Below are 57,671 nucleotides of genomic sequence, written 5' to 3'. Positions count from 1 at the left end.
TGTTTAACTGAAAACTAGGTAAAACTTTATCTATTAATATTTGATTAACAAAAACAGCTAACTGGGTAACACTTGCTGCAAAAATTGCTGTAAAAATGTATATATACCACAGTTTCCTATCGGATTTTAACCCTCTAAGTAATTTGAGGTACATGCTCTCCTCGTTGTCCGGATAGTCTGGATGTACAATTGGTCTTTTGTCTTTTGCCTTTACAGTTAAAATTAAAGGCGCTTTAACCTTAATTTTACTTTTATTTAAGCCTAACGTTTTAAAATGCTCCGGAATGGCAAGTAAATCTTGATCGAAAATTAAATCTTCTAAAAACTTTTTTTCTAGTTTTTTGTCGGTAAACGGGTAATTTTCTTGATAATACCCAAAGTACATTAGCTTATTAAATAATGTCGTTACATCATTATCGCGTAAGGCTTTACTTTTGTCAACTTTATAGGTTTCGAGTTCGCTATTAATAATAATATTTAATCGCTCTGTCATGGATACCTGATCCAGATAACTATCTGAATAATGGGCTATCTTTTTTAACTTTTGTAAAGTTATATAGTAGGTTTTAACTCGATTGGAATCATAAACCTTAAGTCTTCCTCGTTTTATACCATTAATAACAATATAATGTAATTCCTTTTTATGTTTTACAGGAATTATAAACGGAAATAGGTCTTTAAAGTAGGCTGTATTGTTTTTAGTTGTATTAACATCTAAAAGGCTAAAATTTGATTCGCAACCATTATCATCAAAAAATGTTTTTAAATCGCTCATTCTAGAGCCTTCTTGATTTAAAAACACCTCGTCTTTAATATATTGCCGGCTTACATTTTTATGTAAAATATTATAAACCGTTTTTACAGCACTTATACCACAATCGTTATTTCTAATTTGTTGGTCTATCATGTAATATTACTGTTATAGTTTTGGGGTTTTAAGAGCCTCAAATATATTGTATTTATTTTTAATTGAGTTTTTTAGTAATCGCTTTCCAATTATTGTACATAGCTGTAGCACTGCTAAATCTGTTTTCTGGATTTGGTTCTAAACATTTTATTATAAACTTTTTTACCTGTTTTGGTATTTTACGCTTTAAAAACACTTCGTTTTCTCCTAAATTTAGCTGTTGTTTCTCGTCCACCATAGTTTTCCAGGTGTCTGCTTTAAATGGTAATTCTTTTATAAAAATATAATATATAATAATACCTATTTGATACACCTCTGCCTGAAAATGCGTAACTTTTGAGAAACGTCTATCTAAGGATCTTAATGCACGCTCTGGCGGAATAAAGGCATAAACACCTCCGTTTCTCACCTTTTCTTGTGCGTTTTCGATATTTACTTCAACGTTATTGGCATAACCAAAATCAATAATTACTGGAACACCGCTTTTTTGCACCATTACGTTACTAAAGTGAATATCACCATGATAAACTTTGTTTTGGTGAACAATAGAAAATCCTCTTAGCATTTTTAAAATAAGCTTTACCTTTTCCGGTGTTTTTAGCTTATTGTTGTTCACATATTTAGAAATACTCACGCCCTCAATAGGTTTTAATAAAAAATAGGGTTGTTCTTTATAAGATTTAAAACCAAGCGTTTTATTTATATAAATAGAATTAAATTTATTAGCGAAATTAAATTCTTCCTCAAAATATGTACTGTATTTATCAAAACTTTTTTCGTCCTTAAACTTAGATTTATTTAAGAGTTTTACAACTAGTTTTTTATTGGTTTTTAGATCGCGAACTAAGTAAACATCTGTTATTTTATTGTTACCTAAAACAGATAAGACTTTATAATTTAAAAACGTGTCCTTTTCCTTAAACAAGGTATCGAGTTCTGGTAATTCTTCAATCTTATCCTCAGGAACAATCCAATGGCGTTTAGCTAAATCATTAAAAAAGCTTTCTAACTGACCTTTTAATAAATTAACCTCTTCACTTTTTTCTAGTTTGAATTCTGCTTTGTAATTCTTAAAAACATCAGTTAATGTATTAGGCATTTCAAAATGCTTTAAAAAATTAAAAATAGTTTCATTAATTAAAAACACTTTTGTTCGCTTTGTAGAAATTAAAGCGAAATACTCAAGTTCTTGGTTTTTGTCCTTTTCTGAGCTGAGTTCTATATAACTAGAGAGTTTATACATAGTAGGATGTAAAGCTATTTAATATAATTAACATAACTAGACGCTACAATTAGTATTGAAGGTTAGTACATTAATAATTTTGAGGGAAGATAAAAAAATCAGTTCTTGGCATTAATACTTACTGTCCTAATTTTTTTGAGTTTTAAGCAAAAAAAACAGGTTTACATATGTAACCTGTTTTTTTTTGAAATTATATAAATCCTATCCTTCTACGTAAATAGGTGGTTCTGGTGTTTCACATGCAACAGATGATGATGACGATGATGACGATGACGAGCTTGAACTAGAGTTAGAACCTCTTCCTCCACATCTTCTTCTTCTACTTCTTTTTCTTCTTCTACCTCTGCAACCTCCAGCTACAACTTCATCAATTTCGTTATAATTTAAATCCTTGATTAAATCGTTTAATTTTATCATAATATTCTATTTTAAGAGTTAATAACAATTACTCTGCAAATCTATATAAAATAGAATAACTAGGCACTTCGGTTTAACGAGTTTAAAAGTAATTGGTCTAAATTACCACAGCCGTTAATCTAATTCCTACTAAAAATTACTTTAATCGGTAATTAAGTCAAGTTTTACTGAGTTAAAATACCACTTATACTTGGCTGTAATAACATCTAATTCAGATTTTAGTAAGTTTCTCTTAGCAATTGCAAAATTGAACGCGTTAATTTTACCTTCTTCATATTTAAGCTTTGAGGTCCTAAATGATTCAGCTGAAGACAATAACACCTCATTTGAAGATTTATACTCTACGATAGCATCTCCAATATCCTGATATGCCTTTTCTACCTCGAAAATTAAATTATTATTTACCACCTGTTTTGCCATAACTGCTTTTTCATGATCGAGTTTAGCCACTTGAACATCATAACTATTTTTTAAACCATTAAAAACTGGAATGCTTAAAGTTGCTCCTATAGAGTTTGTTTTATTATCTCTATATTGAGTTTTAAAAGGAAAAAGATCTTCATTATCTTCTGACAAGCTTCGCACATAAAAGGACTCTACTTGATATTTAAGACTTAGTTTTGGTAAAACTCTCCCTCTTACTTCTCCTATTAATGCTTTGGTTATGTCTACAGCATAATCGGCGCTTTTAGCAATTGGGTTATTAGCAAGAACTTTATCTATATAATAGGACTTATCTTTTAAAGCCTTTTCATCAACCTCAAAAAGGTTATCATAAAAAACAACTTTATCGGTATCCACATTATAATTAAGGAGATATAGTAAATTTAGTAATGCTCTTTTTTTACTATTTTCACCTAGCTCTACATTTTTTTTATCTATGGCATGTTCTGCAATAGCATCATACAATTCACTTTTAGCAATGTAACCATAGCTTAAAGCATCGTTTAACCTATTAATTTGTTTATCACTTTCTGCTAATTGGTTATTTAATAATTTTAAATACTCATCATTAAACATAACATCTAAATAAAACTGTGCTATGGTTAATAATAAATCTCGTTTTGCAATTTTGGCATCGGCAGCAGATTTTTTAACACTAGCCTTTGCTCTTTTAAAACTACTAAAATTCGAAAAGTTTATTACATCCATTGAGGCACTTAAATACATATCGTTAGAAAGGAAATCTTCGTTAACTCTGGTATTTGTAGAGGGCTCAATATTAAATCCAAATTCATAATCTTGGGTAATACCAATTCCAACATCGGGCAGAAAATGCCATTTAGCTCTATTACTTAAAAGCTTCTGCTTTTCCACCTCCATGTCGTTTTGTTTTAAATCTAGATTATTTCGAATAGCCAAAATAAAACAGCCTTCTAGCGTTAATTCTAGCTCGCCATTAGTTTGAGAGTGCGTTACCCCTATACTTAAAAAACTAATGATTAATAATAGGAAATACTTCATAAATAGGTCATTTAGGACTTGAAAATTTTCTGCAAGATATAGAAATTAAAAAATAAATAAACTTTTTTGTAACATTTTGAATCGTTGTAACGTATAACTATTGAACGACCTATTTATTCACAAATTAAATTCAGGACACATTAAATGAGACAACTTAAAATTACGAAGCAGGTTACCAATAGAGAAACCGCTTCGTTAGATAAATATCTACAGGAAATTGGTAAGGTTGATTTAATTACAGCCGACGAGGAAGTTGAATTAGCGCAACGTATTAAAGCTGGCGATCAAGTAGCTTTAGAAAAGTTAACGAAGGCTAATTTACGTTTCGTTGTATCTGTTGCTAAACAATACCAAAACCAAGGCTTAACATTACCCGATTTAATTAATGAAGGAAACTTAGGTTTAATTAAAGCTGCACAACGTTTTGATGAAACTCGTGGTTTTAAATTTATATCGTACGCCGTTTGGTGGATTCGTCAATCGATTCTTCAAGCATTAGCAGAGCAATCTCGTATTGTACGTTTACCATTAAACAAAATTGGTTCTATTAATAAAATTAATAAAACATTTGCTTTTTTAGAGCAAAGTCATGAACGTCCACCTTCTGCCGAAGAAATTGCAAAAGAATTGGATATGACTATTAATGATGTTAAAGAGTCTATGAAAAATTCTGGTCGTCACGTTAGTATGGATGCCCCTTTAGTAGAAGGTGAAGATTCTAACTTATACGATGTATTAAACTCGGGCGAGTCTCCAAACCCAGATCGCGAATTGTTACATGAATCTTTACGCACCGAAATTGAGCGTGCTTTAGAAACATTAACACCTCGTGAAGCAGATGTTATTCGTTTATACTTTGGTTTAGGAAACCAACACCCAATGACGTTAGAAGAAATTGGTGAAACGTTCGATTTAACACGTGAGCGTGTAAGACAAATTAAAGAAAAAGCTATTCGTAGATTAAAACACACGTCTAGAAGTAAAATATTAAAAACATATTTAGGCTAGTAATTTTCTGTTAAGAATTACGACTAAATTATAGTAACAACAGTTACAACATAACTGTTCGTTTTTTGATTGATGAAAGAACCCGCGGCTGATTACCGCGGGTTTATTCATTTTAGAAAACGCATAATTTTAAATCACCAAACATTAATATTAGTAATATGCTAAAAACTATTTGTTACACAAGCAAGGTAAAACCAAACATAGACATAATGGGCTTTGAAGCCTTGTTTAACGAAACGCAAACCAAAAATAACACCAACAACATTACAGGTGTGCTGGTTAAAAAAGATAGTGCTTTTTTTCAAATTATAGAAGGCCAACCCATACTCATAGATGTTCTTTTTGAAAAAATAAAAATAGATAATAGACATTCTAATATTATTGAATTAGTAAACACCTCTATTACCAAACTTAGTTTTAAAGATTTTAATACAAACTACACCATTATTGACGATCTTGACGCACTTTATAGCTTACAAGATTATCTAACACACCTAGAAAATAAAGAATGTGAGTCCAAAGCTATTTTTTTACAAATTATTGAAGATCTATTAAGTTCTGACTAATAAAAAACTTTAGATTTGCGAAAACAAAACAAAAAATATTAAAATGGCTTCTAAATTAATTGCGCCTTCAATGCTAGCTGCCGATTTTGGCAATTTACAACGTGATACAGAAATGGTTAACAATAGTGATGCCGATTGGTTTCATATTGATGTAATGGATGGGCATTTTGTACCAAACATCTCATATGGTATGCCAGTAATTGCAGCTATAAAAAAGCATGCAACCAAGCCATTAGATGTTCACTTAATGATTGAAAAGCCAGAACGTTATATTGAAGAGTTTGCTAAAGTTGGAGCAGATATTATAACCGTGCACCATGAATCTACAGTACATTTACACCGCACCCTTACTCAAATAGAAGATGCAGGTTGTAAAGCTGGTGTTGTATTAAACTTAACTACACCAGTTTCTGTTCTAGAAGATATTTTACCTAAATGTTACATGGTTTTACTTATGTCTATAAACCCAGGTTTTGGTGGCCAAAAGTTTGAAGACATCACGTACAACCGCGTAAAAAAATTACGCAAAATGATTACGGATCAAGGTTTAAACACCCGAATTGAAATTGATGGTGGTGTTACCAACAAAAACATTAAGAAACTAGTTGAAGCTGGTGCCGATGTATTTGTTGCCGGAAGTCATGTTTTTAAAAGCACTAACCAGACTGAAACCATAAAAGAATTAAAAACGCTTGCTAATTCTTAAATTTGCTTAACCAAATAATACAGTAAATCGGTTGACGATACAATACCAACGGGTACACCATCATCTACCACAGGAACCGCATGAAACTCGCGATCTGCTAATAATTTTGCTACGTCCTTAATAGAAGTGTCGCTAGATACCGTAACAACATCTTTAGCCATAACTTGTTCTATGGTAAAGGCATTATAGACTACAGAATTAACTGTTCGGCTACCTTCTGCTGCACTTTCGGCAAAACTAATACGCATTAAATCGGTAAAACTAAGCATACCTACTATTACACCATGCGAAACTACTGGCATATGTTTAATTTTATGTCTATTAAACAACATCTCTACCCTATCTAAATCCTCTCTAGGGCTAATTGCAATAATATTTTTAGTCATTATCGTAGAAATCGGAATGTGTGGTACCATGGCGTATATATTTAAAGTTACAAGGTAAATTTACTTCAGAAATTAGATTGATTTTATGATAATTATCACTTATCCTAAAATAATATTCAACCCACTGTGAACTATAGTGTCCCTAAAATTGTTTTAGCAAATACTTTATTAAATCGGTTGTAGTAACAATACCTTTTAATGTGTTATTATCCACTACTGGAAGCGCATGAAATTCTTTAGACGCCAATAACTCAGCAACTTCTTTTATGGAACTTGTAGAAGAAACCGTTACAATATTGCGTTTCATTACTTGATCGATAGTAAACATATTATATACCATAACATCTACAGCACTCTCATCTTCGTTGGTAATATCGGCAAAACTAAGTCGTAACAAGTCACTATAACTAAGCATACCTACAATTACATGACCATTAACTACAGGAATATGTCTTATTTTATATTTTTTAAATAAATGCTCGGCAGTTTCAAGTTTATCTGTTTTGTTCAATGTTATAACATCCTGGGTCATTATCATTGAAATTGGTGCTTTTCGTATCATAACATTATAGCTTAAGTTTATACTATAAAATTACATAACCTTAGCTTCCTTTTTTATGATAAAAGTCATGACTAAAGTACTAGTAGCGCGGAAAATTAAAATTGAGCATTTGCCTAACCTTAAAATAAATTAAAGGAAATTGATTTCTAAAGGCTTGCGGTGTTTCAATAAAGGTTTCTAGAATAACGGCTAGCAGCTCAAAATCGTTGGTAAAGGCGTAGTGCCTTAAATACTCTGATGATACTAATTTATTTTTTAAAATTTCATCTTTAGCAAGCAACGCTCTAAGCTCATTAAAAGTATCTATAAAAATCACAGAATTTATATCCTCTTGATAAATACAATTAAAATGAATAGCATGTGCAAATTCGTGAATCCCTAAATTTAGTTTATCATCTTCAATACGGTAACCATCTAAAAAACTATCCCAAGATAGTACTAAAGTATTTAGGTTTGCGTTAAACTCTCCTTTATGATAAACTTTATTTACTTCAGAGAAGTATTTGGTTGGGTAAATAACAATATTTTTAACGGCCTTAATACTAAAATCTCTAAATCCGAAAGTAAGCATCATTGCCGTGGCAGACACTAGCACTTTTACCTCGTCTGTTATCTCAAAACCCGCTTTACCTACAAACACCTTACTTTGCATAAAAGTTGTAACACGATGCCTAAAATAGCTTTGGTTTTTAGCATCTAACCGCCTATAAAATGTAAACTGCTCAGTTAATATTTTGGTTTGACTTCTAGTTAGCGTTTTACGAAAAAGATAGAAATGTACAAATGCGGGACGATTAGTAAAAAAAGTATAAGTCATTTCTACCCCATCCAGTATGCTGGTAATTATTTTTCTAATAAAAATAAGTACTAAAACAATTACAAGTCCTATCAGGATAGATAGAATAATTGTTCCTATATAATATGAATCCGGATTAGTTTCCAAATGATATAAATATGATTTAAGGCACTGTAAAATTAACCTATTTAGCCTATTATTTAGTCTTATTAAAGAAAACTTGGTCCAAACAATGTGCTTTTAAGAAAAACCATAGATTTCTTTATAATTTTATGAGAAATTTAAGAATGATCATTTCATTTACTATAGTCTAGATAGTATATTTAAGGAATAACTTAAAAAAAAGATATGAAAACATTATATGAAGCGACCACACTAGCCACAGGAGGTCGAAAAGGAAAGGTAAAATCGGAAGATGGTCCATTGGATTTTAATTTATCGGTACCAAAATCTATGGGTGGCTCTGGAGGTGATGGTGCTAATCCAGAACAGTTTTTTGGAGCAGCTTATGCCGCGTGCTTTGGCGGCGCCATACAAGCAGTTGCTGAAAATGAAAAAATTAAAATTGATAACGATAAATTAAGCGTAACTGCTATAATAGGATTCTGTAAAGATGATGATGGATTCTTTTTAGAAGCCACCCTAGATTGTTACATACCGGGTGTAGATGTTAAAACAGGTGAGGATTTAGTTGAAAAAGCCCATGAAATTTGCCCGTTTAGCAAAGCTACGCGAGATAACATAACAGTTAGATTGAACTTATTATTAGATGAATAATAAAATTCATTTATAATTAAAAAAAGCACTTCATATGAAGCGCTTTTTTTTGTGACCGCGAAGGGATTCGAACCCCCAACCCTCAGAGCCGAAATCTGATATTCTATCCAGTTGAACTACGCAGCCATTTAATTATTATTTCAATTTATTTTTTAAAAACTCCATGCCTTCCTCTGCCTTTAAATAGTTTTCATACTCTTTTGCTTTAACTCGAGAAGTAAACACTTTAGAATACACTAAAACCCAAGGCCTGTGTTCTTTTGTTTCTTTATGTTCTCCCATATTATGTTGGGCAATTTTTTTTTGTAAATCATTAGTTAACCCTTTAAACAAACGATTATCTTTTTCACTACTAATGACATAAACATAATAAATCATTCGAAACTATTTAATATAGCAATTAAGATAATTTTGCCTTAACAATATTAGAAATGGTTTTTCCATCAGCTTGTCCAGCCAATTCTTTACTTACCATACCCATAACCTTACCCATATCTTTCATACCATCTGCTCCTACTTGCTGGATAGTGGCCACAACAACTTTTTCAATTTCTTCGTCGGTTAAGGCCTCTGGCAGAAACTGACTAATAACCTCAGCTTCATCAATTTCCGGTAATGCCAAATCCTTTCTATCTTGTTCTAAATAAATAGCCGCACTATCCTTACGTTGCTTAACTAGTTTTTGAAGTATTTTTAGCTCTTGCTCTTCTGTTAATTCTTCTTTTGCACCACTTTCTGTTTGTGCTAACAAAATAGCCGATTTAACCGCACGTAAAGCCGTTAAAGCCGTTTGGTCTTTTGATTTCATCGCTGCTTTTAAAGCCGTCATTACTTCTTGTTGTAAACCCATATTTTTTTATTATTTACTGTACTGCGAAGATAGAAAAAAGTTAGATGCTTGAAGACTAAAATTAGTAATTAAAAAGATTCCCTCCTTCGAGGAAATGACAAAATAACACCTAATAAAAAGCCCGAAAAGTTGAGGGAACTTTTCGGGCTTATAAATAACACACTTTAATAAATGGTCTATAATTAATCTACATTATCATGTAAGAATGAATTATTACTTCTTAATTGAATATCATCATTATCATCTAAACCAATACTTGTTCTCGACATATTAGTTTCTGATGAATGTTTTGCTTCTTTTAAATCTACACCTTGCCTTTTATATGCTGGTACTTTTTCTATATCATCAATTTTAGCATTGTTAAACTTGTAATTAAAGTCTTTCATTTTGCGTCTGCGCTCTTCGGCACGTTCTTTTAGCATATCTGAAATTGGACTGTTCATAGGATCTACCTCATCATTTTCCTCTTCATTTACTGTAGGTTCTACAACCACTTTCTTTTCAAAAATGATTTCCTCTTCAACATCTTCTAAAACTTCTTTACTAGTTTGTTTAGACTTAGTTTGAGCACCTTCTGCCTCGGCATAATCATGTAAAGTATAACGAATATCGCCATCTTCATTCGTTTCATTAACCGTAACTAGCTCCACGTAATCATTTACAGGAATGCTTTTAACCTCTTCAGTTAAATCATGAGTAATCGTAGCTTCAGCTTTTTCTTCAACTTTTTCAATTACCTCTTCTTTATCTTCATTTTTAAACTCATCGCTGGTTGGCGTTAATGGCATATCGAAGGTTAGAGTGATTTGTTTCTCTTCTTCAATATAATCTGAGATTAATTCAACATCAGCAATACTTTCAGAATCAGCACCCATTCTAGTTACGGGCTTAATTATAAAACTATCGTCTTCATTTAAACTAGAAATATTCGCGCTTACCTCATCGTAAACCACATTGATATTTTTAATAAGATCTGAAGTTGGTATTAAATCTATTTCTCTTTCAACTTTATTTACCTCAGATTTTTTAACAAAAACCACATCTTCTTCCGGTTCTAAATCTAAAGTATGACGAACAACTGGAGCTTCTTTCTTTTCTTCTAAAACTATAGTAGGTTCTATAATAACAGGCTCTTTATCTTGAGCATCTAAATCTTGCTCTTCGCTTAAAGAATGTACTACCTTTTTAGTTTCTGTATTAGAAATCTCGTCTTGTTGCTCGATATCAAAACCTGTTGCAATTATGGTTACGGCAATTGACTCCTCTAACGATTCATCCTCACCAACACCCATAATAATGTTTGCACCATGACCGGCTTCGGTTTGTATGTGATCATTAATTTCTCCTATTTCATCGATAGTTATTTCTTGAGCACCAGAAACAATTAGCAACAATACGTTTTTGGCACCTGTAATTTTATTATCGTTTAATAATGGTGAATCAAGAGCTTTTCGAATAGCATCTTGAGCACGATTTTGTCCTGATGCTAAGGCAGAACCCATAATAGCAGTACCACTATTACTAAGTACGGTTTTAGCATCACGTAAATCTATATTTTGTGTGTAGTGATGTGTAATAACTTCGGCTATACCACGAGCAGCGGTAGATAACACCTCGTCAGCTTTAGAGAACCCTGCTTTAAAACCAAGATTACCGTATACCTCGCGAAGTTTATTATTATTAATCACAATTAAAGAATCAACCACGTTTCTTAACTTCTCAATACCCTTTTGAGATTGTTCGATACGCATTCTTCCTTCAAACTGGAACGGCATGGTTACAATACCTACTGTTAAAATATCTAAATCTTTAGCCATTTTAGCAATTATAGGTGCTGCTCCTGTACCTGTACCACCGCCCATTCCGGCGGTAATAAATACCATTTTGGTATTAGTATCTAGCATTTGAGAGATATCATCAAAACTCTCAACTGCAGATTGCTCTCCAATATCTGGGTTTGCTCCTGCACCCAACCCTTCGGTTAAATCTAATCCTAATTGGATTTTATTTGGAACACCACTGTTTTGTAAGGCTTGTGCATCGGTATTACAGATATAAAAATCTACACCTTTTATACCTTGCTGGAACATGTGATTAATGGCATTACTACCACCACCACCTACACCAATGACTTTAATGACATTTGACTGATTTTTGGGTAAATCAAATGAGATACTTGTTTCGAATTCTTTTTTGCTGCTCATAAAATTCTATTTTTCTGGGGGATTTTTCTACTTAATATTTTAATTCAATGGTTTCTCTATACGCCAGTAATCACTTTGTTTTAAAGTACATACTGGACATGTTGCTCTATATAATAACTTACTCTGCATTATCTAAAAAATCTTTAACGCGTTCAGTTAACTTATCAAGGAAAGAACGTCTTTCCTTAACAGGTTTTTCTATAACTTCTTCTTCTATTGTTTCTTGTGGTGTTTCAACTTCATCAACAACTTCTTCTTGTTGCTCTATCTTTTTACGTTCTTGACGCTTTAATCCATCTAACACTAAACCTACGGCTGTAGCAAAAAGCGGACTTGTAATATCATCATCACTATCGCCAGCCAAATGCTCGTTAGGATAGCCAATTCTAGTATCCATACCGGTAATATATTCCACTAGTTGCTTTAAGTGCTTTAACTGTGCGCCTCCGCCCGTTAAAACAATACCCGCAATTAGTTTTTTCTTTTGCTCTTCGTGTCCGTAGTTTTTAATTTCAACATATACTTGCTCTACGATTTCAACAACCCTAGCATGTATAATTTTAGACAGGTTTTTTAAAGTTATCTCTTTGGGCTCTCTTCCTCTTAAACCAGGTATAGACACAATTTCGTTATCCTTATTCTCTCCCGGCCATGCAGAACCAAATTTTATTTTTAATAATTCGGCTTGCTTCTCAATAATTGAACAACCTTCTTTAATATCTTCAGTAATCACATTTCCTCCAAAAGGAATTACTGCTGTATGACGAATAATGCCATCTCTAAAAATAGCTAAATCGGTAGTTCCACCACCTATATCGATTAAAGCAACACCAGCTTCTTTTTCTTCTTGACTTAAAACGGCATTAGCAGATGCCAAAGGCTCTAGTGTAATACCTTCTAGACCTAATCCAGAACTTTGTACACAACGGCCAATATTTCTTATAGAAGAAACTTGCCCAACAACTACATGAAAATTCGCTTCTAAACGACCGCCATACATACCTATTGGTTCTTTTATTTCGGCTTGTCCATCAATTTTATACTCTTGTGGTAGCACATGGATAATTTCTTCTCCAGGTAGCATCACCAATTTATGTACTTGATTGATTAATCTATCAATATCATCAACATCAATTACAGTTTCAGAATTAGATCTTGTAATGTAATCGCTGTGTTGTAAACTACGAATGTGCTGTCCTGCAATACCAACAGTAACCTCGTCAATTTTCATATCTGCGGCCGCTTCTGCCTCTTGAACTGCTTGCTGAATAGACTGAATGGTTTGTGTAATATTATTTACCACACCACGGTGCACACCCAAGCTTTTAGATTTACCTATACCTAAAATCTCGACTTTGCCGTATTCATTTTTACGCCCAATCATCGCCACAATTTTTGTGGTTCCTATGTCTAATCCTACTGCTAAATTATGTTCCATAGCTTAAATTTTGGTACAAATTACTTGGTTTTCAAACTCTAAATTCACTTTGCTATAATTGCCAAGTGTGTTATCTTTTTGATTTTTCTTATAAAATGCTTTTAGATTGTTAACTTTTTTATCTAAAAAATTAACATCTCCTAATTTTACAATAAAATCACATTTTCTTAGTCTTAAATACAACTGTTTATTATTATCCTGATTAATCTCAAAAACATGCTTTTTTAAGAAGTCATCATTTTTAACTTTACGCGCTATTTTATAGACGTTTGTTAAATTATTTTTTTCAATGCTACCAGTAACTAAGGGTACTCTTGCTGAATAGTTTTTAGACAACGGCATAAACATGCCCTCATCATCAATGTAATAAGACGCATTTGTACTCACCCTTGCTATAGGCGTTTTCTGTTCTATCTCAGCGTTAAGCGTGCCATTTACAGCAACATACACTTCTGCAGATTTTATTAACGGATTAGATTTGAGGGTGTTTTCTAATTCATTCAAAACTAAAGCTTCTTTAGGCACGTTTTTAAGCCCTCCATAATTTTGTATTAACAATTTACTAACAGCCTCGCTTGTTACAAACAGGTTGTTTTCGCCAACAAATTTTACTTGAGGATCAGACACACTTCTATGTGCATTTCGCGCTGAGGCAAAAGCGAACAAAAAGACCACTACGCCTAGCAAAACAAACATTTTTATGTAGTTCCAATTAACTTTCAACACTAAACTCTTTTTTAATGTATTTTACCTGTTCTCCTATATCTCCGGCTCCTATTGTTAAAATAACCTGAGCCTTACTTTCGTGAATTTTAGCTAACAAATCAGTTTTACTAACTAACTGCTTATTTTTATTGCTTATTTTATCTAGCAACCACGACGATGTAACACCTTCAATAGGCAATTCTCTTGCTGGATAAATATCTAATAACATAAGGTCATCGAACTGCGATAAACTCTTAGCAAAATCGTCTGCAAAATCTTGTGTTCGGCTAAACAAATGTGGCTGAAAAATAGCCAACACCTTCTTATCGGGATACATTTCTCTAACGGCCTGATGAACAGCATTAATTTCTTCTGGATGATGTGCATAATCATCAACAAAAACCAAATTATCGGTTTTAATATGATAGGTAAATCTACGCTTAACCCCTTTATAAGATGCTAAAGCATTGGCGAGCTGGTGGTGCGGGCAACCATATTCTACAGCCATCGCCAAGGCTATTAATGCATTCGACAAATTATGTCTACCAGGTAGGTTAAATTGTAAATTTTCAAGTACCGTTTTTGGCGTTTTAACATCAAAAACATAGGTGCCATTTTTTATTTCTATATTTTGAACGGAATAATCCGAATCGTCTTCAATACCATAAGTAATGCCTTTTAAAGGCAATCCATTTTTTACAAACAGCTTACCGTTTGGTTTAATTTTTTTTGTAAAATCTTCGAATGTTTTTTTCAACTCTGCCGCATCACCATAAATATCTAAATGATCGGCATCCATGGATGTAATACATGCCAAGTCTGGCGACAATGTTAAAAACGAACGATCGAACTCATCGGCCTCAACAACACTAACTTCAGATCCATTTAAAATTAAATTTGAGTTATAATTTTCGCTAATTCCACCTAAAAAAGCAGTTAGCGCCACATTACACTCATGCATTAAATGCCCTAAAATACTTGTAGTTGTGGTTTTACCGTGCGTTCCTGCAACAGCCAAACAAAAGGTATTCTCGGTAATTAGTCCTAAAATCTGAGAACGTTTTAAAACCTTAAAACCATTCGATTTAAAGAAATTTAATTCTGCATTATCTTTAGGAATTGCGGGCGTATAAACTACAATGGTATTATCTGGATTTTTAAACTGCAATGCAATGTTATCTATAGCATCGTCAAAATGAACCGCCACACCCAAATCGACCAAACTATTGGTAATATCGGTTTGTGTTTTATCATAACCAGCAACATTTTTGTTATTAGCTTTAAAATAGCGTGCCAAAGCACTCATGCCAATACCGCCAATGCCTACAAAATAGATGTTATGTATATTATTTAAATTCATTTAATTTATTTCAGAAGTTTTTCTACCTCGTCTGCTATATCTTTAGTTGCGTTTATTAATGCTAATTTTTTAATATTATCTGATAATGTTTTTTGTCTTTCTGGCGCATTTAAAAGCTGAGAAAATTTGTTCTCAAAATCGGCATCTAAATCTTCTTCTTTTATTAGAATGGCAGCATCTTCATTCACTATAGCCATCGCATTTTTGGTTTGATGGTCTTCTGCCACATTTGGCGAAGGAATAAAAATTACGGGCTTACCAACTATACATAATTCGGACACCGAGCCTGCTCCTGCTCTTGAAATTACAATATCTGCAGCAGCATAAGCAAAATCCATATTGTTTAAAAACTGATACACTTGAATTCCTTTTGTATTATCGCAAATTTTATATTGCTGGTAATATAATTTTCCGCACTGCCATATAATTTGAATGTTATGCGTATCGAAAAAATCTAATTTCTTCTCGATTAATTGATTAATCCTTCTAGACCCCAAACTACCACCAATAATAAGTAGCGTAACCTTGTTGGGTTCCAAATTAAAAAAGCGTTTTGCCTCTTCAACTTTTGTTTCTACATTCAATAAGCCTTGACGAACCGGATTACCTGTTTTAATTATTTTCTCCTTTGGAAAAAAGCGTTCTAAACCATCATAAGCAACACATATTTTCTGTGCTTTTTTAGCCAGTAGTTTATTGGTAATTCCCGGATACGAGTTTTGCTCTTGAATTAAAGTTGGAATATTACTTGAAGCCGCAGCTTGTAATAATGGACCACTTGCAAAACCACCCGTACCAATAGCCACATCGGGCTTAAATGACTTTATTATTTTACGAGCCTCCCAAAGACTACTAATTACCTTAAACGGGAAACTTAAATTTTTTAAAGTTAGCTTACGCTGAATACCAGAAATCCATAAACCTTTAATCTGATATCCAGATTGAGGCACTTTTTCCATCTCCATTCTATCTTTGGCACCTACAAATAAAAATTCGGCATCTGGAAAACGAGATTTTAACTCGTTAGCAATAGCGATAGCAGGATAGATATGACCTCCTGTTCCTCCTCCGGATAATATGATTTTATATTTACTCATTTAAATGGCCTCGCTTAAAATTTCTAACGGATTATCTTCATTAATTTCTTGCTCCTTTATCTCTTCTCGTTTTGCGCTAACACTTAATATAATTCCAATAGCCAAACAAGTCATCCAAATAGATGTACCACCGCTACTAATTAAGGGTAATGTTTGTCCCGTAACCGGAAACAACTCAACCGCTACAGCCATATTTATTAAGGCCTGAAAAACGATAGGCAAACCAACACCTAACACTAACAACTTACCAAATATGGTGTCTGATTTTTGAGCTACAATAACCACCCTAAACAGAAACCACAAGTAAAGCGTCATAATTACAAACCCACCTATTAAGCCATACTCTTCAATAATTATGGCAAAAATGAAATCGGATGATGATTGTGGTAAAAAATTCTTCTGCATACTTTTACCCGGACCAACACCCCAAATTTGACCTGTTGCAATGGCTATTTTTGCTTTTTCTATTTGATAATCGGCTTCGGTATCTTCTGGGTTAGAAAAACTTTCAATTCGTCCCATCCATGTATCAATCCTATTAGGCATTGCATCTGGAAACGCCTTAGCTATTAATATAAACATGGTTAAAACCAATATCCCCGAACCAATAATAACTGCCAAATAACGCAGTGGATACCCTCCAAGAAACACCAACATAACAACCATTAAAAACATGATAGCTGCCGTTGAAAAGTTGGCAGGTAAAATTAATATAAGCACTAAAAATACAGGAATCCAAAGCGGTAAAATAGACGCCTTAAAGGTTACTGTTTCCTCTTTAATTTTAGACATATATCGCGCTACATAAACCATTAAAACAACAGCTGCCAAGGTGGATGTTTGAAAAGACATACCCACAAACGGAATACGTATCCATCTACTAGCATTTGCCCCAGCTATTGTTGTGCCTTGCATCATGGTTATAGCAAGCAAAACCAAAACAATTGGTATCATTATTAACGACAAGCCCTTAAAATACCTATATGGAATTTTATGTACGCCGTAAATTATAGCAAACCCTAAAATTAAGTGCACAAAATGTTTAATAAAAAAAGTAAAGGTGTTTCCTCCCGTGCCTTTATACGCCAAATTACTAGCCGCACTGTACACGGGTAAAAACGATAAAATAGCCAATAGCGCAACTATTGCCCAAATTAAACGATCTCCTTTTATGTTGTTAAATAATGTTTGCACTTAAATTTAATATTATAAGTTTCTTACTGCATCTTTAAATTGACGTCCGCGGTCTTCATAGTTTTCAAACAAATCGAAACTTGCACACGCTGGCGATAACAACACACTGTCACCAGATTCTGATAATTTGTAAGCTATTTTAACAGCCTCTTGCATGTATTGCGTTTCAATAATTACATCGACCATATTCCCGAAGGTATTCATCAATTTTTCATTATCGACACCTAAACAAATTATGGCTTTTACTTTTTCGTTTACAAACGGAAATAATTCTTCGTAATTATTACCCTTATCCACACCACCAACAATCCAAACTGTTGGAGCACTCATACTTTCCAAAGCGTAATAGGTAGCATTTACGTTAGTAGCCTTAGAGTCGTTTATGTATTGTACTTTATTAATTTTAAGCACCTCTTCTAAACGATGCTCAACAGCCTGAAAGTTCTCTAAACTTTCTCTTATTGTTTGCTTTCTAATTTTAAGCAAATGCGCTACAGTAGAGGCCGCCATTGCATTTTTAGTATTGTGGTTTCCTTCTAGTTTTATTTTAGCTGTTGGCATAATTATCTCGTTGTTATTTATTGTTAGTCTAATATTTTCGTTGTCCAAATACGCACCGTTTTTTATAGGTTTTACTAATGAAAATGGCAATAATGTAGATTGAACTGGGTTATTTTTTAAATGCTCTACTATCACTTCATCGTCGGCATCATAAATCAAATAATCATCTTTAGTTTGATTCATGGCAATTCTGAATTTAGATTTGATATAATTTTCGAATTTGTAATCATATCTATCTAAATGATCTGGAGTAATGTTTAACAATACAGCTATGTTTGGTTTAAAATCGATAATATCGTCTAACTGAAAACTGCTTATTTCCAAGACATAGTTTTTAAAGTCTTCTTCCAAAACCTGTTTCGCAAAACTGTCGCCAATATTACCTGCCAACCCCACATTTAATGCTTCCTTTAAAATATGATGCGTTAATGTAGCCGTTGTTGTTTTTCCATTACTACCAGTAATTCCAACAATTGTAGCTTCGGTAAATTTTGAAGCAAATTCAATTTCTGAAACTACTGAAATACCTTTTTTTCGAATTTGTTTTATCAATTCAACTTTATCAGGAATTCCAGGGCTTTTCATGACGATATCAGCATTTAGAATCTTAGATTCCGTATGCGATTCATCTTCCCATTCAATCTCATTATGTATAAGAACTTGTTTGTACTTTTCTTTTATTTTTCCTTTATCTGAAACAAAAACTTCATAGCCCTTTGCCTTTCCTAAAAGTGCTGTTCCAACACCACTTTCCCCTCCTCCTAATATGACTAATCGCTGCTTTGTCATTTCGTTTTCGTTATTTATAATATTCCCGCTTTCGCTGAAATTTATCGTATTTTCAATGTTACAATAGACAGGATAGCTAGTAATATGCCTATAATCCAGAATCTGGTAACAATTTTACTTTCATGATATCCTGACTTTTGATAATGATGATGCAAAGGCGACATTTTAAAAATGCGTCGTCCTTCACCATATTTCTTTTTGGTATACTTAAACCAACTTACCTGCATAACAACCGATAAGTTTTCGGCTAAAAATATCCCGCACAACACAGGTATTAACCATTCTTTACGCACGGCAATAGCAATAACCGCAATAATCCCACCTATAGTTAAACTACCCGTATCTCCCATAAATACTTGAGCCGGATAGGTATTGTACCATAAAAACCCAATAAGCGCCCCTACAAATGCCGCTATATAAATGGTAATTTCCTCAACCCTTGGGATATACATAATATTCAAGTATTCCGAGAAAATAATATTACCAGAAACCCATGCAAAAATGCCCAATGTAAGCACGATAATTGCCGAGGTACCGGCCGCTAAACCATCTATACCATCGGTTAGGTTTGCCCCGTTTGATACCGCTGTTATTATAAAAATGGTTACTAAAATGAATATAACCCACGCATACTTTTCTAGACTCGGACTAATCCACGTGATTACTTTTGCATAATCGAACTCATTTCCTTTTACAAAAGGAATTGTTGTTTGTGTTGATTTTACCTCCTGCTTAAATAATTTTGAAGCTTCTATATCTGGGTTTTGAGCCAATAAAATACGTTGCTCTTCTATTGGCAACTTCTCTTTCATGGTGACATCTTGATGAAAAAACAACGTTGCCCCAACAATAATCCCTAAGCCTACTTGACCCAATACTTTAAACCTCCCTTTTAAGCCTTCTTTATCGTTTTTAAACTTTTTTAAATAATCATCAATAAAACCAATAACACCCATCCATAGCGTGGTTACTATTAAAAGAATGATATAAATATTCTCTAGTTTCGCTAACAAAAACACAGGTATTAAAGTAGCTAGAATAATAATTAAACCGCCCATTGTAGGTGTTCCTGCCTTTTCTTTTTGCCCTTCTAAACCTAAATCTCTAATAGTCTCGCCCATTTGCTTTTTTTGCAAAAAGCGTATAATTCTTTTACCATAAATAGTAGAAATTAACAGTGATAAAATCATAGCCAAAGCCGCTCTAAAGGTTAAAAACCCAAAAAGTGAAGCTCCAGGAAGTTGAAACTGTTTTTCTAAATATTCAAATAGGTAGTACAGCATATTATTTCATCTGTTGTTTTATAATGTTATCAATGACCAGATGTAATTCGCCATTAAACATTTTTGTTATTATGAGCTTTATAAACATGCTCATTTCTGTAATTGTTTTAAAAATTCTTTTACTATTTTAAGATCATCGAAATCGCTACGCACACCATTTACTTCCTGGTAGGTTTCATGACCCTTTCCGGCTATTAAAATGATATCGTTTGGCTGCGCCATTTGGCAGGCCGTTTTTATAGCCTGTTTTCTATCTGAAATAGTTAATGTTTTCTTGAAATTTTGAGGCTCAACACCCGCTTCAATCTCATTTAAAATATCTTCTGGTTTTTCACTACGTGGATTATCACTAGTAAAAATCACTTTTGTACTTAATGCCGATGCGATATGCCCCATTTTAGGACGCTTTGTTCTATCTCTATCTCCACCGCAGCCTACAACCGTAATAAGTTCTTCATTTTTAGTACGTATGCTGTTTATGGTTTCTAACACGTTTTTTAATGCATCAGGAGTATGCGCATAATCAACAATGGCTGTTATTTTTTCATCTGAAATAATATATTGAAACCTTCCGCTAACACTTTCTAAATCGCTTATTAAACGCAATACTTCAACTTTCTCGAGACCTAACAATTCCGCAGTAGCGTAAATAGCCAAAACATTATAGGCGTTAAAATTCCCAATAAGTCGTGTCCACACCTCACTATCATTCACCTTTAATAACAAGCCTCCAAATTGATTTTCTAGAATTTGAGTTTTGTAATCGGCATACTGTTTTAAAGCATAAGTGTATGTCTTAGCCTTAGTGTTTTGCAGCATAACTAATCCATTTTTATCGTCGGCATTTACTAACGCAAAAGCGCGACTGGACAACTCATCAAAAAATTTCTTCTTTACATCTCTATACTCGGCAAATGTGCTGTGATAATCTAAATGATCGTGAGACAGATTAGTAAAAATGCCGCCTTCAAAATGCAAACCTTCTGTTCTAAACTGATGAATACCATGAGAGCTTACTTCCATAAAGCAAAACTCGACACCTTCAGCATTCATTTCGCTTAAATATCTGTTTATAGTTAAGGAATCTGGCGTGGTATGAGTTGCTTTATACTCTACCTCATCCACCATAATTTTTACAGTAGATAACAAACCTACTTTGTAACCCGCTTTTTTAAACAACTGATACAATAAGCTACTTACCGTAGTTTTACCGTTTGTTCCCGTTACACCAACAAGTCTTAAATTTTCCGATGGATTACCATAAAAATTTGAAGCCATAATTGCCAGTGCACGACTTGTATTATCCACCTCTACATAAGTAACACCATCAACTAAGTTATCAGGTAAATTTTCGCAAACCACACTTGTAGCACCACTACCAATAGCCTTTTCTATATAATCGTGCCCATCGGCAACTAAACCACGAATAGCCACGAAAGCATGATTATTTTCGATTTTTCTAGAATCGAAATTAATAGCCACAACATCTATATTTGTGCTGCCAACTACCGCGTTTAAAGTAGCCTTATAAAGTATGTCTTTTAGTGCTATCATGATGCTTTTAAAACTACGGTTTGGTTATCTTTCAGTTTTGTATTTTTATCTACAGATTGTGATTTTACAATGCCATTTCCACTTAATTTCACATTAACATCAATCTGCATATTTTCAAGTAAAACAATAGCATCCATTGCTGGCATACCAATTAAATTTGGCATTATTGTTTTATAGGTTTGTGCTGTTTTATAAAACCCTTCATATTCTTTATCAACATCCGCAACATTCATTTGTAAGGTTTCAACCTCATCTATTAAAGGCGTATCTGTATAAATTTTTTGAGCCACTCTTTTAAAAACTGGTCCTGACACATCTGCTCCATAATACCCAACACCTTTATCTGGCTCATGAATAACAACAATGCATGAATACTTCGGGTTTTCGGCAGGGAAATAACCAGCAAAAGAAGATATATAGTTTAATTTAGATTTATCGCTGTAATCTTTTTGACACGTTCCTGTTTTTCCGGCCATAGAAAAGTTTTTAGAATATAAACGATGTCCTGTACCGTGTTTTTTCTCTACAACATTTTTTAATAGTGCTTGCAGCTTAGAAATCGTTTCTTTGGAGCAGATTTGTTCGTTAATAACCTCTCTTTCAAAAGGCTCTATAACCTTATCAAATTCCTTAACTTCTCTTAAAAACCTTGGCTTAACCATAACACCATCGTTAGCAACAGCATTGTAAAAGGTAAGGGTTTGCAAAGGCGTAAACGACACACCGTAACCATAGGCCATCCACTGTAAAGCAATACCACTCCAACGCCCGTTTTTAACTCTTGGATCTGGAATAATTGGCATAGGCTCTCCTATAATTGGTAAGTCCAAACCATTATTTAGGTTCATGTCATATAATCTGTCTACAAACTTTTCAGGATTTTTTCTGTAGCCCTGATCTATAATCTTTACAATACCTGTATTAGAAGACACCTCAAAAGCCTTAGAAACAGATATTTTACCGTAACCACCATACTTGGAATCACGTACTTTTTTACCGTAAAAACTTAAAACACCTTTTTCCGTATCTACCACATCGCTAGTATCAGCTACTTTATCTTCAAAAGCTGCTGCAAGCGCCATAAGTTTAAACGTTGAACCAGACTCGTGACTCTCACCAACCGCATAATTTAAACGCTCGTAATAATGTCCGTTTTTATTTCTTCCTAAATTTGAAATGGCACGAATCTCTCCAGTTTTTGTCTCCATAACCACCACACAACCATGATCTGCCTTATATTTTTCTAACTGTGCTAATAATGAATGGTGCGCTATATCTTGAATATTTACATCGATAGTCGTATAAACATCGTAACCATCTTTTGGTTCAATTTCATTTGCATCACTTAAAGGTTTCCATTGCCCTTTACCAATTTGCTGTTTTTTACGCTGCCCATCTACACCTCGCAAATACTTAACACCAAAAGCACCATCAATACCAGGTCTTGTTACATTACCTTTATCATCAACACGCTCGTAACCAATAGTTCTTTGCGCAATACCACCCATTGGATGCTCACGTTTTGTGGTTTGCTCTACAATTAACCCTCCTTTGAAAGCGCCTAGTTCTAATAATGGGAAGTTTCGCAGACGGATATAATCAGAATAGCCAATATTTCTAGCCAACAAGTAGTAACGATTTTTATTAGCACGAGCACGTCTAAGATCTTTTAAAAGTTTAGTAGCCGATTTGCCAGAATATTTTGAAAGTGAATCGCAAAGTGGTTTTACGTATTTTTCGAAAGTTTTAGCATTTGGAGTTAAGGCATCAAAACGAATATCGTACTTAGGGATTGAGGTTGCCAACAGATTCCCATTTACAGAATACACATTACCTCTATTAGCAGGAATCACAACATTTTTAACAACACGCTCTGTTGCTTTTGCTCTATACGCATCGCCTTGAAGAAACTGAATGCTTAGCAATTTAAACACCACAGCAAGCCCGAAGATGAACATACATCCAGCTATAAAATACAAACGGTTTAATATGTTTTTTTCGTTTACTGCCAAGGTTTTATTATCAATTATTCTTTTTAATCTTTATTTTTTTTGGCGGATTTACTGAAGGCGCCAACCCTTTTTCTTTCATTACTATTACCACATTCGACTCCATTTTAAGCCTCATGAGTTTCGATCGACCATCTACAAATGCCGATCGCATTTCTTTTACTTCATTTTTTAATCGAGCAATTTCATATACCTTTTTATCTGCACTATGCGAACTCGCAATCATTACTATGGCTAACCCAGAAATAAAAAGTATTAACCGCCAGCTTTTAAACGAATCATCACTAATTAAAAAAGACCCCTTTAATATGTTATAGATATTCTTCTTCATTCTTTGCTTCTTACTAAAAGGAAGGATTAAAAGCTTATTTATAGCTTTTCTGCAACACGAAGCTTTGCACTTCTTGCCCTATTATTAATTTTAATCTCTTCTGCCGTTGGCACAATTAATCCATTTACCTTTTTTAGAGGCACCTCAAAGTTCCCAAACATATCGCGTTCTGGTTCTCCTTCGAACATGCCATTTCTAATAAATCGTTTTACCAACCTATCTTCGAGAGAGTGATAGGATATAAAACTTAATCGACCGCCAACTTTCAACACTTCCGGAGTTTGCAATAAAAACTCTTTTAAAACCTCAATTTCTTGATTAACCTCTATTCTTATAGCTTGATAAATTTGAGCCAACACTTTATTCTCAAAACGCGGTGGCAAAAACTTAGCTAAAACTTTTTTTAACTGTTCACTTGTTACTATTGGCTCTGTCTCTCTGTACTCAACAATTAACCTTGCCATTGCTGGAGCTGCACGCAACTCGCCATATTGCAAAAACACTTGCTTTAACTGGGCCTCGTCATACTCATTAATGACATGAAAAGCAGATAATTTATTTTGTTGATTCATCCGCATATCCAAATCTGCTTCAAACCGTGTTGAAAAACCACGTTCTGCAACATCAAACTGATGCGATGACACCCCAAAATCTGCTAAAATCCCATCCACTTCTTTTGCACCGTGAAACCTCAAAAATCGCTTTACAAACCTAAAATTCTCATGTATAAGCGTAAACCTATCATCATCAATTGCATTTTCAAGCGCATCTGGATCTTGATCGAAAGCATACAACTTTCCTTTATCACTAAGTCTACTTAAAATTTCTTTACTATGACCGCCACCACCAAAAGTGACATCTACATAAACACCATCCGGATTTATATTCAACCCATCAACTGTTTCTTTTAAAAGTACCGGATTATGATATTCCATGCTCGTCATCGTCTTGTCCCATTACTTCCTCTGCCAAATCCGCAAAATCAATTGCAGCATCATCAATAGCTTGTTCATACAAATCCTTATCCCAAATCTCAATAATATTGATTGCCGAAGCCACCACTATATTTTTAGAAATATCTGCAAAAACCGTTAAATCCTTAGGGATTAACAACCTACCATTAACATCTACCTCAACCATTTTGGCCCCAGCAGTAAACCTTCTAATAAAATCGTTATTCTTCTTTTTAAACTTATTTAGCTTATTCATTTTTCCCATTAACACCTGCCATTCGCTCATTGGGTAAAGTTCTAGGCATTTTTGAAAAACAGAACGACGCAACACAAAACCATCCTGCAAAATCGCAGAAAGTTGCTTTTTGATTGCAGCAGGCATCATTAATCTGCCTTTTGCATCAACCTTACAATCGTATGTGCCTGTTATTAAATCCAATGCGTTTTGCTAAACTTTAAACGTTTAAATGTCAAATATATTGAAAATAATCCCACTTTATACCACTATATACCACTTTGTTAATAAATTTTCGATTAATTACGATTTTAATCCGATTTCTGAAAATAGAAAACACCACATCGCATAACAAGAACTTCGATTTCAAACTTTAATATTCAAATTACAAGATTGTTAATATGTTAGTTTTTGGTTTTTCTAAATTTCACTCCGTAACACAATTCATTTTACTTGAAAGCAATAATTATAGTAGAAATATGAATGAAATAACTATATTTGTTTTTAACGAATGAATGACTAACTGATTAATGACGCATCGTTTAAAAAAAGAAGAAAAATACAGCTATATAGAAGCAGGTGAAGGCACTCCAATAATAGTGTTACATGGCTTAATGGGAGGATTAAGCAACTTTGACGCTGTAACTGAATATTTTTGTACCAAAGGGTATAAAATAGTAATCCCCGAGTTACCACTTTACAGCAAATCTTTGCTTAAAACTAACGTAAAGCATTTTGCAAAATATCTGCATGACTTTATTGAATTTAAAGGCTACAAAGAAGTTATTTTATTAGGAAACTCTTTGGGAGGCCATATAGGTTTATACCACACCAAACTTTACCCGGAAAGTGTTAAAGCTTTAATAATTACGGGAAGCTCTGGACTGTACGAAAACGCTATGGGCGGCGGATACACCAAACGTAGTGACTACGAGGTAATTAAAAAGAAAGCACAAGACGTGTTTTACGACCCTGAGGTTGCTACTAAGGAAATTGTAGATGAAGTGTACGAAACCGTAAACGACCGAAACAAGCTTATAAAAACTTTAGCTATTGCCAAAAGTGCTATAAGACATAATATGGCTAAAGATCTACCAACACTATCGACACCAACTTGCATAATTTGGGGTAAAAATGATGGCGTTACACCTCCAGAAGTTGCCGAAGAATTTAATCAATTATTACCAGATTCTGAATTGTTTTGGATAGACAAATGTGGGCATGCTGCTATGATGGAACACCCTCAAGAATTTAACGACATTCTTTACGCTTGGTTACAAAAACGAGGATTCTAGTAATAAATTCTAAAAGAAAAAACTCTAAATCCCATTAATGAGATTTCCTCTTTCGAGGGAATAACAAAAACACATTTCTAATGAAAATTAAGTCTGCCGAATTTGTAATGAGTAACTCTGATGTTGCTAAATGCCCGAAAAGCAGATTACCGGAGTATGCTTTTATTGGCCGTAGTAATGTTGGAAAGTCTTCATTAATAAATATGCTAACCAGCAGAAAAAGTTTAGCTAAAACTTCAGGAAGACCAGGAAAAACACAACTTATTAATCACTTTTTAATTAATAACAACTGGCACTTGGTAGATTTACCAGGTTATGGTTACGCTCGTGTTTCTAAAAGCTCTAAGAAAGTCTTTCAAAAATTTATAACCCAGTATTTTGGCTCACGCGAACAACTCGTAACGGCTTTTGTTTTGGTTGATATTAGACACACGCCACAGCCAATCGATTTAGAATTCATGCAATGGTTAGGAGAAAACGGTATTCCGTTTTCAATTATATTTACTAAAGCTGATAAATTGCGTCCTCAAGCCATTGAGAAACACGTTGACGACTATAAAAACATCCTTTTAGAAACTTGGGTGGAAGTGCCTAACTACTTTATTACCTCATCATCTAAAGACATTGGAAAAGATGATGTTTTAGGCTATATTGATGGATTGAATGAGAATATGAATTTGGAAGCTAATTAAGGTTACTTTATTATTTAAATATTGCTTTTAATTTTTCACATCCAAAGCATCCCTAAGCGCATTCCCTATTAACATAAACGCCATTACCAAACTCATAATACATAGTCCGGGAATAATAGCTAAATAAGGTTTACCTAAAATAATATAATTGTAATGATCTTTAATCATAGCACCCCAACTTGCCATTGGCGGTTGCGCACCAATACCTAAAAAACTTAATCCGCTTTCTATTAAAATGGCACCCGCAAAATTTGCTGCCGATATTACAATAACTGGCGCCATAATATTTGGCAAAATATGCTTTACTATAATTCTTAAATCGGTATAACCAAGTGCCCTTGCTGCAGTAACATATTGCATTTCCTTTGTACTAATTATTTGCCCGCGCACTACCCTAGCAACCTCAACCCACATGGTTAAACCCACTGCAATAAACACTTGCCAAAATCCTTTTCCTAAAGCTAAAGTAATAGCAATAACTAACAACAGCGTAGGGATTGACCATGTTACATTTATAACCCACATAATTACAGCATCTACTTTACCACCAAAATAACCGGCTACGCTCCCCATAAATATGCCAATTACCAATGAAATAAGGACTGCAACAAACCCTATAAAAAAGGAAATTCTTGCTCCAACTAAAACCCGACTTAATAAATCGCGGCCGTATTTATCTGTACCAAAAAGGAATGTTTTTTCTTTAATAAAATCTTTTACTTTTCCAGCAGGAAACACACTTAGCATAATCGTTTTTTCTGCACCTTCTAGTCCATCAGCAGCATATTCTTTATATTCCAATTCATCATCCTTAATGGTATATGACGTAATAGGAATCTCGGAATCTGTATTTTTCTTTCCAAAGAATAGTTTATCAAAAGCACTTTGATCCACTTTTATTTTTGAAGGTATTGTAAGCATGGTTACTTTAAATCCCGGTTTTTCTGAATGGATAGCCAAATGCATTTGATTTGCGTATTGCGAATTATCTGGTGCAAACACATAAGCAAACACAGATACTAAACCTACCAAAACGATAAAGTAAAAACTAAAAACGCCCCAAAAGTTCTTTTTAAACTTTTGGAGCGCTAGTTGTTTTAGTGAGTTTGATTTATGACTCATTTTAATATATTTTGTAAACGAACTCTGTTAAAATGAATTCTACTATAATTTAATTTTGAACCGTAGATGCTACCTTTTTCATAGGATATGCCGATTTTAAATCTTCAAGCACATTAAGCGCCTCTTCAACATAAACATCCTTTTTTAAACTAGCATGCCAGCGATCGCGTTTTTCTTTTAAATCGGTAGTATCTTGAGCTATTAAGGCTTTTTCAAAACCATGAGACTGGAAAGTTAAATTTGAATCGTAATCTGACATAGCATCGAATTTTTTCGATTCAGCTTCATTAGCTTCTAATTGCGCTTTGTAAGTTTTATAGTTTAAAGAGAAAACTGTTTCATCAATTTTACTTTTCACCCATTTAGCATTTTCTTCAATAAGTTTTAATTGACCGTTAGTACTCATGCGCTTTTTACTATTTGCAATAGTTGCATCGTAATCGAAATAATGATCCCAAGGTGTATAATCGGCTGCATCAATTTCATCATAAGGCAACGGATTATCTTTATCCTTTTCACCTACATCAATAAAACTAAAACGCCCTGGTACATTTACATCACTTTTAACACCTTCTAATTGTACAGAACCACCATTAATTCTATAGTATTTCTGTCTTGTAAGAGCTAAAGCACCTAAATCGCCACTCGTATTATTTCGTAGCATATTATTTAAGTCTATTACATTTTGCACGGTTCCTTTACCATACGTCTGCTTACCTCCAATAATAATGGCGCGTTTGTAATCTTGCATTGCCGCCGCCATAATTTCTGAAGCCGAAGCCGAAATCTCGTTAACTAAGATAACCAACGGACCATCCCAAGAAATAGATTTATCTCTATCTCTTAAAACCTCCTTTGGCTGATCTGTAGAGCGCACCTGAACAATGGGACCATCTTTAATAAATAATCCTGCCATGTCTACAACTGCAGGTAAAGACCCACCGCCATTATTACGTAAATCTAGCACTAAACCTTGCATACCATCGGCTTTTAAACGCTCAATTTCTTCCTTAACATCCTTTGCAGCATTAATGTTTTTATAATCTTGAAAATCGACATAAAAAGCAGGTAAGTTAATTATACCAAACTTCATATTATCCTTCTCTACTATTGATGCCTTAGCATAAGTTTCAACCAACTCTACAACATCTCTCACAATTTCGACATCTTTTACAGAACCATCCACCTTTTTAATGGTAAGTGTTACTTTAGTTCCTTTAGGCCCTTTAATGTATTTTATAGCATCGTTAATACGCATACCAACAATATCTACAGCTACATCTTCATCTTCTTGTTTCACTTTTAAAATAACATCTTCAACCTCTAACTTATTACTTCTCCAAGCTGGACCTCCAGAAATTAATTCTACTATTTTAATATAATCCATTCTTTTCTGAAGTCTTGCACCTATGCCTTCTAATTTACCAGACATACGTTGATCGAAATCTTCTTTTCCTTTAGGTGCTAGATAATATGTATGCGGATCGTACTCTTCAACAATAGTATTTACATAAATAGCAAACCAATCTTCTCGTTGTTGATCATCAATATAATCTTCAAAATAAATATTTATAGATTTTAAAGTCGCCTCTCTAGCTTCTTTCTCAATCTGCTCATCAGATTTTAAAACATAATCAGGATCTGCTACCTTAGCTCTTTTTTCTTCTTCAAGGATATCATCGTAGTTAGAAAGTGTAGAAAACTTTAATTGCTTTCTCCACCTGTCCTTAAGTTCTCTTTTGTTTTTTGCAAACGTGCTATTTTCGTAGTTTGTATCAAAATCTTCATCTATAGTATAATCAAAAGGTTCCGATAGCACTTCTTTATAAATTTCTTTAGCCTCTTCTATACGTTTTAACATACGCTCATTAACCACATTAAAAAATGTAATATCTGTAGCTTTAAGCTGATCGTCGATATTCAATTTAAAGGCTTCAAAATCTTCGTAATCCGATTGATAAAAATAACGTTTCACAGGATCTACAATTTCTATGTAATCCGCAAACAATTCGGCAGAAAACTCATCGTCCAATGCTATAGGATCAAAGTGACCTTGATCTAACACAAATGTTATTATTTGTATTAATAGTTTGTCTTTATCTGGGTTACTAAATTTCTTTGATGTAAAACTACAGGATGCAAATGCTAACAAAAGCATTAAGGAGAGTACTTTATAATTCCTTTTCATAATATTTTTCATGTGTTAATCTTTATTTGCTTCTAAAAAGCACAGCATATTTTTCACTAAAATAAAAGAAAAAACCGTGCCAAGAGATTGAAACGCTACTAATTTTTTGTTAAAGCAAAGAAAATAAGGGTATACAACCGAAATTATGTATTTTAGCGTTGCATTTTAGAAATTGAAAATGAGCAAAAAACCCCTTATACTTGTTACAAACGACGATGGTATTAACGCCCCTGGAATACGTGCTTTAATTAGCGTTATGAACACCATAGGCGATGTTGTTGTGGTAGCTCCAGATAGCCCGCAAAGTGGCATGGGACACGCCATAACATTAAACTCCACGTTATACGCCGAGGAAATTAAAATAGATAATGGGCCGCAGAAGGAATTTAGTTGCTCTGGCACACCTGCAGATTGTGTTAAGTTAGGTATACGCGAGTTGGTAGGCAGAACTCCAGACCTCTGTGTTTCGGGAATTAATCATGGCTCCAACGCCTCTATTAATGTTATTTACTCTGGCACCATGAGTGCTGCTATTGAAGCTGGTATTGAAGGTATTCCAGCTATAGGATTTTCGTTATTGAATTACAATTGGGAAGCTAATTTTGAAGCCTGTAAAGCCTATGTTAAAACCATTACCAAAAATGTAATAGAAAACGGTTTACCTAATGGCGTAATTTTAAATGTTAACATCCCTAATATTCCTAAAAAAGAAATAAAAGGTATTAAAGTTTGCCGACAAGCAAAGGCGAATTGGGTAGAAAAATTCGATAAAAGAAAAACACCACAAGGCAGAGATTATTATTGGCTTGCGGGAAAATTTGTTAATTTAGATGGCGGTGAAGACACGGATGAATGGGCACTTGAAAACGGCTATGTATCATTAGTTCCCGTTCAATTTGATTTAACAGCACATCATTTTTTAAAAGACTTAAATGGTTGGAAATTTAACCACTAAAATATAATTATAGTAGATGAAAAAAGACGTTTTTATAGGTATGTTTGTTGGTTTAATTGCCAATGCCATAGGTTTATTTTTTACAGCCAATTTATTAGGAAAAGGAGATGATTTCACTTTAGTTATTAAAGCTGCCGCTGAAGAAGGTTTTCTAGGAAAACTAATAAGTCTAGGTGCTATATTAAACTTAATAGCCTTTTTTATTTTTATAAGAAAAAGGCAAGATTATCGTGCACGAGGTGTTTTACTTATTACAGTATTTATAGCTGTTTTTACATTTGTTTTTAAACTTTTCTAAAATGAAGTACTACATTATAGCTGGAGAAGCATCGGGCGACTTACATGGCTCAAACTTAATGAAAGCACTAAAAGCAGAAGATGCTAATGCCGAAATTAGGTTTTGGGGTGGCGACCTCATGCAAGCTGTTGGTGGCACTTTAGTGAAACATTATAAAGAACGTGCTTTTATGGGGTTTATTGAAGTCATCATGAACCTAAACAAAATTTTTAAAGACATTTCTTTTTGCAAAAATGACATTTCAAGTTTTAAACCCGATGTTATTGTATTTATAGATAATTCTGGCTTTAATTTACGCATAGCTAAATGGGCAAAAGAAGCAGGGTTTAAAACAAGTTATTATATTTCTCCTCAAGTATGGGCCTCTAGAGCTAGCAGAGTTAAAGCTATTAAACGGGATATTGATAATATGTATGTTATCCTTCCTTTTGTAAAACCATTTTACAAAAAACATGACTATGATGTTACTTTTGTGGGCCACCCACTAATTGATGCTATAGCTAATAGAAAACAAGTAGGCGTACTTAAATTTAGAGAAGACCACCAATTAGGCGAAAAACCAATTATAGCTTTATTACCAGGAAGCAGAAAACAAGAAATAACAAAAATGCTTTCTGTTATGCTAAGTGTAGTTGATGAGTACACCACCCATCAGTTTGTAATTGCCGGAGCTCCAAGTCAAGATTATAGTTTTTACGAAACTTTCATAAAAGCAAATAATGTAAAATTTATTTCGAATAAAACGTACGATTTACTTAGTGTTTCTACTGCAGCTTTAGTTACATCGGGAACAGCCACATTAGAAACCGCTCTTTTTAAAATACCACAAGTAGTTTGCTACAAAGGCAGTACTATTTCTTACCAAATAGCAAAGCGTATTATTACTTTAAAGTTTATATCGCTAGTTAATTTAGTAATGGACCGAGAGGTTGTTACCGAACTTATTCAAAACGATTTTAATAAAAAGAACTTAAAAAAGGAACTCGATAAAATTTTAGACCCCGAAACACGAACCAAATTATTTTTAGACTATTACGAGTTAGAAAAAAAATTAGGAGGTGTTGGTGCTAGCAAAAAAACAGCATCACTTATCTACAAGTCCATAAAACCTAGTCTTTAAATGAAAAACACCTTATTAATCCTACTTTTAATTATTAGTTTTAGCAGTTGCAAATCTTCTAAACGCGAAAAAAACAAGAGAACTTCAACGACTAAAATTATTACCAAGAAAAACAAAAAAGAAAGCAACACCACTACTTATAAAAAACCAAGCAACACATCATCGCGTAATATATCTAAAGCCGATTACATTGTGGATTATGCTAAACAGTTTAAGGGTGTTCGTTATAAATGGGGTGGCACAACAAAATCTGGTATGGATTGCTCTGGCTTAATTTATGAATCTTTTAATTCTTATGATATTACGCTTCCTAGAATATCTAGAGACATGGCTAAAAAAGGATTTAAAATAGCTCTTAAAAAAGTAACAAAAGGCGATTTGCTATTTTTTAAAACAGGAAACCGCAGAAACTCCATTAACCATGTTGGCTTAATTGTAGATATTAGAGATAACGACATTAAATTTATACATGCCACAACAAGTAAAGGCGTTATAATATCTGGTCTTAATGAAAGCTATTGGCTAAAAGCGTTTCATGAAGCGCGTCGTGTCTTGTAAGATTTTTTATTATCTTACATGAGTATGCGATTACTCAACTTCACTATAATTAAACTTACTGTTTGCCTTATTTTAGGCATTACCATTGGTTATTTAAACCCTGTTTCGATTCTCTTTGCTTTACTAACAACAGGTTTTCTTTTGTTGTCCTTACTTATTTTTTACCTGATTGCCAGAAAATCGTTTACCAAAACTATTTGGTTTGGTAGTATAGCTTTTTTAGCTATGGTTTCCATTGGAATTTTAACAACCACCATTCATAATCAAAAAAACGTAGCAAATCATTATACCAAAGTCATTTCGAATAATATTGATAGCCTAAACACTGTAACTTTTAGGATTCGAGAAGTTTTAAAACCAGGTAATTATTATGACAAATATATTATCGATATTTTTGAAGTCAATAGCACAAAAGCATCCGGAAAAACACTTTTAAATATTCATAAGGATTCTTTAAAACCATCATTAAAAGTTGATGAAATTTATATTAGCAGAACACCTTTTAAGAATTTAATACCTCCTCTTAATCCGCATCAATTCGATTATAAAAGTTACTTAAAGAAACAATACATTTTTCATCAACTATTTATAAATAACGAATCGCTATTTCCTGTTGATCATAAGACCACTACCCTGTTTGGTATTGCTGCAAGACTCAGGCAACATATAAATAAAAAATTAGAACCATATCATTTTAAACCTGATGAATTAGCCATTATAAACGCCCTTATATTAGGACAACGACAAGATATTAGTAAAGCTGTTTACACGAGTTACACCAATGCCGGAGCTATTCATATTCTAGCCGTATCTGGACTTCATGTTGGTATTTTATTATTAATACTTAGTTTTATTTTTAAACCACTAGAACGTTTTAAACACGGCAAACTCATAAAAACCATTTTACTAGTTAGTATATTATGGAGTTTTGCGCTTATTGCAGGATTATCGGCTTCGGTAACAAGAGCGGTAACCATGTTTAGTATTGTTACTATTGCATTAAACCTTAAAAGGCCAACAAATATTTATAACACACTTGCTATAAGCATGTTTGTTATACTACTTGTAAAGCCTATGTTTTTATTTGATGTTGGCTTTCAATTAAGCTACTTAGCCGTTTTTGCCATTGTAGCCATAGACCCCTTGATTTATAGCCTTTGGAAACCTAAATATTGGCTTCCCGATAAATTGTGGCATACGTTTACCATAACGGTATCTGCGCAATTTGGAATTATACCAGTAAGCCTTTATTACTTCCATCAATTTCCTGGATTATTTTTCATTTCTAATTTAGTTATCATTCCTTTTTTAGGCTTCATACTTGGTTTAGGGCTTCTTGTAATATTATTAGCTATGATAAATTGTCTTCCTCAATTTGTAGCCGATGTTTACGGCTATATTATTTACCTAATGAATACTTTTATAGGATGGGTATCTAAGCAAGATGCATTTTTATTAAAAGACATTTCGTTTAGTTTGCTATACGTTATTGTTTTCTATTTGCTAATTATAACAGGAATTCGATTTCTTTTTAAAAGAAATTACAAGAATTTAAAACTATTTTTAATTGCTGTTCTTGTCGTTCAAAGCGCTTTTATTTTTAATGCGCTTAACAAACCCTCAAACGAATTTATTGTGTTTCATAAAAGCAGATTTAGCCTTATAGGACAAACTCTTAATAATACCATTATTATTGCTAACGATTTTGATAGCATCACTAAATCGACAAATAATATTATTAGAGATTATACCGTGGGAAACCATATTGAAACATTTGAAGAACAAAGTATTCCTTATCTATATCAACTTAACAAAAAGAATATTTTGGTAGTAGATAGCTTGGGGATTTATAATATAAGAACCTTAAAGCCCAAATATGTTTTATTAAGACAGTCACCTAAAATTAATTTAAACAGATTGATAGATTCTTTAAACCCAAAGCTTATAATTGCAGATGGTAGCAATTATAAATCTTACGTAGAACGTTGGGAACACATATGCAGAAAAAGAAAACTCCCTTTTCACCAAACAAGTAAAAAGGGAGCCTTTATATTAAAATACTGATTTTTTAAATCGTTTTATTCACAATAGTATTGGCAACTTCAAGCCATTTACTTGCACCACCACGCACATAACCTGTTTTACCAAGGCTATTTAAATTCATTTTTCCATCTGGCATTTTTTCGGGTACAACAAAATGAACGGAAGGATAACCTCTTACTTTAAAGATACTTTGCAACTGACGGTTTTGCATTTTAATAGCCTCGTCCTGTGCTGTTCTTCTAGGAAAATCTAATTCCACCAAAACAACATCATTAGACCATTTTTCGAAATCTGGAGTTTTAAACACTTCGTTTTGCAATTTGATACACCATCCGCACCAATCGGATCCTGTAAAAAACAACATCACTTTTTTATTTTCCTTAATTGCGATTTCAAAAGCAGAATTAACATCGGTATGCCAAGTTAATTTTTCTTGCGAAAAACTATTTGCAGATATTAAAACACCTAAAACTAGTGTTAGCAGAATTCTTTTCATTTTTATGTTTTAAAATTAGCCCTTAAATTCGCCTTTAAAAGCTTTATAATATTCGTTGAATTTTTCTTGAGTGTCTAGAACTTTATGATCGTCCTTTTTAAACATTTTTAAATACAACTCTATTTGCGCAGGAGTTTTATAGCCCCTTAAAGGGAAAATCACATTCGCATTTTCATCTAGAAATACAATGGTAGGGTATGCACTAATTTGAAAATAGCGCGATAACTCATGTGGTGAATTTCTTCTATTCGCTTTGGCAGGATCATAATTAGGATTCGAATACGTTTTTCCGTTGTAATTAATCGCCTCATTGCCTTCAGCATTAAACTTTACGGCATAATAGTTGGCATTCACATAATCGGCTACATCTTTATTTTGAAATGTATTTCTATCTAACATTTTACAAGGTCCACACCAATTGGTGTAAGCATCCATCATTATTTTTTTAGGTTCTTTTTTCTGAAGCTGTATAGCCTCTTCCAATGTTACCCAATTAATTTCCTGAGCTATGGTATTAAAGCATGAAAAAGCAATAATACAAACTAAAAATATAAATTTCTTCATAATTGATTAAGTTGCAAAAGTTGTTCCGAACTTACAAAAAATGCTCCAAACAGGAGCATTTTCAATATTTTTTAACTAATTATTAGATTATCTCACACCGTGCATTAGTTTTTTAAGCACAGGATTTAACAACATAGAAATAACACCAACTGCTGCTGGAACTAAGGTGAAAATCAAGAAAAATGTACTTAACGAATGTTCTTCGGTTATTTTATCAATCATCCCTCCCATGGTTCCTGCTGCTTTTTGTCCTATCGCAATGGCCAAATACCAAATACCGAACATAAAACCAATCATTCTACCAGGTACTAACTTACTTAAATATGATAATCCTACAGGCGAAATACATAATTCACCCATAGTGTGAAATAGATAAGCTAATATTAAAAAGATCATACTTACAGAAGCAGTTTTTGCACCTTGATCGATTCCTAAAGTTCCAAACACTAAGAAACCGAAACCTAAACCAAGTAAAACAAGACCTATACCATATTTCATGGCTGCACTTGGGTTATATTTACTTTCCCACCATTTAGAGAAAAACGGCGCCAAAGTGATTATAAAAAATGAGTTTAAAATACCGAACCATGTCGCAGGAACTTCAGTAGTATCTTTACTAAACTCATTATTTACTTTATAGTAAACGATATACCATAAGAAAGCAAATGACACTCCTAAAATAATATTAGAATATGGGATTTTCGAATATGTTTTTTTAAACAATAAATACAAAACCCAAGTAATAATAGCCAAAGGACCAACTGTAAGAATTAAATCTATAATTTTAAATATAGTAGCAGAACTTCCCGTTAATGCTCTTTCTGTATAATCTCTAGCAAATATAGTCATAGAACCTAACGATTGCTCGAAAGCCGCAAAGAAGAAAACAGTAAAAACTCCAAACACAGAAACCGCTATAATTCGGTCTCTTACTATTGGCGTATATCGAGAAATTCTAGAAATTATTAGATATAAAAATAATGCTAACGCAGTTAAAACAGTAACATTAGACCCGTCCATATTTCCAATAGAAAAAGGAAGTAAATTTACATTTCCAATTTTGGATAATGGATCATTAAATAGATATAAAAGTCCACCTAAGGAAGATAAAATAATTAGTAATTTATCAAGAGATGTAAATGGATTTAGCTTTTCCGTTTCAGGCTTTTCGAACTTTTCGAATGGCTCCGATTCATTTAAATCCTTAGGAATTTCAACTTCATGAATTTTTGAAGGTCGCTCACCTATTTGTCCAAATAAATCTTTTGCCAACCAAAACTGAATTAACCCAAGCAGCATAAAAATACCTGCAAGACCAAAACCGTAACTCCAACCAATATTCTCAGCTAAATAACCACAAAGCATCATTCCGAAAAATGCACCAGCATTTACCCCCATGTAATAAATGGTATAAGCCCCATCTTTTTTGGACTCTTTACCTTTATACATTTCAGAAATCATAGAGGTCATATTTGGCTTAAAAAAACCTGTTCCTATAATTAATAATGCAAGACCTGCGTATAATGAAAAAGGAGTTTCAAATACCATAGCTGCGTGTCCCAACATCATTATAAAACACCCTATAATAACGGCCCATTTATAACCTGTTATTTTATCGGCAATCCAACCACCAACAATAGGTGTAAGATATAAAAGCGACCCGTAAGTACCTATTAAGGCTAAAGCATGCTCTCGAGGCCATTCCCAACCTGGATTATCGCTAATAATGGGAGCTGTTAAAAACAAAACTAAAAGAATTCGCATTCCGTAAAACGAAAAACGCTCCCACATTTCGGTGAAAAATATCACAAAAAGTCCAGCTGGATGACCAATGACTTTGTCTTTAAATAGATTTTCAATATCTGTATTCATAAAAAATATGTTGAATTATTTTAAAATAAACTAGTGTACTTTACCCATTAGCTTTTTCATTAACGGAGAAAAAGCAATTACAATTAGGCCTGCGCCTAAAGCGTATTTAGCAATTAATAGAAATCCGTCTGTATAAATACTCAAAGTGTCTAAACCACCAACATTAACATCGGTACTTTCTACAGCCAATTGTTTTGAAATAAAGCCTACAATTTGGAACGCATAAGCCGATGACAGAAACCAAATCCCCATCATAAAAGCTACAATTCGCTTTGGTGATAAATCTGTGATTTTAGATAAACCAACCGGAGACATAAATAACTCTCCAATAGAAATAATAAAATACATGATAAATAAATAAGCAAATGGCACCATACCGTTTTCGTCTGCATTATTTCCGCTTAAAGACAATATGTAGAAACTTAATCCTGCTAGAAGTAAACCAAAACCAAATTTATATGGTGTTCTAGGGTTTAAATTCTTTTTAGATAAATATGCCCATAAAAGTGAAACAGGAATCGATAATACAATTATTACCAAGGAATTTAAAGAGTTTGTTTGACTTGCATTCATAATACCATCCAAGTCTACATTTCTGTCTGCAAACAAGGTAATAACACTTCCGGAAAGCTCATGAAACCCCCAAAACAGAGTCATAAAAAACGTAATTAATAATGCCATAATTAGCTTTTTACGTTCGTCGGCAGTTGAATTATAAAGGATAATGCCCATATAAATTAAAATGGCAACACCTATAAATTTAAAAATCAAATTCACATAGTTTTGATCACCTAAAAAAGTATCTCCACCCGCAATGGCTTTATAAGAAGCAAGAACATAAGCAATTAATGGCGCACATAAAAAAGCAACAATAGGTACAAAAATTTTCTGTGGAATTCCTAGAATTTTCTTTTCATAAACAGCTTGACTTGGTGGTAAACCTCGATCCCCAAAAACATTTTTCTTAATACCACTCCAAAAGAAAATTAAACCTGCTAACATTCCAATTCCGGCTAAACCAAAACCATAATGCCAGCCATATTTTGCAGCTAACCAACCGCAAAGTAATGGCGCTACAAAACCGCCTATATTAATTCCCATATAAAAAATGGTAAAACCAGAATCTTTTCTTCGGTCACCATCTTTATATAAAGAACCTACAAATGTTGAAATGTTAGGTTTAAAAAAACCATTTCCAACAACAATAAATGCTAACGCTAAAAAGAATGCGATATCATTTTCTATGGCTAAAACAAAATGCCCGATAGACATTAAAATCCCACCTAAAAATATAGAGCTTCGCATGCCTAGTATCTTATCAGAAATTCTTCCACCAACAACTGTCGATGCGTATACTAAAGACCCATAAGATGCATAAACCGCTGCCGCTGCCACATCCTTTTCTGCCAAAGCCACAAATATCTCATTAACCATGTAAAGCATTAACAATGCTCGCATGCCATAGAAACTAAACCGTTCCCATAATTCGGCAAAAAACAAATAGAACAGGCCTTTTGGGTGCCCAAATAATTGAGGCTCTTGGTTTGTTAGAATGGTTTTAGACATATATTTATTCTTTGATTTTCAATTTCTTTTTCACTTCAATTACACCTTTATCTTTCAATTTATCACTTAGTGTTTCATAAAGGAAGTTTGTCATTTTCTTATACAAATGAAGTCTTGTATTACCGCCATAAATACTATGGTTTTTATCTGGATAAATAGCCCAGTCAAATTGTTTATCTGCTTGAATTAAAGCCTCGGCTAATCGCATTGTATTTTGTAAATGTACGTTATCATCGGCAGAACCATGTACTAAAAGGAAATCGCCTTTTAATTTATCTACATGATTTATTGGTGAGTTTTCATCATAACCACTTTCATTTTCTTGCGGCGTGGTCATATAGCGCTCTGTATAAATAGAATCGTAAAAACGCCAGCTGCTTACCGGTGCTACAGCAATAGCCATTTTAAAGACATCGTTTCCTTTAAACAAACAATTACTACTCATAAAACCACCAAAGCTCCATCCCCAAATTCCTATTCTGCTAGCATCAACATAGGGTAATGCTCCTAATTGTTTTGCGGCTTCAATTTGATCTTCAACCTCGTATTTACCTAATTCATTTTGAGTAATCTTTTTAAAATCGGCACCTTTAAATCCGGTTCCTCTACCATCAACACAAGCAATAATATAACCTTCTTGCGCTAAATGCTGAAACCAATAATCGTTGGCACTATTCCATCGGTTAGCAACTTGCTGAGACCCTGGACCAGAATATTGATACATTAATACTGGATATGTTTTGGAAGCATCAAAATTGGCTGGTTTAATCATCCACATGTTTAAATCATTTCCATTAACTGCAATGGTACTAAACTCTTTTTGAGAGGTTACATACTCTGATAATTTTTGAGCGGCCTGATCATTATCCTTAATACTTTTAATTAAATTTCCTGAAGATGCACTATTCAAAGTATATTCAGGTGGCGTTGTAGCGCTAGAAAATGTATTTATGAAAAATGAAAAATCAGCACTAAAAGCTGCATTATTTGTGCCTTCACTTTTAGTCAGTCTATTTTTGTTTCGTCCATTAAGTTTTATAGAATATACATCTCTGTTTATCGAACCATTTTCAACAGATTGATAAAAAATAGTATTCTTCTTTTCATTATAACCATAATAATCAGTCACTTCCCAGTTTCCTTTTGTAACCTGGTTAATTAAATCTCCTGTTTTATCGTAATGGTAAATATGGTTGTAGCCATCCTTCTCGCTAGTCCAAATAAAACTATTATCCTTTAAAAAAGTTAAATTATCGGTTACATCAACATAGGCTTTGTCCTTTTCAGATAAAATTAAATTTGATGTATTTCTATTGGCATCTATCATCCATAAATCCAGTTCGTTTTGATGTCTGTTCATGTATTGCGCACTTAGCACATCTGGATTATTGGTCCATTTAATTCTAGGAATATAGAAATCTTGATACACTTTATCCACCTTTACCTCTTGAGTTGCATTAGCGTATATATTGTAAATATGAAGTGAAACTTTAGAGTTTGCCTCACCAGCTTTAGGGTATTTAAAAACCTGCTGCGTTTGATAAAGTTCGGAACCATAAACATCCATTGAAAATTCTGGAACATTAGTTTCATCAAAACGGATAAAAGCAATTTTGTTACTATCGGCATTCCAATCAAAAGCTCGTACAAAGGCAAATTCCTCTTCATAAACCCAATCGGTAATACCGTTAATTATAGTATTCTTTTCGCCATCAAATGTTATTTGAGTAATTTGAGACGTATTTAAATCTTTTATATAAAGATTGTTCTCCTTTGCAAATGCTACTTTTTTTCCATCGGGAGAAAATGTAGGTTCTTGAATTTTGTCTTCAGAAATTAAATCTAACGACGCTGTTTTAATGTTATAAACGTAGTAGTGTCCTAAAACCGAATGTCTATAAATAGATTCCTCGTTAGTAGCCAAAAGAACCTGCTGCTCATCACTACTAAAGGTATAACTAGTAAAATAAGGAATAGCCTCTAGATTTGCAGAACTTATTAAGGTCTTTTCTTTTTTTAAAGTTTTATAATCGTAAATATCAACAGTGGTTGCTCGTGTTGCCCTATCAAAATTTAAAACAGAGTATTGTTGGCCATTATTCATGGAATGCAAGACATCCATATATTGGGTTCTAAAGGTACCATCCTTCCAAATATCCTCGAGGGTGATTTTTTTAGATTGTGCCGTTAAAATTGTTGTTATAAAAAGGCAAACGCCAAGGGAAAGTTTTACAAGTTTCATGTAGTTAATTTGTGTGATTTAAAAAACCTTATTCTTACTTAAACAGTTCTGTTTCAAGATAAGAAAATTAATCAATTATGTGTGTTTAGCTAAAAACGCTATTTATTTCATAAAATGATGTCAAGTTTACTAAAAATTATATAATAAATAGCAATTATTAACACTTAAATAACTCCGATTACGATAGATATTCGATATTCATACGAAGAGTAGTATATTTGCTCTGCAAATTTGTAAATTATGAGTAAACCTATTACCGGATTTTCTAAATTATCTAAATCAAAAAAAATTGATTGGATGGTAGATACTTATTTTTCTAATCCTGTAGAAGCCAAAGCCGTTTTAAAACAATATTGGAATAGCAACGATAAGCTTCAACAATTACATGATGAGTTTATAGAAAACACTATATCCAACTACTATTTACCGCTTGGTGTAGCCCCTAATTTTTTAATTAACGACAAGTTATATACCATCCCAATGGCAATCGAGGAAAGCTCGGTGGTTGCTGCGGCAAGTAAAGCTGCAAAATTTTGGTTAGAGCGTGGTGGTTTTAAAACAACTGTAATTTCTACTACAAAAATAGGACAGGTTCATTTTAATTACAAAGGCGATTTCGAAAAGCTAAAGCAGTTTTTCGACCAGGTAAAACCTAAGCTTGTTGCAGACACCGAAGTCATTACCAAAAACATGAAAAAACGTGGTGGTGGTATTTTGGATATTGAGTTGCGCGATAAGACCGCAGACATTGATAATTATTATCAATTACATGCATCTTTTGAAACTTTAGATGCCATGGGCGCCAATTTTATAAACTCATGTTTAGAGCAATTTGCAAAAACATTTAAAGCTGAAGCCTTATCTTTTAATCTGTTTACAGAAGAAGAAAAACATATAGACATTATAATGAGTATTCTCTCTAATTACGTTCCAGATTGTTTGGTACGTGCAGAAGTGAGTTGTCCTGTTGTAGATTTAAGTGAAAGCAAAACGGTTTCGGGTGAAGCTTTTGCCAAGAAATTTATACAAGCTGTAACTATAGCGGAAGTTGAACCTTACCGAGCAGTTACACACAATAAAGGCATTATGAATGGTATTGATGCCGTTGTTTTAGCTACGGGAAACGATTTTAGAGCTGTTGAAGCTGGCGTACATGCTTACGCTTCAAAAAACGGACAATATAGTAGCTTAACCCATGCTAAGGTTGAAAATGGTATTTTTTCTTTTTGGATGGAAATTCCTTTAGCATTAGGAACTGTTGGCGGCCTTACAGGCTTACATCCTTTGGTAAAATTAGCTTTAGAATTATTACATAAACCATCGGCTAAAGATTTAATGCAAATTGTTGCCGTTGCAGGATTAGCCCAAAACTTTGCTGCTTTACGTTCGCTAACCACAACGGGTATTCAAGAAGGACACATGAAAATGCACTTAATGAATATATTAAACCAGTTTGAAGCAAGCACAGAAGAAAAACACATCTTAACCAATTATTTTAAAAATAACACGATATCGCATACTGCGGTTACCGAAGCATTAAACAAACTAAGGGTTTCAAGTGAAAAATAATACATTTTATAGCCACGGTAAACTACTACTATCTGCAGAATATGTTGTTCTTGATGGTGCACTAGCTTTGGCAATTCCCACAAAATACGGGCAATCTTTAATAGTAGAACCTATTGATAAACCTGTATTACATTGGAAAAGTTTCGATGAAACTAAAAACATTTGGTTTGACACCACATTTGATTTAAAAGGAAACACTATTGAATGCCACGATTTAAATAATGCTATTTCTAACCGTTTAATTGAAATCTTACAGGCATCAAAAGCATTAAATCCTGAATTTCTAAATAGTGATCAAGGCTATAAGATTGAAACGCATTTAGAGTTTCCTAAAAACTGGGGCTTAGGCACTTCCTCTACCCTTATTACCAATATTGCAAAATGGGCTAACATTGATCCCTTTCAGCTTTTAGAAAAAACATTTGGAGGCAGTGGCTATGATATTGCCTGTGCACAACACAACCAAGCTATTACTTATAAAATAGCTGAACATAAAAAAGTAGTTGAACATTCTAATTTCAACCCAATATTTAAAGAACAGCTTTATTTTGTTCACTTAAATAAAAAACAAAATAGTCGAGATGGTATTAAGCACTATCATGAAAACAAAAAAAACGCAGCTTCTGCTATTAATGCAATAAACAAACTAACTTTAGAAATGATTAACTGCCAAACACTAGATCATTTTCAAGACTTGATGGTTAGTCATGAAAACCTTATAGCTAAACTTACCAAGCAAACTCCTGTTAAAGATATTTACTTTAAGGATTTTGATGGCGCAATAAAAAGCTTAGGCGCTTGGGGTGGCGATTTTGTTTTAGTCGCATCTAAACAAAACCCTACAACCTATTTTAACTCTAAAGGCTTCAATACTGTTATTCCATACGGTAAAATGGCCTTATAAAATTAAAGTTGAAATATATAGACATAAAAAAAGAGCTTTAAATAAAGCTCTTTTCTTGTAAATTGTAAACTAATATTATTCTACAGCGTCTTCAACCTCATCGGCTGCATCTTCTAAACCATCTCCAACGTCATCTGCTACATCTTCTATAGCGTCTTCAACTTTCTCGCCTTTTGTTTCTCTACATCCTGTAAATACTGTAGATATGGTAAATAATACTAAAAATATTTTTGCTATGTTCTTCATAATAAAAGTGTTTTAAAAATTAGTGTTTAAATCTATATTGATTTTATTTTATTTCTTTATTAAACCCTTTAATAATGATAGTACAAATAGTACTATAAAAATAAAAAATAAAATTTTTGCAATTCCAGCTGATGTTCCAGCTATTCCGCCAAATCCTAGGAATCCGGCAATTAATGCTATTATAATAAATGTGATTGTCCAACGTAACATAATAATTAGGTTTTAAAAATTAAACTCTAGTAAATGATTGACTCTCAACCCTACAATACAAAGATATAACAGCTACATAGGCGTTGTTAACTCATACAATTTGAATTTTAACTCAAATAAAGGTTATACCTGTATTATTCCATTTACGTTATAATTATAAAAAAAGACCTCCACATAAATTAAATTTATGCAAAGGTCTAATCTACTAACCAATCAATTCAAAATTAAGTTTATCCCTTAATATTATGTAACTCGTTTACAATAAATATTAACTTAATTGCGATTAATGTGTTTTCTGTAATTTATTAACAACGTATTAGCTTATATCTTCCAAAGTTTTTATTCTGGATAAGCCATGTTCTATTTTATTTTTTTGCGATTCTAAAATCGATTTAGTACTAAGTGGCAAACTTGTTTCTTTAATAACATTATTATATTCGTTTACCGCAGACTTTTCACCTCTTATAGCTTCTTCCAACATAGATTCTTCATCATCCAAAGAAAATAATGATTTAACATCCATCCACGCTCTATGTGCAGATCCCGTAATGCTTCCTCCTTTATCTATATCTTGATTAAATGTTTTTATTTCAGATTTCAACTCATGTCCAAAATCATAGCGCTCTTGTGCTTTTTGCTTGAAATAAGATTTTAGCGCTGTATTATCAACATTCTCTGCGGCTTTTTTAAATCCTTTTTCCGCATCGTACGTTTTTTCTAATAAATCGTTTAGTTTTTCGCCTACTGTTTCTGTGTAAGTACTCATTTTTTTTTGGGTTTTATATTAACAGTAATTTATTTTTAAGATGCCTACTGGTTTACATCTAAAACATGTTTAACACAACATGCTTACTTTTGCTTTTTTACAAATTTATAGCTTAGGTAAAGGTTAGGTTAATTCAATACCTTAAGTTCTTAACTCATTTAGAACACTATAAATTTTCGTTCATATAATTCGTATAATCTTTCGCTAAGCTTTTCTTTTTAGTTTCAGAAAACACTTTTCCAGCTAACTGAAAAAACGTGTGCTCTTCATCCTCTAAATGATGCTCCACTTTCTCTTTTAAATCTTTAGCATACTTTAACCAAGCTGAAGAATCATAGTCTGTTTCCTCTAACTTCTCAATTAATTCGTCAATTTCATGATGCTCTGCTATTCCATGTCTAGCTTTCTCTTGCATCATATCATTACTAATTAAAGGTTTATAAAAATGACGTTCTTCTGCATTAGCATGTATTTCCAACTCATTTTTAAGAGCATTAAACGTTTGCTTCCTTTCCTTAGATTCTCCTGATGTTTTGATTAGCTTTTTAAGTAATGCTCTTTGTGTGTTGTGATCTTTTCTTATGGCTTCAAATATGTTCATAACTCTAAGTATTTAGTTTATCTTAATTCTTCAAAATTATAACAGTTAATCGCTTAAGGTTTGTTCAATCGAAATAAAAAGTAACTGAAATGCTATTTAATCTGTTAAAAATTTCTTGTTTTTATATGGCATAATAACATTATCTTTAGTTCTTTTTAATCCTAAACGAAAAAAGTAACCAATGCTATGCTAATTTGTATCCCTGATATTAGTGGTTTTACTCAATTTATGAGTGAGACAGATTCCGACTTAAGTTCTAAAGTCATTCCGTCTTTATTGAATAATATTATTTATTCTAACGAAATTGGTTTAGAGGTTTCAGAAATTGAAGGAGATGCTGTTTTATTTTATAGAACAGGTAAATTACCCACATTAAAAGCGCTTATCGATCAATGTATTCACTTTTACACAGAGTTTTACAAACAGTTAAATATTTTAAAGGAGACTCACAATCATAATAAGGATAGTTATAAAATACCAAAAACCCTTGGACTAAAAATTATATTACATTATGGCAATGAGATTGACACCGTGCAAATAGGCAAACACATAAAACTTATGGGAGAAGATGTTATTGTTGCCCACAGACTGCTTAAAAACAAAGTCCCTAAAGATGAATATTTATTAATTTCTGAAAACTTATTCTCTCAATACGACATGAATGAATTAGACAATAAACTATATTGGGGAGAATTAAAAAAAGGAAAAAACGTATATGAACATCTAGGAGAAATTAACTACACGTATATAGATTTAGAAACTCTTTTATAAATATAACACGCAATTTTTTATGATAGAAATAGAAATAAATGCAGAAAACTCTAAAGAGATTCTTGAAGAGATCCAAAGGCAGATTGGAGGTAAGATTGAAGAAAAGTGGAGTGAAAACACACTACATGTAAATAACGATATTGCTGAAGGGACCATACGCTACATCCCTTTTGATTGGGGCGTTAACCTTTTAGATTATAATATAACTTTTAAAGAGGATGTTGTATTAAAAATGCATGCTAGCGACTATAACCCTATTAGATTTATTTACGCCCTAAACGGAAGTTTTAAACATAGATTTGGTGTTGATAAAAAGGAAGAGGAAATTGAGCAATATCAAACCTTAATTTTCACAAATAAAACGGTTGGTATTAATTACATCCATTTCCCTAAGCATACAAAGCTAGACATTAACTCAATACAAATTATAAGAAAGCACTTTTTAAAGAAACGCACTACTAATGTTTCTACATTAAATAAAAAACTATACGAAGTTTTTGTTGATACCGATCATGATAACAGATTTGCGCATTATGGCACACTGAATTTAAAAATGGCAGATTTGGTTAAAAAAACCAGAAATGTTAAGGGTAAGGGCATGTTACGAATCCTTAAGATTGAAGCTAAAATTTATGAAATATTATCGATACACATACAACAACATAACAAATTACAACAAGGTGTGCCGTTGCCAACATCGCTAATAAAGAGTGAGTTAATTACGGTTAGAAAACTAGGGCAGGCCATATTAAAACGTCCAGCAAAAGATTACTCTTTAGATCAATTATCTGCAAATTCGGGTTTATCGCAAGCCAAATTGCAAGATGGATTTAAGTTTTTATATACACGAACAGTTACCGAGTATATTAGACATGTAAGATTAGAGGCCGCCAGAGAATTAATGACTACTACAGATTTAAATATTACTCAAATTGTTTACTCTATAGGTTTTACAAGTAGAAGTTATTTTTCAAAAATATTTAAAGAAAAATATGGTGTAACACCCAACGAATTTAAAAAACAGTTAATAGTACCCATTGCAATATAACAACAAGTAGAAACGATTAATACCCTATTTGATATAAATAAAAAAGCCTCGTTTAACGAGGCTTTTTTATTTATAAGTATTTTGTGTTCTATTGAATTTGACTAGAAACTCTATTGTCTTCAATATCTGCAGCATCTTTTAAAGCATTGTACAATTTAGTAGTAACTGTACTTGCTTTTTGTTGTTCTACTCTATTTGCAGCCGCTTGGTAGTTCTCTAAAGCAACAGCTGGAGTTATTTTAGTAACCTGTACCATGTACACACCATTAGTTCCATCAATTAAACCAGAAGTTTCTCCTTCTTTTAGTCCAAAAGCAGCTCCAACTAACATTGGTTCTCTTCCTGCTCCAGATACCGTTGGGTTTTTCATATTTACTCCAGTTGCTGTTCTTACATTAGTGTTTTCAGCAGCAGCTAAATCTTCTAAAGTATTTACAGAAACTCTTTCTCTTATAAGTTTCGCTTTCTTTTGTTTTCTAATAATTGGTAACACTTTAGCAGTAGCATCATCAGCGCTCATTAAACCTGCTTCATGTTTTGCTACCAATTGTGCAATTACATAACCATTAGAAACATTAAAACGCTTAATATCTCCAACTTTAGCATCTTCTTCAAACGTCCAACGTACAATTGGTCTTTGGTTTCCAACACCAGGAATATTTTCATCCAATGCTTTAATACCATTTACTGGTCTTAACGTGTATTTGTTTTCTTTTGCTAAAGCTTCAAAATCGCCTTCTCCTGCTTTAATCTCAAAGTTAGAAGCATCTCTAAACACCTTATCAGTAGTTGTTTCAGATGGTTCTATTTTTCTTGCAATAGTTCCAACTTTTACAGCTTTGGTTTTGTTTTTCTGTCCTTCAACTTCAATTATATGAAATCCAAATACCGTTTTAACAACTCCTAAATCACCTGTTTTTCCTTCAAATTCAAAATCATTAAATTCAGGAACCATAGTGTTGTATGGGTGCCAATCGTAACGTCCTTCTTTAGCAACACTTCCTTGATCTGATGAAAATTCTTTTACAAAATCAGGGAATTTTGAACGGTTTCTTTTAAGTATATTTAATAAGCTATCTGCTGTCTTTTTCGCATCGGCCTCTGTAGTTGTAACATCTGGCCCTGCACTTTGTGCTCCTCTAAAAGGAATTAAAATGTGTCTTACTTTAGCAGAATCTGGAATTTGTTTAACAGCTATAACCTTAGTTATTTTAAATGATCCATCGTGTTTGTATGGTCCATAAACTTCACCTTCATTTAAATTATAAATAGCATCGGCAGCTTCAGTTGGTAAACTAGATTTAAATACAAAACGATCATCAAATTTAACATCTGATGCAGCAATTGAGTTTATATAAGCAGCATTATCTTTAACTTTAGAAAAAGCTACAATTGTATCTTTTCTTCCTCGGCTATCAACAAATCTACCATTTACAAACGTATTTAATTCTGCTTTAATAGTATTTTCATCATCAATAGATGCTATTTCCTTAAACTCTACAAAGCGAATATCTCTTGAAGCCTCAACTTTATATTGATTCTTATTTTCTTTAATGTAATTTGTAATATCAGATTTAGATACAGCAATAGTACTATCAGGAATTGTAGAAAAATTAACCTGAACATATCTAAGGTCTACTTTATTCCCTTCTAATTCGTGATTTAATTTACCTTCAGCAAGTGTACCCGATAAACCAGCTTTAACCATATTAAAATAGTTTTGGCTTAAAGCATTCGAGGCTACTTGTTGTTCGTAATTAACCCAACTAGCAAAACCTTCTGGCGACGTTTCTTTTAAATTCGCGATATACTCGTTCATTTTGTTTTCATCAAAAAGACCAGCTTCATTTAAAAAGTTTTGGTTTGTAGCTAAAGACGTTTTAAGTAAGTCTCTCATTTGATCTTTTTCAACAGAAATTTCAAGCTCGTCAAATTGGGTTTGCATCACAGCTTGTCTCACCTCTTGGTTCCAAACTTGGTTCATAACCTGCGTGCTTGTTGCATTAGGCCCCATTTGTCTTTGTAACTGCTCTACTTTCTGCATGAAACCTTCACGAGTAATATCCTTACCATTTATAGTTGCAACAATGTTTTGCGACTTTGAAGTTAAAGCATCACTGTTTTTAAACAAATCTGCTAATACAAAAGAAAATAGCGCTAATGCGATGATTAATATTAAGAATAGTGAACGTTGTCTTATCTTATTTAAAACTGCCATTTGTAAATCTAATTTTTAAAATCCGTTGTTGGAATTGCTTGTTTAGTTGATATGATTTGCCGTAAACTGGCAAAAATATCGTGCGCGAAAATACCATTTTCCTTTCAATAATAAAAGGGATATTTATTATTTGTTAAGTTGTTTAAATTGCACAGGATATTGTTATGAATATTACGCGTTTGATTAATGCCAATAATTAAATAACCTTAGCCCTATTTATGGGACAAATATTAATTAAAAAGAGGCTAGTATCGACCTTAAAAAAACCAAGAATTAATTTAATCTTCTTGTAAAATTTTAACCTCTACCATATCAATCTTAGTATTAGAAACTTCTAGAATAGAAAATTGAAATGTATCTATATTTACAATATCGTTTTGAGTTGGAATTTCTTCGGTATGATTTACAATTAAACCTCCAAGTGTTTCGTAGTTTTCGCTCTCAGGAAGATTAATTTTGTAAGTTTCATTAATATAATCTACCTCTAAACGGGCAGAGAACTTATAGGTATCGTTATCCAGCACTTCTTCAATAAGTACCACAGAATCATGTTCGTCTTCAATTTCGCCAAATAATTCTTCAACAATATCCTCTACCGTCATAATACCAGAAGTTCCACCGTATTCATCTAAAACAACAGCAATACTACGCCGTTTTTTAGTTAACACGTTTAGCACATCTTTAATTAACACTGTTTCTGGTACAAACTCAACAGGCGTTAACATCGACTTTATGGTCTTTCCTTTTTTAAATAATTCGAATGAGTGTACGTAACCTAAAATATCATCAACCGTATCTTTATAAACCAAAATCTTTGTCCTTCCTGTTTCAGTAAACAAAGCATTTAATGATTTTACAGAGTTAGATATTTCTACGGCTATAATTTCGGTTCTAGGAACCATAACTTCGCGCGCTTTAACTTCTGAAAATTCTAAAGCATTTTGAAAAATTTGTATTTCGGAATCTACTTCATCTTGTTCTTCTACAGATTCCATTTGCTCGCTAATATAATTACCAAGTTCTACCTTAGTAAAAGCGAGTTGAATTTGATCGCCTTCGGTTTTAAAGAATACCTTTAATACAAAGTCGGAAATCCAAATAACAAAATCTGAAATTAAAGAAAACAACACATAAAATATATAGGCAGGAACCGCCAAAGCTTTAATTAAAGTATTGGCATAAATTTGAAAGAATACTTTTGGAAGAAACTCCGCTGTTATTAAAATAACAAATGTTGAAATTATAGTTTGGGTAAGTAAACTTAGGTCTGTAAACAAATAATCTAAAAAAGTGTAAGGTGTTGGCAATAGCGTTTGGAACCAATTTACCAACAAGTCGCCCATAAAGAAGCCATATATAACAAGGGCTATATTATTACCAATTAACATGGTGGTAATAAACTTTGATGGCTTTACGGTTAGTTTACTTAAAGCTTTAGCCAGTATTCCATCTTGCTTTTTTTCAATTTCAATATGGATTTTGTTTGAAGATACATAGGCAATCTCCATTCCCGAAAAAAAAGCCGATAGTATTAGTGAAACAATTATGATAATTACATAAATGCTCATCTACTTCGAGTTATTATTATCTTCAATTTTTTTTGCAAATTTTCTTCTAAAGAAATACATAAAAATAGCTAATGCTGCTAAACCAAGTGAAATATAAGCGCCATTTCTATTAATATTCCATTTTGATATACCATCATATATAAATAATACAGCAAAAACTAAATAAGCGTATTGAAAAATTTTTGAAAACTTCATGTGTTACAATCTGTAATTAGGGTATAAAGATACTTAAAATTGAGAAGTGAAATTTTTAATTAGTAGAAATTAATCTTCTAAGGTAATAATACCGGTAACCTCTAGCACTTCGGCGTTTGAGAATTCTGAATTAGAATCAAAACCATTGCCGTTTATTAAGTCTGTTTTGGTTTTAAAACTAACAGGCTTGTTGGTAGAAAGCCATTCTTTGGTTGTATTGTAGAATAATTGTTCTGTTTTTAATACTTGATTATCGTGCGTTGTAATAACCACATTATCCTGCATATCTATTAAATTAGTATTATCGTAAACAAAGGCATTATCTGCTTGCACAGTACTTTTTTTGTTATCCTTATCATAGATGTAAAGTGTAACACCATCTGTAAACTGACGAAACGGAAAATCCCTATTCGTATAATCCAATACTTTAGTGCTAATTAAATTGGCAGATACCCTACCTGAATCTGTATATTTTAAGTTAACATTATGATCTACTCCTATTGGTTCATTTTCTGAAATTCCTATTTTTTGAACTTGCTTAAAACTATCATTACATGAAAAAAACATAGTCACAATAAAAATTGTGACTATGTTAAAAATATTATATGAAATGTGTTTTCTCATTAGATACTTGGTACGGTTACAGAAGACCCAATCCAACAACCAATTTTAATGGTTTGACCTGCTCTACCTGAACTAAATATTTCAGATTTTTGAGGTGCTTTTGCTTTGTAATTAGCAACAGATTGAGATGCTGCTTTACTTAAAGTTGGATCTACACTAGCTGCTCTTTGCGCCTCTTTTGCTGCTAACCAGTACACTGCTCTCTTATCGAAGTTAGAATCTCCACAGTTATTAGCACTTGCTGCATACATAGCTGCTATAGCAATATGAGGGCGACCGTTTGATGGGTTAAGCGATAATGCTTGTCTGTAATATCCTCTAGCTTTACCATAACTACCTCTAGCTTTTAACTTAGTAGCAATTCTGTAATATAATTTAGACTTTTTAAAACTATCTGTTTCAAGACTAATAGCTTGCTCAAAAAATTCGATTGCCTCGTTAGTTTTACCATCTTTATCTTTTAATAATCCTAGGTAGTAAGCAGAATTAGCCGATGGACTAATATTATGATATGCATTTACTAAATCAAAGAATAAAGGATCGTCTGTACATTCTTTTTGAGACATCTTTCCAGCTGCACGTTGTAACCAAACTGCATTGTTTCTATTAGCTTCAAAATCTTTTCTGTATAAAGGAATAAGGTTTTGGCAGTTTGCTCTATCACCTAATTTACCATCAATACTACCAGAAATTTGATCGTAAGCTTTCAAATAGCTTTCGTAGTATTTTTTATATTTACCTTCTTTTTTAGTTAAAGCAACTTCAGCATCTTCCTTTTCAATTAATTTATTTAATTTTTCAGAAAAACTTTTTACTTCATCTTCAACTTTTTCTACAACATCATCATACTTATTAAATAAGTCTGCAGCAGGTTTTTTACCAGCATCATATAAATCTACCATTAAAGAGAAATATGTATATAAACTTTTAGGGTTTGTAAATGTTGCTTTATCCAATTGGTAAGCCGCATCAAAAGCGTTATATAACTCTTCTGTACTTTTGCCTAATACATCCTTATTATCATACATTAATTGAGCAGCTTGCGCAGCATACTCACCTTTTGGAGTTTTACTAGCAAAATGTTCTGCCTTTTGCTCCCAAAGCTTTAAAAGGTCATTTATAAAAGCAACTTTATCAGCTCCAGATGCCTTATCAATTTTATCTTCTAATATTTTTTCACCATCAACGTAAATAGCGTTATTAAATTTAGGACACTTATTTCTTACTGCCATCCAAGGCTCGTAAGCAGCATCATAATTTTTTGCTTTTACATATTCATGGAATATAGAAAGCTTCGTCATACATTCTTCATCTTGCTGAGCAAAACCAAAGTTTAACCCAATAAAGAAAAATGCTAATAGTAATGTAATTTTTGTTTTCATGATAATAATTTTGTAATGTTAATCATACTTTCGTTTCTGGAACCATCTATCGTTCAAAGATAAACTTAATTGTAAATTAATAAAATTCTCTTGAATTAAATTACTGTTTTTTGTTCCGCGTTGGCCAAATTCAAATCCTAAATTCGCATTTGAGAATAATCTTGCATCGCCAACTGGTATACCTACTCCAAAAGATATGCCAAACTCTTTAATAGATTCATCATTTATATTTAAACCTGTTTCTTCTGTTCTAAATCCAGCCCTGTAAACAACACGTTTCCAATAACTTCTAAATGAATTATACTGCGGAATATAAAAACCTCCTAAAGAAAAGGAATATGCATCTTCATAGGTAGTTCCGTTACTAAATAATTCGTTAGAAAAAGAACCTGTCTTTAAAAAGGTAGTTTCTGCACCAACAAACCATTTTCTAGGTTTCCCAATACCACCACCAAAAGTAAATTTAGATGGCATAACTAATTCTGTTTCATCTAAACCATCAGCACTTAAATCTAAATTAACAACGTTTCTTTCGTTTTCTTGCCCTTGACTACCAACCGTAATTGTCGATATGGTACGCTCGTTTAAAGAAATTAAAGTACTTTTTGGTGTATACGTAACACTAGATACAAATTCTAGGTTCTTGCTTATCATGGTTTTATAAGATAAACCTAAATTAATATTTAATCCGCTTAAATCGGATCTATTATTCTCTTTAGACTGGTATTGGGTAGGTAAACCATCAGAGTATTGGTAATTAACAATACTGTTTTTTGTATGCCCGAAGTTATATTGAAAATCCACACCAACACTTACACCTTTAGCAACTTGGTAACCAAAACCTAAAAAGGCTTTATTTAAACCACCTTCGCCCTCAAATCTATTATCAATATCACCATCTGCGTTTGTACCTTCTAGCTTATAACCAACCGATGTATAAGGCAATAAGCCAAAACCTACCCCAAATTTACCTAAAGGAATATTAACAGCTAGGTAATCAAAAGTCGTAGATGATGCATCATCACTACTCGCACTACTTTCTATAGTCGAACTTGTGTAACTACCACCAACAGCAAACTTAACAGGTCTGCTTTCGTTATCCCAAAGCTCCAAATTATCACTAGCGTAAGACGCAGGATTCCTTAAGTTAACGTGAATACTATCGTTGTATATACTCAAACCTCCCATACTTCTATTCTCTACAGTACCTTTAAACTTTAAGCTACCAATACCGTAATAGGAATAAGGAGATGTTGTTCCTTGTTGTGCATAACCGTGCATTGCAATTATTGCAATAAAAACTAATACAAGTTTTTTAATCATTCGTTTGAGTTAAATTGTAAAATATAGTTTAATCCTTCTAAAAGAAAATTAGGATTGGCAAATATGCTACTTTTTAATTGTTTAGACAAGAATTTAGTATCTCCACCTGTTAAAATTACTGTTAAATCAGAATATTTTTCTTCATAACATTCAATAACACCTTCAATTTCCTTTAAAAACCCCAAAACAACACCAGAATGTATCGAGGCTTCTGTAGAATTCCCAATAATACTTTCCGGAATTTCTTTATCTAACAACGGTAATTTAGCTGTAAAATTATTCAAAGCCTTATAACGCATATTAATACCAGGCGAAATAGCACCACCTAAATACTCATTATTAATATTTATAAAATCATAGGTAACACATGTACCCGCATCGATAATAAGCACATTCTTCTCAGAAAACTTCTTAATAGAACTACAAACCAAAGCAATCCTATCTACACCTAAAGTTTTAGGGGTGCTGTAAAGGTTTTTAAAAGGCAATTTAGTGTTAGAGTCCAAAACAAGAACATTAAAGCGCTTAGAAATGGATTTAACAGTTAATTTATCAAGATTCCCAACCGAGGATATAATAACATTATCCAAATCCAGATAATGCTTTGCTAACACATCAATTTCATCCTCTACAGCCTTAAGTAAAACAACACGCCTATCTAAAAGTTCACTACCTTTAAAAACGGCCAATTTAACGTAAGAGTTACCTACATCAATAATTAAATTCATAGTTTATTAAAACGCTAAAATTACAAAACCACAAATAATAAATAACTAAAAATCTCTATAATATTAATAACAAATAAGTTACCTCTCAATTTTAAAAATAAATTAAAAAAAATAAAAATTTTGCGTTTTTCTCTTGGCGAATAACAAAATTGAATATATATTTGCAACCGCTTTGGCGAGGTACCTTAGCTCAGTTGGTAGAGCAAAGGACTGAAAATCCTTGTGTCCCTGGTTCGATTCCTGGAGGTACCACAAAAAAATCCCGAAACTTAGGTTTACGGGATTTTTTGTTTCTAATAAGTTCTACTTTTTTGGCGGTTTTTTAAATACAAGCCTAATAGAAAATAGCCAAAAGGCTATTACAAAAATTAAAACAATTTAAAAACCGCGCTATCCGTTACTAGTTTTGTAAAACCATAAATGGAAGTTTTACAAAAGCTAACCACTTCTATCGCTCCCGCACTTATATGCCAACATAATAATAAACCTTTAAGGCCAGTTCATCTTCTGCAAACAATTATTAAGCTCCAGTAAAATATAATCTATATTCTAACGTAATTCAGAAAAGGATCTAGTGTAAACATTATTTAACACATTCCAAGGCTTTTTAATATTGTTTATAAACACCTTTCTTTTTATGTATTTAAAACTAAATATAAAATATAGCGTGTCGTCTAAGAGATAAGAAGCACCTTCTTAATGGCGTTATGGAATCACAAATCTTCAAGTGGTAATAAAATAGTAGCAGCTTATAAAGTCAAAATTATAACCCTAATCATTCAACTTATAAAATAAAATGAAGGAATTCAAGCTTTACCTAATGATTAAAATACCTTACTAAAAGGTAAGATAAAGCAATAGAAAAATACAATTAAAAGGATAAACCACATTTACAACAGTAAAAGAAAAAGACCTATATACATAATAAGCGCGTAAAATTAACATATGGCAACAAAACTATAGGGAAAAGAAAGCGTTCTAAAAACATTTTTAACAATTATAGATTTTCAATCCTTCAGTTTAGCGCAAAAAAAATCCTCAACAAATAAATGTTGAGGATTAAAAAAGGCAACGACCTACTCTCCCACAAATGTAGTACCATCGGCGCTAAT

55 protein-coding genes and 2 tRNA genes (1 of these 57 running past the window's edge) are annotated in these 57,671 nt (G+C 32.8%); 16 read left to right on the top strand and 41 right to left on the bottom strand.

Features of this window, described 5'->3' with window-relative positions:
- The 4 genes from HNQ90_RS17685 to HNQ90_RS17670 all read right to left on the bottom strand — a co-directional run.
- Window positions 1-907, bottom strand: the beginning of a protein-coding gene (locus tag HNQ90_RS17685) for an ABC transporter transmembrane domain-containing protein (RefSeq protein WP_144118203.1). It extends 1,478 nt beyond the left edge of the window; 907 of the gene's 2,385 nt are visible here — the first part of the coding sequence; the start codon lies at window positions 905-907; its stop codon lies beyond the left edge, outside the window.
- Window positions 908-965: 58 nt separating this feature from the next.
- Window positions 966-2,150, bottom strand: a complete 1,185-nt coding sequence (locus HNQ90_RS17680; RefSeq protein ID WP_144118204.1) for a protein kinase domain-containing protein — start codon at window positions 2,148-2,150, stop codon at window positions 966-968.
- A gap of 201 nt (window positions 2,151-2,351) precedes the next feature.
- Window positions 2,352-2,567, bottom strand: a complete 216-nt coding sequence (locus HNQ90_RS17675) for a hypothetical protein (protein ID WP_144118205.1) — start codon at window positions 2,565-2,567, stop codon at window positions 2,352-2,354.
- Between the two features lie 141 nt (window positions 2,568-2,708).
- The gene (locus tag HNQ90_RS17670) at window positions 2,709-4,031 is read right to left on the bottom strand and encodes a TolC family protein (RefSeq protein WP_144118206.1); all 1,323 of its coding nucleotides are present in this window, start codon (window positions 4,029-4,031) and stop codon (window positions 2,709-2,711) included.
- A 144-nt stretch (window positions 4,032-4,175) separates the two neighbouring features.
- Between HNQ90_RS17670 and HNQ90_RS17665 the strand changes: the two genes are divergently transcribed.
- From HNQ90_RS17665 to rpe, 3 genes are all read left to right on the top strand, one after another.
- Window positions 4,176-5,039, top strand: a complete 864-nt coding sequence (locus HNQ90_RS17665) for a sigma-70 family RNA polymerase sigma factor (protein WP_042497104.1) — start codon at window positions 4,176-4,178, stop codon at window positions 5,037-5,039.
- Between the two features lie 158 nt (window positions 5,040-5,197).
- Window positions 5,198-5,605 (top strand): BLUF domain-containing protein, encoded by a 408-nt coding sequence (locus tag HNQ90_RS17660; protein WP_144118207.1) that lies wholly within the window; start codon window positions 5,198-5,200, stop codon window positions 5,603-5,605.
- Window positions 5,606-5,648: 43 nt separating this feature from the next.
- Complete coding sequence (gene rpe, locus HNQ90_RS17655; RefSeq protein WP_144118208.1) at window positions 5,649-6,311, top strand: ribulose-phosphate 3-epimerase; 663 nt, start codon at window positions 5,649-5,651, stop codon at window positions 6,309-6,311.
- On the opposite strand, the gene HNQ90_RS17650 is transcribed toward rpe, so the two are convergent.
- From HNQ90_RS17650 to HNQ90_RS17640, 3 genes are all read right to left on the bottom strand, one after another.
- Complete coding sequence (locus tag HNQ90_RS17650) at window positions 6,308-6,727, bottom strand: CBS domain-containing protein (RefSeq protein WP_144118209.1); 420 nt, start codon at window positions 6,725-6,727, stop codon at window positions 6,308-6,310. The genes rpe and HNQ90_RS17650 overlap by 4 nt on opposite strands.
- A 112-nt stretch (window positions 6,728-6,839) precedes the next feature.
- Complete coding sequence (locus HNQ90_RS17645) at window positions 6,840-7,259, bottom strand: CBS domain-containing protein (protein ID WP_144118210.1); 420 nt, start codon at window positions 7,257-7,259, stop codon at window positions 6,840-6,842.
- Window positions 7,260-7,338: 79 nt separating this feature from the next.
- Window positions 7,339-8,076, bottom strand: coding sequence for a zinc-dependent peptidase (locus HNQ90_RS17640; RefSeq protein WP_244962229.1), 738 nt, complete (start codon window positions 8,074-8,076; stop codon window positions 7,339-7,341).
- 327 nt (window positions 8,077-8,403) lie between these two features.
- Between HNQ90_RS17640 and HNQ90_RS17635 the strand changes: the two genes are divergently transcribed.
- Window positions 8,404-8,832, top strand: coding sequence for an organic hydroperoxide resistance protein (locus HNQ90_RS17635; protein ID WP_144118212.1), 429 nt, complete (start codon window positions 8,404-8,406; stop codon window positions 8,830-8,832).
- 52 nt (window positions 8,833-8,884) lie between these two features.
- Here HNQ90_RS17635 and HNQ90_RS17630 read toward each other — a convergent pair.
- The 16 genes from HNQ90_RS17630 to mraZ form a co-directional block, all read right to left on the bottom strand.
- Window positions 8,885-8,958: transfer RNA gene (locus HNQ90_RS17630), tRNA-Arg, on the bottom strand.
- Between the two features lie 9 nt (window positions 8,959-8,967).
- Window positions 8,968-9,210 carry a GIY-YIG nuclease family protein gene (locus HNQ90_RS17625; RefSeq protein ID WP_221279908.1) on the bottom strand — a complete coding sequence of 81 codons (243 nt, stop codon included), beginning with the start codon at window positions 9,208-9,210 and terminating at the stop codon, window positions 8,968-8,970.
- A gap of 22 nt (window positions 9,211-9,232) precedes the next feature.
- Window positions 9,233-9,682, bottom strand: coding sequence for a GatB/YqeY domain-containing protein (locus HNQ90_RS17620; RefSeq protein WP_144118213.1), 450 nt, complete (start codon window positions 9,680-9,682; stop codon window positions 9,233-9,235).
- A 182-nt stretch (window positions 9,683-9,864) separates the two neighbouring features.
- Entirely contained in the window at window positions 9,865-11,886 is a 2,022-nt protein-coding gene (ftsZ, locus tag HNQ90_RS17615) for a cell division protein FtsZ (protein WP_144118214.1), read from the bottom strand.
- Between the two features lie 118 nt (window positions 11,887-12,004).
- Window positions 12,005-13,324 carry a cell division protein FtsA gene (gene ftsA / locus HNQ90_RS17610; RefSeq protein ID WP_144118215.1) on the bottom strand — a complete coding sequence of 440 codons (1,320 nt, stop codon included), beginning with the start codon at window positions 13,322-13,324 and terminating at the stop codon, window positions 12,005-12,007.
- Between the two features lie 3 nt (window positions 13,325-13,327).
- A complete protein-coding gene (locus tag HNQ90_RS17605) occupies window positions 13,328-14,050 on the bottom strand; it encodes a cell division protein FtsQ/DivIB (protein ID WP_241678405.1) in 723 nt (240 codons plus the stop codon).
- Window positions 14,037-15,389 carry a UDP-N-acetylmuramate--L-alanine ligase gene (gene murC, locus HNQ90_RS17600; protein ID WP_144118216.1) on the bottom strand — a complete coding sequence of 451 codons (1,353 nt, stop codon included), beginning with the start codon at window positions 15,387-15,389 and terminating at the stop codon, window positions 14,037-14,039. The genes HNQ90_RS17605 and murC overlap by 14 nt, the downstream gene beginning before the upstream one ends.
- Window positions 15,390-15,394: 5 nt before the next feature.
- Window positions 15,395-16,486 carry an undecaprenyldiphospho-muramoylpentapeptide beta-N-acetylglucosaminyltransferase gene (gene murG / locus HNQ90_RS17595; protein ID WP_092851368.1) on the bottom strand — a complete coding sequence of 364 codons (1,092 nt, stop codon included), beginning with the start codon at window positions 16,484-16,486 and terminating at the stop codon, window positions 15,395-15,397.
- The gene (locus HNQ90_RS17590) at window positions 16,487-17,680 is read right to left on the bottom strand and encodes an FtsW/RodA/SpoVE family cell cycle protein (RefSeq protein ID WP_092851366.1); all 1,194 of its coding nucleotides are present in this window, start codon (window positions 17,678-17,680) and stop codon (window positions 16,487-16,489) included.
- Between the two features lie 12 nt (window positions 17,681-17,692).
- Entirely contained in the window at window positions 17,693-19,030 is a 1,338-nt protein-coding gene (gene murD / locus HNQ90_RS17585) for a UDP-N-acetylmuramoyl-L-alanine--D-glutamate ligase (RefSeq protein ID WP_144118217.1), read from the bottom strand.
- Between the two features lie 41 nt (window positions 19,031-19,071).
- Entirely contained in the window at window positions 19,072-20,313 is a 1,242-nt protein-coding gene (mraY, locus tag HNQ90_RS17580; RefSeq protein ID WP_144118218.1) for a phospho-N-acetylmuramoyl-pentapeptide-transferase, read from the bottom strand.
- A 90-nt stretch (window positions 20,314-20,403) separates the two neighbouring features.
- On the bottom strand, window positions 20,404-21,867 hold the full coding sequence (locus tag HNQ90_RS17575; RefSeq protein WP_144118219.1) for a UDP-N-acetylmuramoyl-L-alanyl-D-glutamate--2,6-diaminopimelate ligase: 1,464 nt from the start codon (window positions 21,865-21,867) through the stop codon (window positions 20,404-20,406).
- Window positions 21,864-23,825, bottom strand: coding sequence for a penicillin-binding protein (locus tag HNQ90_RS17570; RefSeq protein WP_144118252.1), 1,962 nt, complete (start codon window positions 23,823-23,825; stop codon window positions 21,864-21,866). The genes HNQ90_RS17575 and HNQ90_RS17570 overlap by 4 nt, the downstream gene beginning before the upstream one ends.
- Window positions 23,826-23,889: 64 nt before the next feature.
- Window positions 23,890-24,207 carry an FtsL-like putative cell division protein gene (locus HNQ90_RS17565; protein WP_144118220.1) on the bottom strand — a complete coding sequence of 106 codons (318 nt, stop codon included), beginning with the start codon at window positions 24,205-24,207 and terminating at the stop codon, window positions 23,890-23,892.
- Window positions 24,208-24,245: 38 nt separating this feature from the next.
- Window positions 24,246-25,142: a 16S rRNA (cytosine(1402)-N(4))-methyltransferase RsmH gene (gene rsmH, locus HNQ90_RS17560; protein WP_144118221.1), complete on the bottom strand. Its 897-nt coding sequence runs from the start codon at window positions 25,140-25,142 to the stop codon at window positions 24,246-24,248.
- Window positions 25,129-25,599 (bottom strand): division/cell wall cluster transcriptional repressor MraZ, encoded by a 471-nt coding sequence (mraZ, locus tag HNQ90_RS17555; RefSeq protein ID WP_144118222.1) that lies wholly within the window; start codon window positions 25,597-25,599, stop codon window positions 25,129-25,131. Before mraZ ends, rsmH begins: the two co-directional genes overlap by 14 nt.
- A gap of 326 nt (window positions 25,600-25,925) precedes the next feature.
- On the opposite strand from mraZ, the gene HNQ90_RS17550 reads away from it, so the two are divergent.
- Together HNQ90_RS17550 and yihA are read left to right on the top strand one after the other, a co-directional pair.
- Window positions 25,926-26,690, top strand: a complete 765-nt coding sequence (locus HNQ90_RS17550; RefSeq protein ID WP_144118223.1) for an alpha/beta fold hydrolase — start codon at window positions 25,926-25,928, stop codon at window positions 26,688-26,690.
- A gap of 80 nt (window positions 26,691-26,770) precedes the next feature.
- Window positions 26,771-27,382 carry a ribosome biogenesis GTP-binding protein YihA/YsxC gene (gene yihA / locus HNQ90_RS17545; protein WP_144118224.1) on the top strand — a complete coding sequence of 204 codons (612 nt, stop codon included), beginning with the start codon at window positions 26,771-26,773 and terminating at the stop codon, window positions 27,380-27,382.
- 27 nt (window positions 27,383-27,409) lie between these two features.
- Here yihA and HNQ90_RS17540 read toward each other — a convergent pair whose 3' ends face one another.
- Both HNQ90_RS17540 and HNQ90_RS17535 read right to left on the bottom strand, forming a co-directional pair.
- Window positions 27,410-28,504 carry an ABC transporter permease gene (locus HNQ90_RS17540; RefSeq protein WP_144118225.1) on the bottom strand — a complete coding sequence of 365 codons (1,095 nt, stop codon included), beginning with the start codon at window positions 28,502-28,504 and terminating at the stop codon, window positions 27,410-27,412.
- Between the two features lie 49 nt (window positions 28,505-28,553).
- Window positions 28,554-30,692 carry a carboxy terminal-processing peptidase gene (locus HNQ90_RS17535; RefSeq protein ID WP_144118253.1) on the bottom strand — a complete coding sequence of 713 codons (2,139 nt, stop codon included), beginning with the start codon at window positions 30,690-30,692 and terminating at the stop codon, window positions 28,554-28,556.
- A gap of 178 nt (window positions 30,693-30,870) precedes the next feature.
- On the opposite strand from HNQ90_RS17535, the gene surE reads away from it, so the two are divergent.
- Genes surE through HNQ90_RS17510 form a run of 5 tightly spaced genes read left to right on the top strand, consistent with a single transcriptional unit; the run spans window position 30,871 to window position 35,687 of the window.
- Window positions 30,871-31,647 (top strand): 5'/3'-nucleotidase SurE, encoded by a 777-nt coding sequence (surE, locus tag HNQ90_RS17530; protein WP_144118226.1) that lies wholly within the window; start codon window positions 30,871-30,873, stop codon window positions 31,645-31,647.
- Window positions 31,648-31,663: 16 nt separating this feature from the next.
- Window positions 31,664-31,945 (top strand): hypothetical protein, encoded by a 282-nt coding sequence (locus HNQ90_RS17525; protein WP_144118227.1) that lies wholly within the window; start codon window positions 31,664-31,666, stop codon window positions 31,943-31,945.
- Window position 31,946: 1 nt separating this feature from the next.
- Window positions 31,947-33,065 carry a lipid-A-disaccharide synthase gene (lpxB, locus tag HNQ90_RS17520; RefSeq protein WP_144118228.1) on the top strand — a complete coding sequence of 373 codons (1,119 nt, stop codon included), beginning with the start codon at window positions 31,947-31,949 and terminating at the stop codon, window positions 33,063-33,065.
- Complete coding sequence (locus HNQ90_RS17515) at window positions 33,066-33,623, top strand: C40 family peptidase (protein ID WP_144118229.1); 558 nt, start codon at window positions 33,066-33,068, stop codon at window positions 33,621-33,623.
- Window positions 33,624-33,647: 24 nt separating this feature from the next.
- Window positions 33,648-35,687, top strand: coding sequence for a ComEC/Rec2 family competence protein (locus HNQ90_RS17510; RefSeq protein WP_144118230.1), 2,040 nt, complete (start codon window positions 33,648-33,650; stop codon window positions 35,685-35,687).
- Between the two features lie 4 nt (window positions 35,688-35,691).
- Here the strand turns inward: HNQ90_RS17510 and HNQ90_RS17505 are convergent, their stop codons facing one another.
- The 5 genes from HNQ90_RS17505 to HNQ90_RS17485 form a co-directional block, all read right to left on the bottom strand.
- Window positions 35,692-36,162, bottom strand: coding sequence for a thioredoxin family protein (locus HNQ90_RS17505; protein ID WP_144118231.1), 471 nt, complete (start codon window positions 36,160-36,162; stop codon window positions 35,692-35,694).
- A 15-nt stretch (window positions 36,163-36,177) separates the two neighbouring features.
- Entirely contained in the window at window positions 36,178-36,726 is a 549-nt protein-coding gene (locus tag HNQ90_RS17500) for a thioredoxin family protein (protein WP_144118232.1), read from the bottom strand.
- An 87-nt stretch (window positions 36,727-36,813) separates the two neighbouring features.
- Window positions 36,814-38,598 carry a peptide MFS transporter gene (locus HNQ90_RS17495; RefSeq protein WP_144118233.1) on the bottom strand — a complete coding sequence of 595 codons (1,785 nt, stop codon included), beginning with the start codon at window positions 38,596-38,598 and terminating at the stop codon, window positions 36,814-36,816.
- Between the two features lie 30 nt (window positions 38,599-38,628).
- Window positions 38,629-40,164: a peptide MFS transporter gene (locus tag HNQ90_RS17490; RefSeq protein WP_144118234.1), complete on the bottom strand. Its 1,536-nt coding sequence runs from the start codon at window positions 40,162-40,164 to the stop codon at window positions 38,629-38,631.
- Between the two features lie 4 nt (window positions 40,165-40,168).
- Complete coding sequence (locus HNQ90_RS17485; protein ID WP_144118235.1) at window positions 40,169-42,406, bottom strand: S9 family peptidase; 2,238 nt, start codon at window positions 42,404-42,406, stop codon at window positions 40,169-40,171.
- A 240-nt stretch (window positions 42,407-42,646) separates the two neighbouring features.
- Here HNQ90_RS17485 and HNQ90_RS17480 point away from each other — a divergent pair, with 240 nt between their 5' ends.
- Window positions 42,647-43,975 (top strand): hydroxymethylglutaryl-CoA reductase, degradative, encoded by a 1,329-nt coding sequence (locus HNQ90_RS17480; RefSeq protein WP_144118236.1) that lies wholly within the window; start codon window positions 42,647-42,649, stop codon window positions 43,973-43,975.
- Window positions 43,965-44,879, top strand: a complete 915-nt coding sequence (locus HNQ90_RS17475; RefSeq protein WP_144118237.1) for a GYDIA family GHMP kinase — start codon at window positions 43,965-43,967, stop codon at window positions 44,877-44,879. The genes HNQ90_RS17480 and HNQ90_RS17475 overlap by 11 nt, the downstream gene beginning before the upstream one ends.
- 75 nt (window positions 44,880-44,954) lie before the next feature.
- On the opposite strand, the gene HNQ90_RS17470 is transcribed toward HNQ90_RS17475, so the two are convergent.
- The 4 genes from HNQ90_RS17470 to HNQ90_RS17455 form a co-directional block, all read right to left on the bottom strand.
- A complete protein-coding gene (locus HNQ90_RS17470) occupies window positions 44,955-45,125 on the bottom strand; it encodes a hypothetical protein (RefSeq protein WP_172625935.1) in 171 nt (56 codons plus the stop codon).
- A 48-nt stretch (window positions 45,126-45,173) separates the two neighbouring features.
- Complete coding sequence (locus HNQ90_RS17465) at window positions 45,174-45,335, bottom strand: DUF1328 domain-containing protein (RefSeq protein WP_144118238.1); 162 nt, start codon at window positions 45,333-45,335, stop codon at window positions 45,174-45,176.
- Window positions 45,336-45,651: 316 nt separating this feature from the next.
- Complete coding sequence (locus HNQ90_RS17460; protein ID WP_144118239.1) at window positions 45,652-46,101, bottom strand: ferritin-like domain-containing protein; 450 nt, start codon at window positions 46,099-46,101, stop codon at window positions 45,652-45,654.
- A 166-nt stretch (window positions 46,102-46,267) separates the two neighbouring features.
- On the bottom strand, window positions 46,268-46,702 hold the full coding sequence (locus HNQ90_RS17455) for a hemerythrin domain-containing protein (RefSeq protein ID WP_144118240.1): 435 nt from the start codon (window positions 46,700-46,702) through the stop codon (window positions 46,268-46,270).
- Window positions 46,703-46,930: 228 nt separating this feature from the next.
- On the opposite strand from HNQ90_RS17455, the gene HNQ90_RS17450 reads away from it, so the two are divergent.
- Together HNQ90_RS17450 and HNQ90_RS17445 are read left to right on the top strand one after the other, a co-directional pair.
- A complete protein-coding gene (locus tag HNQ90_RS17450; RefSeq protein ID WP_241678406.1) occupies window positions 46,931-47,473 on the top strand; it encodes a DUF2652 domain-containing protein in 543 nt (180 codons plus the stop codon).
- A gap of 19 nt (window positions 47,474-47,492) precedes the next feature.
- A complete protein-coding gene (locus HNQ90_RS17445; RefSeq protein ID WP_144118242.1) occupies window positions 47,493-48,521 on the top strand; it encodes a helix-turn-helix domain-containing protein in 1,029 nt (342 codons plus the stop codon).
- A gap of 88 nt (window positions 48,522-48,609) precedes the next feature.
- On the opposite strand, the gene HNQ90_RS17440 is transcribed toward HNQ90_RS17445, so the two are convergent.
- From HNQ90_RS17440 to HNQ90_RS17410, 7 genes are all read right to left on the bottom strand, one after another.
- Window positions 48,610-50,739 (bottom strand): peptidylprolyl isomerase, encoded by a 2,130-nt coding sequence (locus tag HNQ90_RS17440; protein WP_144118243.1) that lies wholly within the window; start codon window positions 50,737-50,739, stop codon window positions 48,610-48,612.
- A gap of 278 nt (window positions 50,740-51,017) precedes the next feature.
- Window positions 51,018-52,307: a hemolysin family protein gene (locus tag HNQ90_RS17435; RefSeq protein ID WP_144118244.1), complete on the bottom strand. Its 1,290-nt coding sequence runs from the start codon at window positions 52,305-52,307 to the stop codon at window positions 51,018-51,020.
- On the bottom strand, window positions 52,308-52,502 hold the full coding sequence (locus HNQ90_RS17430) for a hypothetical protein (protein WP_144118245.1): 195 nt from the start codon (window positions 52,500-52,502) through the stop codon (window positions 52,308-52,310).
- 69 nt (window positions 52,503-52,571) lie between these two features.
- Window positions 52,572-53,126 (bottom strand): LPS export ABC transporter periplasmic protein LptC, encoded by a 555-nt coding sequence (lptC, locus tag HNQ90_RS17425; RefSeq protein ID WP_144118246.1) that lies wholly within the window; start codon window positions 53,124-53,126, stop codon window positions 52,572-52,574.
- Entirely contained in the window at window positions 53,126-54,508 is a 1,383-nt protein-coding gene (locus HNQ90_RS17420) for a tetratricopeptide repeat protein (protein ID WP_144118247.1), read from the bottom strand. Before HNQ90_RS17420 ends, lptC begins: the two co-directional genes overlap by 1 nt.
- An 18-nt stretch (window positions 54,509-54,526) precedes the next feature.
- The gene (bamG, locus tag HNQ90_RS17415) at window positions 54,527-55,831 is read right to left on the bottom strand and encodes a BamG family beta-barrel-assembly machinery protein (protein WP_144118248.1); all 1,305 of its coding nucleotides are present in this window, start codon (window positions 55,829-55,831) and stop codon (window positions 54,527-54,529) included.
- Window positions 55,828-56,559 (bottom strand): type III pantothenate kinase, encoded by a 732-nt coding sequence (locus tag HNQ90_RS17410; RefSeq protein ID WP_144118249.1) that lies wholly within the window; start codon window positions 56,557-56,559, stop codon window positions 55,828-55,830. The genes bamG and HNQ90_RS17410 overlap by 4 nt, the downstream gene beginning before the upstream one ends.
- Before the next feature lie 179 nt (window positions 56,560-56,738).
- On the opposite strand from HNQ90_RS17410, the gene HNQ90_RS17405 reads away from it, so the two are divergent.
- Window positions 56,739-56,811 (top strand) — tRNA-Phe (locus HNQ90_RS17405).
- Window positions 56,812-57,671: the final 860 nt, after the last annotated feature.

It is taken from the genome of Algibacter amylolyticus (genome assembly GCF_014202225.1).
Taxonomy (GTDB): Bacteria; Bacteroidota; Bacteroidia; order Flavobacteriales; family Flavobacteriaceae; genus Algibacter_B; species Algibacter_B amylolyticus.
Note: the sequence above shows the minus strand (reverse complement) of the source record. Positions and strands in the feature narration are given on the sequence as shown.

What these genes read in the sequence shown, in the direction of transcription:
- HNQ90_RS17665 (WP_042497104.1), top strand. Translation starts at nt 4,176, where the DNA reads ATGAGACAACTTAAAATTACGAAGCAGGTTACCAATAGAGAAACCGCT.
- rpe (WP_144118208.1), top strand. Translation starts at nt 5,649, where the DNA reads ATGGCTTCTAAATTAATTGCGCCTTCAATGCTAGCTGCCGATTTTGGC.
- HNQ90_RS17420 (WP_144118247.1), bottom strand. Translation starts at nt 54,508, where the DNA reads ATGAAAACAAAAATTACATTACTATTAGCATTTTTCTTTATTGGGTTA.
- HNQ90_RS17495 (WP_144118233.1), bottom strand. Translation starts at nt 38,598, where the DNA reads ATGAATACAGATATTGAAAATCTATTTAAAGACAAAGTCATTGGTCAT.
- HNQ90_RS17480 (WP_144118236.1), top strand. Translation starts at nt 42,647, where the DNA reads ATGAGTAAACCTATTACCGGATTTTCTAAATTATCTAAATCAAAAAAA.
- HNQ90_RS17500 (WP_144118232.1), bottom strand. Translation starts at nt 36,726, where the DNA reads ATGAAGAAATTTATATTTTTAGTTTGTATTATTGCTTTTTCATGCTTT.
- HNQ90_RS17540 (WP_144118225.1), bottom strand. Translation starts at nt 28,504, where the DNA reads ATGAGTCATAAATCAAACTCACTAAAACAACTAGCGCTCCAAAAGTTT.
- HNQ90_RS17660 (WP_144118207.1), top strand. Translation starts at nt 5,198, where the DNA reads ATGCTAAAAACTATTTGTTACACAAGCAAGGTAAAACCAAACATAGAC.
- HNQ90_RS17450 (WP_241678406.1), top strand. Translation starts at nt 46,931, where the DNA reads ATGAGTGAGACAGATTCCGACTTAAGTTCTAAAGTCATTCCGTCTTTA.
- HNQ90_RS17455 (WP_144118240.1), bottom strand. Translation starts at nt 46,702, where the DNA reads ATGAACATATTTGAAGCCATAAGAAAAGATCACAACACACAAAGAGCA.
- lpxB (WP_144118228.1), top strand. Translation starts at nt 31,947, where the DNA reads ATGAAGTACTACATTATAGCTGGAGAAGCATCGGGCGACTTACATGGC.
- HNQ90_RS17470 (WP_172625935.1), bottom strand. Translation starts at nt 45,125, where the DNA reads ATGAAGAACATAGCAAAAATATTTTTAGTATTATTTACCATATCTACA.
- HNQ90_RS17650 (WP_144118209.1), bottom strand. Translation starts at nt 6,727, where the DNA reads ATGGTACCACACATTCCGATTTCTACGATAATGACTAAAAATATTATT.
- HNQ90_RS17460 (WP_144118239.1), bottom strand. Translation starts at nt 46,101, where the DNA reads ATGAGTACTTACACAGAAACAGTAGGCGAAAAACTAAACGATTTATTA.
- HNQ90_RS17670 (WP_144118206.1), bottom strand. Translation starts at nt 4,031, where the DNA reads ATGAAGTATTTCCTATTATTAATCATTAGTTTTTTAAGTATAGGGGTA.
- HNQ90_RS17430 (WP_144118245.1), bottom strand. Translation starts at nt 52,502, where the DNA reads ATGAAGTTTTCAAAAATTTTTCAATACGCTTATTTAGTTTTTGCTGTA.
- HNQ90_RS17620 (WP_144118213.1), bottom strand. Translation starts at nt 9,682, where the DNA reads ATGGGTTTACAACAAGAAGTAATGACGGCTTTAAAAGCAGCGATGAAA.
- lptC (WP_144118246.1), bottom strand. Translation starts at nt 53,126, where the DNA reads ATGAGAAAACACATTTCATATAATATTTTTAACATAGTCACAATTTTT.
- HNQ90_RS17510 (WP_144118230.1), top strand. Translation starts at nt 33,648, where the DNA reads ATGCGATTACTCAACTTCACTATAATTAAACTTACTGTTTGCCTTATT.
- HNQ90_RS17550 (WP_144118223.1), top strand. Translation starts at nt 25,926, where the DNA reads ATGACGCATCGTTTAAAAAAAGAAGAAAAATACAGCTATATAGAAGCA.
- HNQ90_RS17445 (WP_144118242.1), top strand. Translation starts at nt 47,493, where the DNA reads ATGATAGAAATAGAAATAAATGCAGAAAACTCTAAAGAGATTCTTGAA.
- HNQ90_RS17570 (WP_144118252.1), bottom strand. Translation starts at nt 23,825, where the DNA reads ATGTTCATCTTCGGGCTTGCTGTGGTGTTTAAATTGCTAAGCATTCAG.
- HNQ90_RS17410 (WP_144118249.1), bottom strand. Translation starts at nt 56,559, where the DNA reads ATGAATTTAATTATTGATGTAGGTAACTCTTACGTTAAATTGGCCGTT.
- yihA (WP_144118224.1), top strand. Translation starts at nt 26,771, where the DNA reads ATGAAAATTAAGTCTGCCGAATTTGTAATGAGTAACTCTGATGTTGCT.
- mraY (WP_144118218.1), bottom strand. Translation starts at nt 20,313, where the DNA reads ATGCTGTACTACCTATTTGAATATTTAGAAAAACAGTTTCAACTTCCT.
- HNQ90_RS17490 (WP_144118234.1), bottom strand. Translation starts at nt 40,164, where the DNA reads ATGTCTAAAACCATTCTAACAAACCAAGAGCCTCAATTATTTGGGCAC.
- HNQ90_RS17525 (WP_144118227.1), top strand. Translation starts at nt 31,664, where the DNA reads ATGAAAAAAGACGTTTTTATAGGTATGTTTGTTGGTTTAATTGCCAAT.
- HNQ90_RS17675 (WP_144118205.1), bottom strand. Translation starts at nt 2,567, where the DNA reads ATGATAAAATTAAACGATTTAATCAAGGATTTAAATTATAACGAAATT.
- ftsA (WP_144118215.1), bottom strand. Translation starts at nt 13,324, where the DNA reads ATGGAACATAATTTAGCAGTAGGATTAGACATAGGAACCACAAAAATT.
- HNQ90_RS17625 (WP_221279908.1), bottom strand. Translation starts at nt 9,210, where the DNA reads ATGATTTATTATGTTTATGTCATTAGTAGTGAAAAAGATAATCGTTTG.
- ftsZ (WP_144118214.1), bottom strand. Translation starts at nt 11,886, where the DNA reads ATGAGCAGCAAAAAAGAATTCGAAACAAGTATCTCATTTGATTTACCC.
- HNQ90_RS17575 (WP_144118219.1), bottom strand. Translation starts at nt 21,867, where the DNA reads ATGATAGCACTAAAAGACATACTTTATAAGGCTACTTTAAACGCGGTA.
- HNQ90_RS17680 (WP_144118204.1), bottom strand. Translation starts at nt 2,150, where the DNA reads ATGTATAAACTCTCTAGTTATATAGAACTCAGCTCAGAAAAGGACAAA.
- murD (WP_144118217.1), bottom strand. Translation starts at nt 19,030, where the DNA reads ATGACAAAGCAGCGATTAGTCATATTAGGAGGAGGGGAAAGTGGTGTT.
- HNQ90_RS17565 (WP_144118220.1), bottom strand. Translation starts at nt 24,207, where the DNA reads ATGAAGAAGAATATCTATAACATATTAAAGGGGTCTTTTTTAATTAGT.
- HNQ90_RS17505 (WP_144118231.1), bottom strand. Translation starts at nt 36,162, where the DNA reads ATGAAAAGAATTCTGCTAACACTAGTTTTAGGTGTTTTAATATCTGCA.
- bamG (WP_144118248.1), bottom strand. Translation starts at nt 55,831, where the DNA reads ATGATTAAAAAACTTGTATTAGTTTTTATTGCAATAATTGCAATGCAC.
- HNQ90_RS17485 (WP_144118235.1), bottom strand. Translation starts at nt 42,406, where the DNA reads ATGAAACTTGTAAAACTTTCCCTTGGCGTTTGCCTTTTTATAACAACA.
- HNQ90_RS17515 (WP_144118229.1), top strand. Translation starts at nt 33,066, where the DNA reads ATGAAAAACACCTTATTAATCCTACTTTTAATTATTAGTTTTAGCAGT.
- HNQ90_RS17645 (WP_144118210.1), bottom strand. Translation starts at nt 7,259, where the DNA reads ATGATACGAAAAGCACCAATTTCAATGATAATGACCCAGGATGTTATA.
- HNQ90_RS17465 (WP_144118238.1), bottom strand. Translation starts at nt 45,335, where the DNA reads ATGTTACGTTGGACAATCACATTTATTATAATAGCATTAATTGCCGGA.
- murG (WP_092851368.1), bottom strand. Translation starts at nt 16,486, where the DNA reads ATGAGTAAATATAAAATCATATTATCCGGAGGAGGAACAGGAGGTCAT.
- surE (WP_144118226.1), top strand. Translation starts at nt 30,871, where the DNA reads ATGAGCAAAAAACCCCTTATACTTGTTACAAACGACGATGGTATTAAC.
- rsmH (WP_144118221.1), bottom strand. Translation starts at nt 25,142, where the DNA reads ATGGAATATCATAATCCGGTACTTTTAAAAGAAACAGTTGATGGGTTG.
- HNQ90_RS17435 (WP_144118244.1), bottom strand. Translation starts at nt 52,307, where the DNA reads ATGAGCATTTATGTAATTATCATAATTGTTTCACTAATACTATCGGCT.
- HNQ90_RS17535 (WP_144118253.1), bottom strand. Translation starts at nt 30,692, where the DNA reads ATGAAAAGGAATTATAAAGTACTCTCCTTAATGCTTTTGTTAGCATTT.
- murC (WP_144118216.1), bottom strand. Translation starts at nt 15,389, where the DNA reads ATGAATTTAAATAATATACATAACATCTATTTTGTAGGCATTGGCGGT.
- HNQ90_RS17640 (WP_244962229.1), bottom strand. Translation starts at nt 8,076, where the DNA reads ATGACTTATACTTTTTTTACTAATCGTCCCGCATTTGTACATTTCTAT.
- HNQ90_RS17440 (WP_144118243.1), bottom strand. Translation starts at nt 50,739, where the DNA reads ATGGCAGTTTTAAATAAGATAAGACAACGTTCACTATTCTTAATATTA.
- HNQ90_RS17635 (WP_144118212.1), top strand. Translation starts at nt 8,404, where the DNA reads ATGAAAACATTATATGAAGCGACCACACTAGCCACAGGAGGTCGAAAA.